The following is a 57,671-nucleotide window of genomic DNA, read 5'->3' as shown; positions in this document are numbered from 1 at the left end:
ACCGCCCGAGCTTCCAAGAACGACGGCGATCGCCGCCGTCGAAATCGAAATAAAACGCGAGACAGGCCGCATCGGGGCGGAGCATGCGAGGGATTCTCAGAGCCGTCGTTGGCCCGGCGGCAGGCCTTGATCGGGACGATTCCGTCTCGGACAGAAGATCAGTTGTTGATAAGGCTCTAGCCTGGATTTAGGTACATCGCATTGGTACACAAAGCCAACTTCGCGGTTTAGGAAGTTCTTAATTTCAATTGCTTGCGAGTCAGTCTGGCAGAATCCCGACATATTCAGCGCGCAACTATCTCGAGATTCCAGATTCAAGGTCTGGTCGGCTGTGGCGACCGACGCTTGCCCAAAATGACAGTATTACTCCCCGTAGCTCCCCAGCCGCTGCAGATCGACCACTGTCACGCCGCCATACTCGAGCCGCAGCAGACCCTCCTTCTCCAGCGTCTGCAGGCATTGATTGGCCTTTTGCCGTGAAATGCCGGTGATGGCGCCGAGCTCTTCCTGGGTGATGTCCAGATGCCTGGTCGCGTCGCGATAGAGGATCGGGTTGAACAGCGAGGCGATGCAGCGCGCGAGACGTCCGGTGGCATCGAGCATGCGACCATATTCGGTAAGCGCGATGAATTGCCCGAGCCGCTCGTTCAACAGCGAGACCAGGAAGCGGTTGAATCCGACGCTGTTCTCGAACAGCCACATAAATGCCGACCGCTCCATGAGGGCAAGCCGCGAGTCGCGCAGTGCGACGATGTCGTAGCGCCGCGGTTCGTTCTTCAACACGCTGCCCTCCCCGAACCACGCACCGGCCGTGAGGCCGGTGATGCTGACCTCCTTGCCGCTGCGTGAGATGGTGCCGATCTTCGCCAGACCACGCACCACGCCGGTCCAGTATTCGAATGCATCGCCGCGCATGCAGACGAATTCGTTCGCCTTAAACGACTTCTCTACAATGCCCGCGCGCGCGACCTCGACCTCCTTTTCGTTAAGGTCCCGCGCCCACGCCGCGATGCGCTTGAGATGATCTGCAGCAATCATAGGGTTCGGCTTCACTTCGAATGTTGCAACGCAAAAGAACGCTCGCGCGACAAATTGGCAGGCAAATTGTCCGCCGCGAGACATTTCACGATACCGATTTGACGTAGGGAAGACCATCACGAAAGGTCATTAGTAGAATGGCTTAGCGTGACCGGGCGATGTAGGCTCGGAACCGTTTCGGGGAATGAGGATAAAGAGCGCGTCAAGCGCCGTATCTGGGAGGACGTAAGTGACGGTTGCTCTGGATGTGCGCGCGGTGTCGCTGCGCTTTGGTGGTGTTCGTGCGCTCACCGATGTGAGTTTTGCTGTCAATGACGGCGAGCTGTTTTCGATTATCGGGCCGAATGGCGCCGGCAAGACCTCCATCGTCAACTGCATCTCGGGCCGCTACCGCCCGACCGAAGGCCAGCTGTTCTATCACGGCACGGATATCACCGGGCTCAATCCCAACGCCCGCCCCGGCCTCGGCATCGGCCGAACCTTTCAGAACCTCGCGCTGTTCCACCATATGAGCGTGCTCGACAACATCATGGTCGGGCGCCATCACCTCTTGAAGAACAACTTTCTCACCGGCTCGCTGTACTGGCTGACCGGCGCGCGCAAGGAAGAGCTTGAGCATCGCCGCAAGGTCGAGGAGATCATCGACTTCCTCGATTTGCAGAGCGTGCGCAAGGCGACCGCCGGCACCCTTCCCTATGGTCTGCGCAAGCGCGTCGAACTCGCCCGCGCGATGGCGCTGGAGCCCAACCTCATCCTCCTCGACGAGCCGATGGCCGGCATGAACTTCGAAGAGAAGGAGGACATGGCGCGTTATATCGTCGATCTTAACGAAGAATACGGGATGACGGTGATGATGATCGAACACGACATGGGCGTCGTGATGGACATCTCCCATCGCGTGATGGTGCTGGATTTCGGCCGCAAGATCGCCGAGGGCGATCCTGCCGCCGTACTGGCCGATCCACACGTCAAGCGCGCTTATCTCGGTGAAGAAGACGAAGCCCTTGTCGATCCCGATGATGCGCCCATCGCTGCGGAGAGTGCCGCATGATGGATTATGCCGGACGCGTCAAACAGGCAGATACCTATCCGAAATTGCTGCGCCTCAACGCCAAAGAACATGGCAGCGAGATCGCGCTGCGTGAGAAGGATTTCGGCCTGTGGCGGGAGTTCACCTGGAACGATTACCATACCCGGGTGAAGGATTTCACGCTCGGCATGGTCGAGCTCGGCATCACCAAAGGCAACGTGATCGGCATCATCGGCGACAACCGGCCGGATTGGGTGTCCGCGGAAATCGCAGCACACGCTATCGGCGGGATGAGCCTCGGTCTCTATCGCGACGTACTGGATGAGGAAGCCGCCTATCTGCTGAACTACGGTGAAGCCAAGATCGTCTTCGCCGAAGATGAAGAGCAGGTCGACAAGCTGCTCACCCTCGCTGACCGTGTGCCGGCGCTGAAGCACATCGTCTACAGCGATCCGCGCGGCATGCGCAAATATGACGACCCGCGGCTGCTGGCGGCTGACAGGCTCGCCCAGATGGGCCGCGACCGCGCGGCGCGCGAGCCGAGCCTTTACGATAAACTGGTCGATGCAACCAAGGGCGAGGACGTCGCGATCCTCTGCACCACCTCCGGCACCACGTCGCATCCCAAGCTGGCGATGCTCGCGGCAGGCCGCGTGCTTGGCCACTGCGCGGTGTATCTGTCGTTCGATCCCAAGGGACCGGATGACGAATATGTCTCGGTGCTGCCGCTGCCCTGGATCATGGAACAGGTCTATGCGCTCGGCAAAGGTCTCCTTAGCCGGATGAAGGTCAACTTCGTCGAGCAGGCCGACACCATGATGAACGATTTCCGCGAGATCGCGCCGACCTTCGTGCTGTTCGCGCCGCGGGTCTGGGAGGGAATCGCCGCCGATGTGCGCGCACGGGTGATGGATTCGTCGCCGCTGAAGCAGAGCCTGTATGAGCTCGGCATGAAGTCGGGCCTGTCCGCACTTGCGCAAGGCAAGCGCTCGGCCGTCGCCGATACGCTGCTGTTTCGTGCGCTGCGCGATCGTCTCGGCTTCACACGCTTGCGCTCGGCCGCCACCGGCGGCGCGGCGCTCGGCCCGGATACGTTCAAATTCTTCCGCGCCATGGGCGTGCCACTGCGCACGCTCTATGGCCAGACCGAAACGCTGGGCGCCTTCACGCTGCATCCGCCGGATGCCGTCGATCCCGACACCACCGGCATCGCCATGGGCAGTGGCATCGAGATCGAAGTCCGCGATCCGGATGGGCAGGGCGTCGGCGAGATCGTGGTCAGGCACCCCAATATGTTTCTTGGCTATTACAAATCGCCGGAGGCCTCCGCCGCCGATTTGCGCGATGGCTGGATGCATTCCGGCGATGCCGGCTATTTCAATGATAAGAAGCAGCTCGTCGTCATCGACCGCATCAAGGATCTTGCGCAGACCGCGCGCGGCGAGCGCTTCTCCCCGCAATACATCGAGAACAAGCTGAAATTCTCGCCCTATATCGCCGAGACCGTGGTGCTGGGCGATAACCGCGACGCGCTCGCGGCGATGATCTGCATCCGCTTCTCGATCATCTCGAAATGGGCCGAGAAGAACCGCATCTCGTTCACGACCTATACAGACCTGTCGTCGCGCCCGGAGGTCTATGAGATGATCCGCAAGGAAGTCGAGACGGTGAATGCCACGCTGCCGCCGGCTCAGCGCATCGCCAAATTCCTGCTGTTGTACAAGGAGCTCGACGCCGACGACGGCGAATTGACCCGCACGCGAAAAGTCCGCCGCAGCGTCATCAACGAGAAATACGCCGATATCGTCGACGGCATCTATGGCGGCGCCCGGGACATCCCCGTCGACACCACCATCCGTTTCCAGGACGGCACCTCCCAGCGCGTCCGCACGAGATTGCTTGTGGTGGACATGGCGCGGGATAGCGCGCGCATGCAGGCCGCCGAATGAGACCGACAGCATGAACACGCAGTTCCTCCTCCAGCTTCTCGTCAATGGCCTCGTGGTCGGCACGCTGTATGGCGTGGTCGCGATGTCGTTCGTGCTGATCTACAAAGCCACCCAGGTCGTAAACTTCGCGCAGGGCGAATTGCTGCTGATCGGCGCGTGGGTGTGCTGGACGCTCCTGACCAAATATCAGGTGCCCTTCTGGCTCGGCATGCCGATGACCCTGGTGTTCATGTTCGCTTTCGGCATCCTTGTGCAAGTAGTGATCCTGCGGCCGCTGATCGGCGAGCCGATCATCTCGGTGATCATGGTGACCATCGCGCTGTCCGCCGTATCCCAGGCAGCGCTGAAGTGGATCTATGGCGTCAACCCGCAGCCATTCCCGCGTGTCTTCACCAGCCAGTCGGTGACGATCGGTAGCCTACAGATCCAGACCGTCTATGTGATGAGCCTCGTAGTATCGGTCGCGATGATGATCGGCATGGCGTGGTTCTTCAAGGTCTCGAAATGGGGCCTCGCGATGCGCGCCACGGCCTTCAACCAGCAGGTGGCGCAATCGCTCGGCATTTCCGTGAAGACGGTATTCGCCATGGCCTGGGCCATCTCGGCGATGGTTTCCGCCGTCGCGGGCGTCGTGGTTGCCGTGGTCAACGGCGTCTCATCGGGCCTGTCGATCTACGGCATTAAGGTGTTTCCGGCGGTCATCCTCGGCGGTCTCGACAGTATCGGCGGCGCGGTGGTCGGCGGCATCATCATCGGGCTGCTGGAGAACTTCGCGCAATTCATCGACAGCGAATATCTGCACTGGGGCAATCTTTATGAGGTCGCGCCGTTCTACGTGCTCATCATCATCCTGATGATCAAGCCTTACGGCCTGTTCGGCACCAAAGACATCGAGCGGGTGTAAGCACCATGGCCAGTCCCTCCCTCATCCCGGCCGGCGATTTCCGCAGTTCCTATGCGGTCGACACCACCATCTTCCCGACCAAGACCAGCCGCAACGCGGCGATCCTCGGCGTGGCGCTGATCTGTTTCGCGCCGCAATTGCTCAGCGAATACTGGCTCAGCCAGCTGATCATTATCGGCATCTACGGCATCGCGGCGCTCGGGCTCAACATCCTGGTCGGCTTTACCGGCCAGATTTCCATCGGCCACGCCGCGTTCTTCCTGTTCGGCGCTTTCACCTCGGCCTATATCTCCAACAACTATCCGATCCCGGTGTTTTTCTCGATTCCCATCGCCGGCGTGGTAACGGCCATCGTGGGACTCATTTTCGGCCTGCCGGCGGCGCGGTTGAAGGGGCTGTACCTCGTTATTGCCACGCTGGCCGCGCAATACATTCTGCTCGACTTCTTCTCCCGCGCCGACTGGTTCAGCGGCGGCTCGGTGCCGGCGACGGCCAAAGCGTTCTCGATCTTCGACTATATGCTGCGCGGCGACCGGCAGTATTTCTATGTGGTGCTGGCCTATGTGGTGGCGAGCTATCTGCTGGTTACCAATCTGATGCGCTCGCGCGACGGCCGCGCGCTGGTGGCGGTGCGTGATCACTATCTCTCGGCCGAGATCATGGGCATCAATCTCACCAAATATCGTACGCTGTCCTTCGGCCTCGCGGCGTTCTTCGCCGGCATCGCCGGCGCGCTGTACGCGCATAACCAGCTCGTGGTCTCTAACGAGGGTTTCGGCATCGAGCGCTCGATCCTGTTCCTGGCAATGGTCATCATCGGCGGTACCGGCTCGATCATGGGCACGCTGATGGGCACGGCCTTCGTGGTGCTGGTGCCCGAAGCGATGGAATGGATCAGCATGGAGTTGAAGGGCGGCGTCATCGACAAGGCGCTGGCGCTCAACAACAATCTCACCTTCCTGCGCGAGATTGCCATCGGCCTCATCATCATCGCGTTCCTGGTGTTCGAACCCGACGGACTCGCGCATCGCTGGCGGCAGATCAAGACCTACTGGAAACTCTACCCATTCTCGCATTGAGAACGGGACGGACTAGACGAAACGACAAAATATAAAATCCAACGGGAGAATGCTCATGACGATGAAAACATTTCTAACGTCCGCATCCATTGCCCTTCTCATCGCGGGCGCATCCGCAAGTGCGCAGGCGCAGATCGCCGTCGGCCACCTCGCAGATTATTCCGGCGGCACGTCTGACGTCGGCACGCCATATGGCCAGGGAGTTGTCGACACCTATGCGTGGATCAACAAGAATGGCGGCGTTGGCGGCAAGCAGGTCAATCTCGATAGCAACGACTACGGCTATCAGGTGCCGCGCGCGATCGCACTGTACAAGAAGTGGTCGGGTGCCGACAAGGTCGCCGCGATCATGGGCTGGGGCACCGCGGACACCGAAGCCCTCACTGGCTTCCTCGCGCAGGACAAAATCCCGGATATCTCCGGCTCTTACTCGGCCGCGCTGACCGATCCGACCGGCGCCGGTGGCAAGGCGAAGCCCGCGCCGTATAATTTCTTCTATGGCCCGTCCTATTCGGACGCGCTGCGCGCCGAACTGACCTGGGCCGCAGAGGACTGGAAGTCCAAGGGCAAGTCGGGCAAGCCGAAATATGTCCATATGGGCGCCAACCATCCCTACCCCAACGCGCCGAAGGCCGCGGGTGAAGCGCTCGCCGCCGAACTCGGCTTTGAAGTCCTGCCGCCATTGGTCTTCGCACTCGCGCCCGGCGATTACAGCGCACAGTGCCTCAGCCTCAAGAGCGCCGGCGCGAACTACGCTTATCTCGGCAACACCGCAGCTTCGAATATCTCGGTGATGAAGGCCTGCAAGGCGGCGGGTGTCGACGTGCAGTTCATGAGCAATGTATGGGGCATGGACGAGAACGCCGCAAAGGCCGCAGGCGAAGCTGCCGACGGCGTGATCTTCCCGCTGCGCACGGCGGTGAGCTGGGGCGGCAACGCGCCCGGCATGAAGACCGTGCAGGAGATTTCGAAGATCTCCGACCCGTCGGGCAAGATTTATCGCCCGGTGCATTACATCGCAGCGGTCTGCACCTCGCTCTACATGAAGGAAGCGCTGGACTGGGCCGCGAAGAACGGCGGCGCCACCGGCGAGAACGTCGCCAAGGGCTTCTACCAGAAGAAGGATTGGGTGCCGGCCGGCATGGAAGGCGTCTGTAATCCCTCGACCTGGACCGACAAGGATCACCGCCCGACCACCAAGGTCGACCTGTATCGCTCGAAGGTCTCCGGCGCGACCGATGGCGATCTCAACGAGCTGATGGCCAAGGGCACGATCAAGCTCGAGAAGGTGAAAACCGTGGAACTGCCACGCAAGCCGGAATGGCATGGGTGGTAGTTTGAACTGAGATGCAAATGGCCGCCCCTCCCCCAAGCAGCTTGCTGCGCGGTGGGGGGGCGGCCGTAGGTTGGGGTGGGGTGTCTCCGCAAGCGCCGTCGGAGTTTGCGACTCCCCACCCGTCACGTTGTTCGCTTCGCTCTCAAAGCGCCACCCTCCCCACTGCGCGGCTTCGCCGCTTGAGGGAGGGACAAGAAAGACGGAGTTCATCCTGTGCAGCCAACCATCGACACCGGCACGCGACCAGCAGTGGCCCCAACCACCGCCCCCCTCCTCGACATCCGCAATATCGAGGTCGTCTATGACGACGTGATCCTGGTGCTGCGCGGCTTGAGCATGGAGGTGCCGAAGGGCGCGATCGTCGCGCTGCTCGGCGCCAATGGTGCCGGCAAGTCGACCACATTGAAGGCGATCTCCGGCCTCCTGAAAACCGAAGACGGCGAAGTCACGCGCGGCGAAATCCTGTTCGATGGCGCGCGCATCGACGGCATCGATCCCGACAAGATCGTTCGCCGCGGCATCTTCCAGGTGATGGAAGGCCGGCGCATCGTGTCCGACATGACCTCGCTGGAGAACCTGCGGCTCGGCGCCTTCACGCGCAGGGACAACGAGGTCTCCACCGATATCGACATGGTCTACGATTACTTCCCGCGGCTGAAGGAAAGAACAGGCTTGGCCGGCTATCTCTCAGGCGGCGAGCAGCAGATGCTGGCGATCGGGCGCGCGCTGATGGCGCGGCCGAAGATGATCCTGATGGATGAGCCCTCCATGGGCCTTTCGCCACTGCTGGTGAAAGAGGTGTTCGCCATTATCAAGAAGATCAACCGCGATCTCGGCGTCACCATTCTGCTCGTGGAGCAAAATGCCCGCGCGGCGCTATCGGTCGCGAGCCACGGCTACATCATGGAACAGGGCAAGGTGGTGCTCGACGGCACCGCCGATGAGCTGCGCGACAATGAGGACGTGAAGGAATTCTATCTCGGCGGCGCCGGCGACCAGCGCAAGAGCTTCAAGAACCTGAAGAGCTTCAAGCGCAGGAAGCGATGGCTTTAGCTGCTCACGGGCCCGCAGGTCGCGATGCCGGTCTTCGCAAGGATCGCGCGAACGCGGCGCGACACCAGCAACAGGATGACGAGCACAATGACCAGGGCCATGGCAATCAGCACACGGTTAAGCGGCACTGGTCCATCATCGAGCAACAACGCCCGTCCGGACGCACCGAGATACACGTAAAGCACGATCTGCGGCAGCGTGAACAGGAAAGTGACCAGGGCGAACGGGAGCAGTCCGATATTTGTCAAACCGAACAGATAATTTTGCACCGAATTGGGCAATGGTCCGCCGAACCGCATCAGTGCGACGATCCGCCAGCCCTCGTGATCGACGGCCTGGGCAACGAGGCGCCAAGCCGCATGTTTCTCGGTCTGCCGCTCCACCCAGCCGCGCAGAACGGAGCGCGCCAGCATGAAGGCCAGAGCGGATGCAGCCGCGGCGACTGGAAGAATGACGACGAGAGAGCGCAAACCGAATGCAGCACCGGCGCCGAGCACGACGAATGTTCGTGGGACCGGCAAAAACGAAGAGGCAACAACCAATGCAGCCAGCACAACGGCAGCGGGAAAATCAAGTTGGCCGAAGCTTTCGAGCCATTGGACGATGCGTTCTAACGACATGATTTCCCACTAGCACGGCGCCAGAGGCTAACGGAATAACCGCGACCACGCCAAACCACCAGGACACACCCAGATGCGCCACTTCGACACACTCGAAAATTGCGATCCGTCGCAGCGCCAGGCCGATCTGTTCTCGCGCCTGCCGGATGTGCTGCGCGACGCGATGCAGGCGCCCGCTTATGCGGAGCATCTCAAGGGCATCGATCCCGCTGCGATCGTCAGCCGCGCCGCGCTGGCGCACCTGCCGGTGCTGCGCAAATCCGACCTGCCGGCCTTGCACAAGGCCAGCCCACCCTTCGGCGGCTTCGTGTCAGGCGCGACCGGCTCGTTCGGCCGGTTGTTCACCTCACCGGGGCCTATTTTCGAGCCGGAGTCGAAACAGGCTGATCCCTGGCGCGGCGCGCGGGCGCTCTATGCCGCAGGTTTCCGCGCGGGCGACGTGGTGCTGAATACTTTCAGCTATCACCTGACCCCCGGCGGCTTCATCTTCGACGGCGCTGCGCGGGCGCTCGGCTGCGCTGTGATCCCTGCGGGTCCCGGCAATGTCGAGCAGCAGCTGGAATTGATCGAGGCCTATCGTCCATCAGCCTATAGCGGCACGCCGGATTTCCTCAAGATCCTGCTCGATGCCGGGAAGGCTGCCCAGCGCGACATGTCATCCATCAAGCGCGCCATGGTGTCCGGCGCAGCCTTCCCGCCATCATTGCAGGCCGAGATCGCGTCGCGCGGTGTCGAGGCCTATCAGGCCTTCGCCACAGCCGACCTGGGCTTCGTCGCCTATGAAAGCACCGCCCGCGATGGCCTGATCGTCAACGAGGACCTGATCCTGGAAATCGTGACCCCCGGGACCGGCGAGCCCGTGGCCGAGGGCGATGTCGGTGAGATCGTGGTGACGTCGCTGGATCCGCACCACCCGTGGATACGGCTGGCTCTGGGCGACCTGACGGCCGCCCTGCCCGGCCCAAGCGCTTGCGGCCGGAGCAATATGCGCATCCGGGGCTGGATGGGCCGCGCCGACCAGGCCACCAAGGTCAAGGGTATGTTCGTGCGGCCCGAACAGGTCGCCGAGATCGGCAAGCGGCACCCGGAACTTGGCCGGCTACGGCTGGTAGTGTCCAGAGACGGTGAGAATGACGCCATGGTGCTGAAAGCCGAAGCGGCGGCGCAGGACAAGCCCGGCCTGCGGGAGGCCGTCACAGCCACGCTCAGGGTCGTCAGCAAGCTCGGTGGGGCCGTGGAGCTAGTAGCGCCGTCCTCGTTGCCTAATGACGGCAAGATCATCGCGGACGAGCGCGGGAACTGACCGCGCGGGGCCGCCGCGGCACATCATAAAAAGTCGGACTTCCCTGGGCGATCCTGCTATGCAGCCGCCCAGATCGAGGATGCCTGCTTCCGTGAAACTGATTTTACCACAAATTGTCGAGACTTGGCTGTCTCGCCCCACGGTGTCGAAGATCATCAGCTTCGGCGTGATTGGCCTCGGTAACACCGTCATCGATCTCGCCATCTTCACCCTCGCCTATCAGGTGCTGACGCTGCCGCTGGTGCCCGCCAATGTCATAGCCTGGCTGGTGGCCGTCTCGTGTTCCTACGTTATGAACACCATGATCACGTTCCGCGCCGAATCCGGCCGCGTATTGCGACGGAAGGATTATCTCAGCTTCGTTGCCTCGGGTGTATTAGGCGTGATCGCAACCACTACCACGCTGGTCGTGCTGTCGCACTTCATGCCGGTCTATGCCGCCAAACTTCTGGCTATTTTGGTCAGCTTCATCGTGAATTTCACGATGTCGCATTTCGTGGTGTTTCGAACCAAATCGTTGGACAACGACGGCGCGCGCTGACAATACGGGGACGTTACTCACGGCGGGTCGCGCTAGTCTCTGCTAGCGAGGCCGTTGTCCCCTAAAGACTGAGGCGTCGTGACTCCCAAAACCCTTTCAGCTTCAGCGACGGCACATAAGATGTGATAAAATGACGAAGCTGGGATAGCATGGATCAGCGATCGTCCTTCATTATCGAATTGATCGTACCAACCACCCTTCACCGGATGTTGCAAGTAGCTTTGATCCAGCCGTGCAAGTGCAAACCTAGCCTGATCCGCAGCGTCGTCGGCCCCGCCCGCTTCGGCTTGCGCCAACCAAGCTTTGGCAATTTCAGTCTGCGGCCATAGCCGCCGGGTTGGTTTGACGATGTTGCCGTCTACATCGCCCTCATCGATCAAAAACCCCCTTGTGTCACAGTAACGCAGCGCCGATTGTAGCAATAGTCCGCGATACTTTGCTGTGGGGCAGCCTGTTATCCGCTCAAAGCCTTTGAGCAGCCAAACCCACTCCGCCTGGTGACCCGGCTCAACACTGACCGGCCTAATCCGCGACCAATCCTGCTCGAAATACTCGCCGAGCACGCCTTCCTGTACATCGTAGAGGCTCGCGATAAACAGCCCGAACAAGTCTCCAGCTCGCGTCTGAAACGCTTCATCGTGGGTCGCGTCGAATGCCGCAATGAACGCTTCGAACAGATGCATCTGCGGATTCTGCCGACGCGGCAGGGACGCAGGCACGCCCTCCAAATAACCACCATCCCGCGAGCGAAGCGATGTATCGATGAACTGCATTAACTCATCGATCTCAGCGCGAACTCGAGCGTCGCGATCGAGCCGATAGACCTCCGCCAAAGCCAACAGCACGAACGAATGATCGTAGGTATCGCGTAGAGGATCCAAAACCGCGCCATCCGGCGCAAGGATATGCACAAAGCCCGATTTGCCATCAGGCGCCTTCGCCTTGGTCAAGATATAATCTAAACCTTTGCGGGCGATCTTCGCGCCTTCTGGAAACCAACCCAGCTGAGCCGCCTTGGCGTAGCAATAAATCTGCCGCGCTTGCACACGAACCCGTCGCGGAGCGGCAATGTCTGCGAGCCCCGACGCGCTTAAGCGCTCGACGAAACCGCCTGATTGTGCATCCCAACCTTCGGTGGCCCAAAGCGGCAATGCTTCGGTGACCAATTTTGATTTGAGGACAGACACGATGTCTGCATTCTGATTTGCGGTGGTTATGCTGCCGCGTTGCGTCATTGAAGCCCTATATAATCGCACACATGCCGACTGTGTCTATCAGCTTTCAGCGTCGGTATCGTGCCATGGATACACATTCACACCCAATGCCGGCATTTTTCCGACTATTTACCCTTCGTCTTCGCTCTTGTTGCGCAACCCAAACAAAGCTAATGACCTGCCGAAAATGATCGTTGTAAACCTAAGCGGTTTCCAAGAAGTGCGTCTTTCCCTGCAGAATTCTGAAAGGATCAGACGCTCGCGCGATTATGGTTTCCGATCTGGCTCCTCTCAGGCGTTGCAGCAACTGAGGTGAAGTCCAACCAGAGAATTTCGACAACGTCTCGTGTCCACCTTGGCTCCGCAACTGAGAGATCTCGGCCGACGCTGGTGTGAGCGCAATAGTCGCTACGATTAAGGCAGGCAAGGACATGTACGCGTGTTGTGACTGCAGCTGAACCCTATTCAGCCAGTTTATCGACCGTAGATCGCTTGATGGATCTGCTCAACGATCGGGGTTTTGTTACCACCCTCGGTCGCTCGCCGTCGAAAAGTGATCCAGTTGATCGAATAAACAAGCCACGGCCACCATTGCTGGCGGTTTAAAGAAATAATGGGCACCGGGTCATCCCGTCCGATCTCGGGCCTCCTGATACAGGCCTGCGCGATACACTTTTCATGCCGCGATCGTCCCTCCGATCGGTCCCCAGATTCCAATGGCGAAGACCTCGCGAAAAATGAAAAAGCCCTCGGGAGGGCATTCCCGAGGGCTTTGGAGGTTATATCCGGTCGCGTCTCCACAACCAGCAACTGCAAGTTTAGCTGAGCGATGAACCTTTTCGCAATAACTTATTTTGTCACACAACTGGAATATTTTCAGCGAAAAACCCCGGCAGTTTCCTGCCGGGGTCCTTATTTCAGAGACTGGTCGCCGTGAGACGATCAGTATTAGAAAGAGCGCAGGATCTGCACCGAACCGTTATAAAGGTTCTGGTCACCGAGCGTAAAGATGGCACCACCCGGCTTGCCCGACATGCCACCTGCTGCAGTGGTGTAGGTCCCACTGAGGTTCTGATCCAAACGGCTATAGGTGAACTGAGCCGAAAGAGTCAGGTTCTGAACGGGAGTCCAAGCTGTGCGGGTACCAATCTGAGCAAGACCCAGATCGAAGTTGCCGGTGCCAGCAAAGGTGCCAGCACGGGCGGCTCCTGCAGCCGACGAGTTGAAGCCCGGTCCACCGGTTGCGCCGGGAGCTGCTGAGAATGCAGCAAGCATGGCTGCGTTACCGTCACCATACGAGACGTGGCTGTAGTTACCAAACAGCGACGTGCGCCAAGCCGGGTTCCAGTAGTGCTCGTAGAAAGCACTGACCTGCCAAGCTTCGCTTTGGATGATCTGGCCGCCGTTAGTGAAAACGCCGTCCAGAACGTAGCCGAAGCCGAGCGAAGAACCGTCGACCTTTGCGTAACGGCCGCCACCCGAAGTGTCGGTCGTGCCGCCGAAGATGTACTTGGCTGCGCCCTTGGCATACGACGCTTCGAGCTTCAGGCTGTCACCTGCGCCGGTGGCCAAGTTCTTGAACTCAACCGCACCAGTAACAGCGAAGCCGTATTTATCGTCTGGATGGCCGAAAGTCTCGTTGCCCGCCGCGCCAGCGTTCGATGCATAGAAGCCGCCAGACGCTTGGTGCATCGCAGCCGCGAAGTGCAGAGTACCCCAAGCCTGATCAAGGCGGAGATTGCCGACTACGTCAGGAATGTGGTTGCCGCCGTAGGCGTTGCCCAGGAAGGTGTTCGAGGTCGTGCCGTAGAAGGCGCCCGTGAACGAGGGTGCGCCCGGACCGACGATGAACGTGCTGGTGTTCCAGAGGCCGGCGTTGCGATAGGCGGAAGCATTTTCGAGCGAGATCGTGCCCGACACGCCGTTACCGAACGAAGCGGTGTAAGCGAGCTGCGGGATGCCGGTCGCGTTGTTCGAACCGGCGTTGAAGCCCGACGAGATGTACGGCTTGGCGAGCGCCCACTGGGGATCGAACTGCGAGACGGCCTTACCGAAGGTGAAGCCGGCGAACTGGATGAACGCGTAGTCGACTTCGGTGTAACCACCAGCGATCGATTCACGATCCTGGAGGAAGTCGAACTGGATGTTCGCGTAGGTACGAACCACGCCGTATTCGGTCGCGGTGCGGGTGTCCGTCGTCAAGTTGACGCGTTCACGGGTCGAGAGGTAATTCTTGGTCCAGAGATTGTTGCCGCCGGCACCACCCTGCCAGAACGGAACGTCGTAGGTGCTGCCGTTGAACGCAGTGTCCAAACGGATCGCGCCGCCGATCTTGATGCAGGTATCGGTGCCCGGGATGTAGTAGAAGCCTGCACCGTAGAGCGAGCAGATCTTCACGTATTCCACTGCCTTGGCCTTCACCGGAAGATCGGCTGCCTGAGCTCCGCCGATGGCAAGCAGACCTGCCGCCGAGCCGAGAATAAGGCCCTTAATCGTTGTCATGTTAAACCTCCAAGTTGTCCAAAAGGGAAGGTCCCGGATCTGCCAGGCGCAAGCGCCCGAAGATTTAGTCCCCCAAGTCCCCAAACTAACCGCCGAGCACTTCGCGCTTCGGAAACCCGCATACGCGAGGTACTAAGCGAACCACTTCGACGGAGCGAGTCGGGCGAGCCCCATCGCTGGAACAACAATGCATGAGCTAGTCATATTAGCAAAATACTTTGCCGCCTCACTTGGCCGGAAGTTAAGCATCGTTGCATTCCGGCAACACACGATTTTGTGAGCGACCGCAATAAGTACCTGTTAATACGGCATTTTTTGAGAGCTGGAGATTCGCATATGGCATGGCTGTGATGGAACCTGCCTCATCGTTAGATGGAAAGACTCCCAAGGCGCTGATTGAAGCGCTTGAATCGATAAGTCTGTTGCTGGGCGAGACCCAGGAATTCTGGGCGAAACCTCTTGGCATAACCGTACCGCAATGGTCGATTTTAGCGGCCATCAAGGCTCTCGATGAGGGCGCCGGAATACGGGTCGCAGAGGTTGCGCGACGGCTCCGCGTAGACCCTTCGTTCGTCACAGCCCAGACAAAGCTGCTGGAGAAGGATAACCTCGTTCACCGTCGGCAGTCTAAGGATGATGGACGTGTCGTGCTGATGTCACTCACCGAGCTAGCATCAAAAGGTATGATGGCTGTCGAGCATCGGCAGTCTTCGCTCAACGCTTTTTTGTTTTCAGACTTTGAAGCGCGCGAGCTCGAGACGCTTCTGACTGCTCTAAGAAGATTGGAGAAGCGGTATGAAAAGGCTTCTCTGATCTTAGCGCTCGATGATTAACTACGTGCTCCCTGCTCGCTGGCCTGCTAGTGCAAAGCAAAAGCGAAGCAGGACGCGTGGGCCGTAGAGATGCCTTTGATTCTGATTTAGAGGTCAATTGCCGGCGTGATCTCAGTGGCAATCGCTATGGTTTGGCCCGGCGCTCATGGGTTTAGTTGAGCGTCGAACCGTTTATTTCCGCCGGTGCGGATGCTCGCGCTCACCAGTTCTGCGAGCGCATTCGTGCAATTTGACGCTATGTGACGTCCAGCTCTTCGGCTTGCCGTTTAGGGCAATCGCCAGCTTGTGTGGGCGACCTAGGGCAACGGCTGAAGGTGCCGACGTGATGGTTCCGAACCCGCCGTCGGCCTACTCAAGATCGTATCTGCATTGCGGAAACGAGCTAAACGGCAGTAACAGCCGGCCCCAGTTGCGCCCATGCGCACGGGCCCGCCCCGCCATGGGCGGACCGCTTAGGCGCAAGATGCGCCTTCACCCGTAGAGGGGACGTCAAGGATTATGACCAACACATCATCAATTTTCTGAACAGACTTTGCGATCCGCGCAGTGTCTTCGTGGCTTCTGTCTATCTCTGGAGCGCTTGGATGCTGGGGATACCACTTCGCAAAGCTGCGATCGTGGCGGGCTTTCTGTACTGGTTTATTGTCTTTGAGATTGCCTCCCCGATAATCTGCGTCGGGGCCTTGGTTGCGTGCACCCTTGCGCTTTCAGTGCTCCTCAACCGCTTGATGCAAAACAAATGGCACGCACATTTCCGCAACGCGTTAAGCGCCGAGAAATGAATTGACGTAGCCGCTCTCATGCCAGCCCTGCAGGCAAAAGATGCGCGGCGCGTTGATGTAGTAGGAATTCTGTGTCGGGCCAGAGAGCGGAACGATATCGTCATAAAGGTCGAGGCCGTCGCAGCTCGGCGAGGAAATCAGGCTTCTTATTGTGGAGCGGTAAGGCGCGATCTGGGTGTTGAGCGTGGCATCCTGCGCATTGATATGACTCGAGCGCCGGCTATTCTCGCCTTCCGAACCATCTCAGTGATGTTGGAAGAGGAGAGCGCAGATCCGGCCGCTTATTGCTCATCGCGCTAAAGCTAAAGAAGGCTCTGCTTTGGCGTACACCGCCTCACGGATGACCGAGGAAGGAAACATCATGTCGGACAAGCTGAAGGCCAAAAGCCCACACTTCTACGAGACCGCCGATTGACCCGGAAATGGTCAGTTTAGCTGGGAAAAGGTGAAAGTGACCGAGATTATGAGCCCCACCGGGTATCATGAGTGGGTCGGAGCCCTAGGTCGGCGTAAAATGACTGCAGACAACCTCAGAGCCGGCATCGTCATATGGACTCGTCGTCTGGTTTCCAGATCAGAGCCTCAGCTTCGTTGAGGGTTTCGAGGTTGGGCTCTGGTAGAAAATGCGCGTGGGCCACGTCGGGGAAATCGAGGCGACCACGCACTCTGAAATCGCGACGCCATTCAACGGATGGCAATGCTGAAGGCTGGGCTATGAAAATGAAGCCGACCGATATACCTGGCTGGGACTACACCAAGCTAACGAAGACACGAACCGCGACAATACGCCCTAACCCGCATGGCCTGCGCGTAGTTCTGCGCTCCTAATCGAGAATTGGCGGCACCTGCCTTCCGGCGCCGGGAAAATTTGCATCTCAAACGTTTCTTTTTGGGTGTCAATCGATGCCCGACAAGCCCACCATTGGATGGATCATAATAGCATATTCCTGTTAGTTGCTATGACCGTAATCGGACGTGCCTAACTGGTCTAGCGGAATCGCCCGCCATAGAGGTTTACGCACTCGCCGTCCTCGATCACATAGTTGCTCGGACACTGGAGCTCACCGCGACGATTGACGCGCGGCTGCAAAATGTCTCCGCCACGACGACCCTGATCGCCGTAGTAGCGGCGGTCTCTCCTGCCGTATTCCTCGTCTCCAAACCCGCCGCGGCCAGCATAAATGCTCACGCATGCGTTTCCACGGATGACGTAATTACTTGGGCAAGCGGCTTCGCCGCGATAATTTCTGCTGATCGGAAGGATGTCCGGACCGGATTGCGCGGATGCGGCAATGCACGAAACTCCCAAAATCCCTGCGACCAGTGCTGCTGTCATCTTGATCTTCACGACGTTACTCCATATCGGTCAAAGTCATTCATGCACCGCGCGCCCTGAACGGCACATTAACGGGCATTTACTTCGATGCGGGGGTCGAGAATGACGACGGACGATCCAACCGCCAGACTCCGCGAGGTGATTGAGAGTGGACGGCTCAAAGACGACCGCCTCCGCTAGGCCGAAGCAGTTCTCAGCCGGCAAGTCCACCACGAAAACGCGAAGCGTAAGCGAAAGCGCTACGGGCAGCAGTTGGCAATCCTTTTCCTCGTCGTGATCGTGGCGTTCGGCGGTGGCACCTGGGCCTTCAGGAAGCTGCTAGGCGCCAATACATGATCGACGCCGCCTGTCGCTATCTACATTAGTCACGCGCCTCACCCGTGGATGTCGATGACATGAACGCACGGGCCCGTAAAACGTCAGCATGAGTAAGCCAATCGAGAAACCAGTCAAAGCCCGTCCCTACGCTACCGCCGAGGCCGCCGCTGCAAGGCTGCTTGAGATCGCCACGACCCTTCGCGTCGACTAGGAGCGCTTGCCGGTTGGGGAAGGGAACTCGACTTCATATGGAAAGATAAAGCGACCGGCGGAAAACTCGCTCGGTCGAGACAAGCTGGTCCCCGACGGCTCATCCAGATGCACGAATGCAGCGGGTTCTTTATGTGGAAGAACGGCGCCGGGGAAGCTGACCTGCTGCTTGGCAATTAGGAAGGCTTTTTAACATCGTCCGGCAGGCGCCGGAACGGAACATACACATCGTCCTCACAGCCGTCCGGATACAGAGCGAGCCTCAGAACGACCGGGTCTTTTCTCTTGAAGAATAGGGCGTATTCTTTTTTTGCGCCCCCCGTTTGAACACCACGTAAGCACGCAACGAAGGCGTCCGGCGCACCTGGCGCCAACGGCCCCGCGGGACGCGCTGCAGAAACTTCCAGTGGATCAGAAAGTTTTGCTTCCTTCGCGGCCACCATGAATGCGTTCGCCATCGCAACTCCGTTGGGCGGCGCGATTGGGCCCAAGTCTGCCACGGGCGTTTGAACTGGGCCTGAGCAAGCGCATAGCGGAAGGCAGACAATCAACGCAAATTGCCGAAATATATTCATTGTGCCGCCTATACGCCCGCCCGAGAGGCCGGGCAAGTAAGCCAGACCACTCGAGCCCAGGAACGAATCAACGCGTGGTCTTGGTCTAGGCCGCCGATCATGGAGGCCCTATCGATTTCGCGCGTTTGGACATGCCGCCCAACCAAGTCTCGCCGACCTTAATTCTAAGGTATCTCGTATCCGCGCGATTCCGTCGGGCGGCGGAACCCAAAGCGGCTTCCTTCATTACCCGATGAAGGATGGATAATGCGGCTGCCGGAAAATGATCGTGATGAAACCAACGATTTGATGCTTACGGCCCTTGTGCTCGCCACCGTCATCGTCAGTCTTGTCTACCTGTCCTGGTATTTTTAAGCTTCCGAAGAGACAGGCCGGACGTCGTGACGATGGCAGGGTCTTTATGACCTTCCCAAGCCCTTCGGCAGAATCTGACGAAGTCGCTTTCGGCATAAGGCGAGACTTTATCGCCCTTGGTGCGGCCGATGGCGATGGCTCCCCCTGCCGGCCAAGCAAGCTTCACCAGCCGCTGTTCTTCGTATCGCTATAGGAAAGCGCCCTAGCGGCTCCGAGGTTGGCTCCCCCGCCTTGGCCAGACAGAAACGAAAGCTAGTCGCGCAACAGAGCATGGGATCGTTTTGGTAATTTTTCGCCACCGTATCATGTCGGCCGTCAGTTCCTTGTTGTTGGCAGCGCCCGGGGCATTCCTCAGCCCGAGATGCGCCAGCGAGACGGCGAACCGCCAGCCGCTGTCACCAAGCAGGCTAGTCGAGGCAGAAAGAACTCTTGTAACTTGCCGTCAGCCGTTTCTGCTAAGCTTGGCGGAGCGGTGGCAGGCGGGAGACCGTTTGACCCGAGGGACATCAAGCCCGCTGGGGAGCATGGGTCTTCGCCTGCCGTTCCATTGAACCCGAACAGTCGCTTGGGCCGCTTTGCGAGCCCGCTTGCGCAAGGATGGGATCAGATGGACGCGATTTATGTTGGCATCGATGTCTCGAAGGATCGGCTGGACGTCGCGATACGTCCGGGTAACGGGAGTTTTGCGGTCAGCCGTAATGGTGCGGGGATCGATGAGCTTGTCGTGCGATTGAAGGAAACGCCACCCGCACTGGTGGCGGTTGAGGCAACCGGCGGCTTCGAAACCATCGTCGCGGCAGGCCTTGCCGGCGCCAATCTGCCAGTCGTGGTGGTCAATCCGGCGCAGGTACGTGCGTTTGCCCAGGCTCTCGGCAAGCGCGCCAAGACCGATCCGATCGATGCCATGGTGATCGCGCATTTTGCCGAGGCGACCAAACCGCAACTGCGGTCACTGCCTGACGCCACCACGCGGTTGCTCGCCGATCTGGTCGCCCGCCGCCGCCAGATCGTCGAGATGATTGCCGCGGAAAGCCAGCGCACGCGCCGCGTCAGCAATCCGCGTCTGAAAAAGAGCATCGCAAGGCTGCACAAGGCGTTGGAGAAGGAGTTGTCCGAACTGGACGAAGATATCGGTGATCACGTCCGGGGATCACCGGCCTGGGCTGAGAAAGAGGATCTGCTGGCGTCAGTGCCCGGCGTCGGGCCGGTCATCGCGCGCAGCCTGATCGCCGAACTGCCGGAACTGGGACAACTCGACCGCCGTCAAATTGCAGCGCTCGTGGGGTTGGCCCCGTGGACCCGGCAGTCCGGCCAATGGCGCGGCAAGAGCTTCATTGGCGGCGGCCGCGCCAGCGTTCGCAACGTGCTGTTCATGGGCGCCATGGTCGCAGCACGCTACAATCCGCAGCTCAAGCTCTTCCGCGACAAGCTGGTTGCCGCGGGCAAGCCAAAGCTCGTGACGATCATTGCTGTCGCCCGCAAACTGCTCACCATCCTCAACGCTATCCTGCGAGACAAGGCGCCATGGCAGCTCAAAAACGCTTGACCGAAAAGACAGTCGCTCCCCACTTCGGATTTTTAATGATTTTTATCACACGATCGAATTCATCTTATATTTGCTGTACTTGGGCCGGACTCCAAGTTGTGAACACTGCGTAGCGCACCATAATTGTCATCAATTGCGAAGGCCGACTCAATAGTGGTAGCCTTCTCGCCGTTACAACGCGGCCAATGCTTGCACGAATCGAACGGCCAGACGGCTCCATTCCATGAATCGCAATCTTCTTCATATCTGCAATGAGCTACCATACTGGATGGCTCACCGGCTTCCGATTGCCCAAGCTGCTCGCGATGCCGGATGGACGGTGACCGTGGCCACTGCCCCCGGGCCCGGCATCGAAACGTTATCCAAATTCGGCTTTTCGCATATTACACTGCCAATCGCGCGTTTCAATTTCGCCCCCTATCGCGATGCACAGCTTCTCCTCGCCATCCGGTCGCTTATGGCATCGTCCCGATTCCAAGTTGTGCACCTGTTCACCATCAAGCCACTTTTTTTCGGCGGTTTGGCAGCGCGAATGACACGGGAGAATGGCGCGAATGACGGCTCTAGACTGATCGGCACCATGGCGGGCCTCGGCCGCGCGCTGGACGAATCGGGACCGCGCTGGCGAACTGCTGCAACGCTGAAGGGTCTCGCTGCGGGTCTCGGTTCCACAGCACATGCGATCACCTTCGAAAATGAAGGAGACCGTGATTTCTGCGTCGCCAATCGGGTCTTCGATTTCGGTCAGACGCATGTATTCCCGGGCGCCGGCATCGATTTGGATCAGTTTGTACCCGCGCCAGAGCTCCGCCAGCCGAGCACAGTCACGATCTTGTTCGCAGGTCGCCTCCTTCGGTCCAAAGGTGTCATGGATGTTGTCGCCGCGGCCAAGATCCTGCGCGGCCAGTTTGCAAACAACGTTCGCGTCCTCATTGCTGGGCCTCACTCGGAGGGCGATCCGGACGGTCTCGACGTGGCGGAGCGCCACGCGCTCGGCGCCGAACGCCAGGTTGAATTCCTGGGTGCTGTGCCGCCGGACGAGATACCGCGCCTGATGGCCTCCGCAGACATTTTCGTGTTGCCGACGCGCTATCCAGAAGGCCTTCCGCGAGTGCTTCTCGAAGCGGGCGCCACGGGTGCCGCTCTGTTGGCTGGCGACGTAGATGGCACGCGGGCTTTCATCACCGACAATGTCAACGGCATCCTGCTCAAGGACACGCGTGGCAGCTCGATAGCCACGGCGTTGGCAGGTCTTGTCAACGATCCCGAGCTGCGGTCACGGCTCGGGACCGCAGCGAGGGCGCGGCTCGAACAAGGACGCTTTAGCGTCGCCGATGTCGCAGCAAGGTTCGTCGATTTATACGGGCGCGACCGAGCCTTCGGAGAAGCGAGCAAGCTAACCTAGGTTATTACTGAAGGCGCCGTCGAAGAGGCCCGTATCGGAAACGCTTAAATGAGAATTCTGATCACAGGTGCATCGGGATTTACTGGGCCTGCAATCGTCCACGAGTTGCTCGGTCGAGGCCATACGGTGGTTCTGGCGCTTCGACAGCCACACAAGGCCGCCCGCTACGGTGCCGGCCTATCCGTCGTCACGATCGGCGACCTTGCCGGACCGATCGATTGGCAGCCTCATCTAGAAGGCATCGACGCGGTGATCCACGGTGCAGCGCTTGCCCATGCCGGGACGCACACCACCACGCAGCACCTATTCGCCGTCAACGCCGACGGCACTGATAGGCTTGTGAGGCACTGTCGACGCGCAGGCGTCGGCCAGGTGATCTATATTTCCTCGGTCCGGGCACTGGTCGGCACCTGCTCTGAAACTGCAGTTGAGGAAGACTATGCACCGCAGCCGACCAACGATTATGGACGATCAAAGCTCGCGGCCGAGCTCGCAGTCATTGCATCGGGGGTCAAAGGCGCGATCCTGCGACCGCCTCTCGTGTACGGTGCCTTTGTCCGCGGCAACTTGGCCCTTCTGGCGAGGGCGGCAGCCAGTCCGCTGCCCTTGCCGCTTGGCGGTCTTCAGGGAAAGCGCTCGATTGTCAGCGACCGCAATCTCGGCTCCGCCGTCGCCTTCCTGCTTGATCAGCCTCCGTCAGAAATGACCACGGCTCTCGTTTCCGATTCCGAGCCTGTGACACTAACCGAATTGGTGATGAAACTCCGCGCCGTTGATGCACGCACCGCCAGGCTGTTTGCGATGCCCGGGCTGTTAAAGCTGCTGTTCGCCGCTGCAGGCCGTTCGTCGCAATGGGACAGTCTGTCCGGCCGCCTCGAACTTCGGCCGCGGCGGCTTGCGGCGCTGGGGTGGACCCCCGTCGAAAGCAGCTTGGACGGACTGACCCGGCTGATGCATTCACTTAGGCAAGCCTGAAAACCGGCGCTTGCTCTGGCACTCGATGCTATCCTCTGTGTCGACCTTTGCGGGCGTTGCGGCTGGCGGCAGCGAGTTGCAACGCGGAGCCAAACACCTCCTCACGCAAGCCGTTTCACTTGCTACCGATCAAAAACGGTGACCCGAGATACAAATCCGGCATGTCAATATTGTTTGGCGCATCGATCTCCGCCGGCGATGCCTGCTGCCGCTGGCCGCGGCGATACAGATCATTATTCACGAAAGTCACTTCGAAAACATCCGGCATCGACACGCCAGCCACAGTGGCGAAGCCGACGAAATTATTCGCGTGCAGATGCACCGGAAAGAAGCCCTGTCGAATCGTCTCGATAGCGCTCTGACACAATGAAAAATAGGCGGGATCAGCGAGCTTTGACGACCAGTGAAATTCGCAGGCAATCTGTCGAAATTGACGCAGCTCGTTGGCTGGAAACTTTGCGAAGGTCGACCATTCGCTGCCTTCGATATCAATCTTCAGCAATAAGTTATGTGTGCCCGGAGCCTTCGCGTTGTGCTGTCGCACCACTTCCGAGAGCGGAATGGAACCGGGAATCTCACGGTCGGGATCAATCGCCTGTTTGTGAAAACGGAAATTGGGGTGGTTGATCGGCGGCGCCGGAACGGTGTGATCGAACTGAAGAACTTCTTTGCCGAGATTTGCGAAATCGAGATCGCAACTGACGTCGTTGGAGATACCGCAAGAAATGATTGACGTTACTTCCGCAAAATCGTCGATGAAGATGTAACCACCATCGTTGGCACCGCCGAGACGCACCTTGCTGTATCCTTCCACATCGAAGGGGGCGAATTCGCCGCAAAACCCGAGTATGTCAGATTGGTTGACTTTGCGGAGCACAGTTTGCGGCTGTGGAGACGCCGCGGCAACCGGGACAGCTGCCGGCTGCCGCGCCGGCGGGAGGCCTTCCAGCATGTCGGCTGCGCGATGGAGCCGATGGGCCAAGCCCAAGCGAACACGTCTCATCATCAACATTCGTCCTTTCGCGTCAGTAAGCGCGGCCGTTGCCCGGCGCTTCCGATTGGCATCTATCCGCGGATGAATTATGCGATATCCTTCAGCAATCCCACAATAAACTGACGCATCGAGCGGTCCGGCGCGGTCTGCTTCAGGGAGGTTGCGATTTGCTGATAGGTTACCGGGTCCGTGGCCAGGCGCCGGATCGCTTGTGCGAGCGAACCCGCGGTGACGTCCGACGCGATCACGCCCGTCACGGACTCCCGCACCTGCTCCGAGAGGCCTCCAGAGGGCATCGCGACGACGGGCATCAGGCTGCCGAACGCTGTCGCTGCGACGCCGGACTGACTGGCCTCGGTATAGGGTAACGCCATCGCGTCATAACGCGCCAGCAATGGCGCTATTTCGTCGTCGCCAAGCCAGCGATTGATCACTTCTGCCTGCAGCGCGTCGAGTCGCTCCTGAATCGCGCCGATGTCGCCCGAGCCGGCGACGCCGAGATCGACGTGCAGCCCATCCGAGCGCAATATGTCGAGCGCGTCCAGCAACAATGGCAGCCCTTTATACTTCAGGATCCGGCCCAGAAACAGCAACCGTAGCGGCTTTCCCGGCGTTAGCGTCCGACTTCCGACCTTGCTGTCGTAACGCAAGTCGGGAAGAAACAGCGGCGTCACCTTTGCCGGATCGGCAAACCGACGCGCGGTCATCTGATCGGCCACGGCGCGGCTGAGCGTGACGACGCGGTCTGCCGAACGAGCCTCGCTGCGCAGCCAAGGTATGAGCGGACCTGTGGGATCGCCGGGATGGCCGACCGCGTCGTGAATGATAGTGACGTATTTCGCGCCCCGGGCACGAATGGCAGGCGCCAGGAGCGGCGTCCAGATATGCGGCATCAGGGTGACCACCACCGAAACATCGTCTCGGGCTATGCGATCCAGCAGGATCTTCCGGGCGGCCAGGAAGTTGCGGACGTTCGCGAACGACATCGCGCGGTCGAACGTTTCGATCGGCAACACGGCATCGCCAAGCGGCGCGAAATCTGCAATATTTTCGCTCATCTTCGAGACGACGAACGTCGACTGCACCCCGGCCAATTGCACTGCGTCACGGGCAAGTTCCAGCGTCAACCGGCACAACGCGCCGCGACGGCCCAGATATAGGAAAAGTGCCTTGCGCGGCAGGCTCATGGCACGCTTCCATCGGCCGTTGCCTGCAAGCCTTCTCGATGTGCAGCCATCACGCTATGGGCAAACGGGACGATTCCCGCGGCATCCGGTAGCCGGCTTGGTTGTTTCGTCGACCGGTCGGCGATGATGGATTCGATCCGCGCGGCGGCCGCGCGGGGTGACGTTTCGATCTGGAGCGCGAGTTCGGGCACGTCCGCGCCGTACAGATCTGCGGCATATTCCTCCGTCGCAATGGTCGGCACGCCCATGGCGGCGGCCTCCAGCGTGACGCCGGAAAACCGGGTGAGATGAACATCGGCGCGTTCAAGCAGCAGCGCCAACAAGGACGAACTGCCGAGCTGCCAGTCGATGCGCGCGGTCAGATGAGCCGGCGCGGCGGGCAATGCGCGCTGGGCGTCGAGACTGTGCATGCGAACCCAGACGAAAAGATCGATGGTGATCTCATGCAAGATGTCGACAATCCACTGGCCATCGTCGCCCGGCTGCAGCGAAACAACGATCTCGCCGGCGCAGGTAAGACCGCGCAGCCGGCTCGCCAGCGCCTGGCGCTGCCGGTCGATCAACTGCCTGAGTTGTGCGTATTGTGCGTGGTGGTCGCGTACGCCATCCGGAATGATCGTTGCAAGTTGCAGTCCCAGCGGGCCGGCCGAGAACACCCGATCGTCGCCGCGACTGTGACACTCCCACGACACCAGCGCGTCGGGCGCCGTGTTGAACAACGAGAAATGCGGCCGCTGACCTGGCGCCGTGATGGCGCTTCGGCTTTCCGCACCATGATGCACCTCGATCACCGGAATGCCATTGCGCTTGGCCGCAAATACGAGACCAGCGCTCGACCAGACACCCGAATTCAGGATGACCAACAGCTTTGGCCGACCGGAGCGCGAGAAAATTCGTTCGAACAAAGCTGCAACCGAGACCACCAGATTGAGCTGCCGCGCCAGCCACAGCAACAGAAAGCCCTTGCGCAGCCTCAGGTGGCCGGCGGCGATCTCACAACAACCAAGAAAGCCGGGCAGCTGGCTTAATGCGCCCCGCGTGCCAAACCGCATCGCGCGCGCGCGCGCGTCGGCAAGCAGGTCGGCGAGGCCGTAAGCCGCTCCATGCAGCGTTCGGCCCAAGCTGGGATCCTGCGCAGCAAGCTCCTCATACCAAAATATGCTGCGATGTCCCTCACGTTCGAGTAGCGCGGCGGGGACATCCAGGGCAGGCGTGAGATAAAAGTCACCGAGATGGCGGCCATGACCGCCGCTGGCAAAATAGACGATTGAATCGGTAAGGGACGTTCCTTCCCATACCGGGGATGGTAGCGCCTTGCGATGGCCCGATAGCGTAAAATAATCAGCCAACACGCCGGCCTGCCAGCCAATCCCGCCAGTCGACATTCCCCGCTTCGGCTGTTTGATCCTCGCAAGGATTCCGAGGCCGATCAGGGTGGTCTTGAACAGAGGCCAGATATCGACGCCGCTCAGCACCCACTGCCTGACATCGACGTGGTCCGGTATCGTCTCTATCCATCGCTCGAACGCGACAATATCGATCCGCTCCGATGCAGCTGCCATTGGTTTAGAAGTCTCTTTTCTGAAGGCTGGCGCAGACCGGCCGCCAGCGCGCATGGGGTTGTCTGACGGCGAGGATGCTCACTCCGGCCCAAGGACCAGATCATCCGCCTGGTAGTCGCGGGTCGCCGGGCGCCCAAGATGCTCCCAATACAGCACTGGCGATAAGCCGGTGCCGGGACGCTTCACGGTCAGGTTTTCGGCAGTGAAAATCTCGCCGCAACGAATCTCAGTTCGAGCCACGAGGCTTTTGCGGGCGATCGGAATGGTCTTCAGCTCCGAAGGCATCGGCACCTTGCGACCGTCGCCGAGCGCCCTTTCGACCTGACGGATCCCTGCCACCATCGCAGCAAACGACGACGGCTCGATCGACGCGACGTGGTCTGGACCCGGCAAATGGCGATCGAGGGTCAGGTGCTTCTCAATCATCAAAGCACCGCGCGACACCGCGGCAATCGCGATGGCAACGCCTTCGCTGTGGTCGGAGAAACCGACCGGCAGCGCGAATGTCCGGGACAACGTATCCATCGCCTTCAGATTGATCTCCTCCGGGATGGCCGGGTAGTCGGACGTACAATGCAGCAGCACCACATTTTTGCGAAGGGCGGCCTGGCCCTGCTCGGAGTTGAATGCAGCTGCAAAGGCCGTGCGCTCCGGCTCGCCCTGCTGCGTATAACCAAACGCCAGAACGCCGAGCGACTGCTCGATCTCGTCCATTGTCGCCATGCCGGTCGACAGAATGACCGAGCAGCCGCGACTTGCCATGTCCAGCAAGATAGGCGCGTTGGTCAGGTCGCCCGATCCGACCTTTAACCGGGTCATACCCAGGCCCTCGACCAGCAATGCCAGGCTGAGAGGATCAAACGGCGTCGACATGAATGTGACGCCGCGCTCGGTACAGCGTTCGATCAACCGACGGTGCGCCGCATCGTCGAGCTCCAGCGCCTTGAGCATTTCGAGCTGGCTGCTGGCATTGCCGGTGTTGCGAGTCTGATAGTCGGCCTTCGTTGCCGTTGCCGTCACCAATTGATCGGCTTTGAAGGTCTGGAATTTGACGATATCGGCGCCCGCTTCGGCCGCCGCGTCAATGAGATCCAGCGCCAGATCCAACCGTCCGTTGTGGTTGACCCCGGCTTCCGCGATGATGGTGACAGCGCTCATGATGGCTTCCTCACGTCACGCCGTTTTAGCTGAAGCCGGTGCACTGCCGCGCAGGCCAAGGATCGCCGACGACGGCAGATTGATGATGCGGTTTTCCAGCGACTCCATCTGCGACAAGTCGCTGCGCGGACAATCGCGATACATTGGCAAGTGCTGCATTCCGGTCCAGATCGGACGGCACATTAAGCCACGCGCATGACAGGCCTCTAGAAAGCCATCCCGCACGGTAGCATCCGGCTTGTCCAACATCATCGCCACCAACCAATAATTGCTTTGCGCATAGTCGGCATCGACGAAAATGGACGCGCCTGGCACATCGCGGAAGGCGGATGCATAGCGCGCGGCGAGATCGCGCTTGGCTGCGATGAAGCCATCGAGTTGCTCAAGCTGCGCGCAGCCGAGCGCGGCGTTGATGTTCGGCAAGCGATAGTTGTAGCCGACCTGGTCGTGAAGGAACGCCCACTTGTGCGGTGTCTTGGCGGTCGTCGTCAGATGCTTTGCTGCACGGGCAATCTGCGGATCGTTGGTCAGGATCGCGCCGCCGCCGCCCGTGGTAACCGCCTTGTTTCCGTTGAAGCTGAGCGAGGATACCAGTCCATGGTAGCCGGGATGGCGCCCCTTGTAGCGCGAGCCGATGGCCTCGGCGACATCCTCGATGATCAACAGATGCCAGCGCGCGGCAACCTCGGCGAGGGCATCCATGTCGGTCGGATGACCAAAGGTGTGCATCGGAACAATTGCGGAGATGCGACGGCCGGTTTTGCGGTTTCGACAAGCGCCCTGGACGATCTCGGCCTCGGCGGCAAGGTGCTGCTCCAGTTTTGACGGATCAATCCCTAGCGTAACCGGATCGGAATCGCAGAAGTGCGGGATTGCGCCACAATAGCTGATGGCGTTGGCGGTCGCGATGAAAGTCAGCGCCGGGGTGATGACCTCGTCGTCGGCACACACGCCGGCGACGAGCAGGCAGGCATGTAGCGCAGCGGTGCCATTGACCGTCGCAACCGTGTACCCGACACCGCAATATTCGGCCAACCGGCGCTCGAATTCATCGACAAACTTTCCAACTGAGGAGACCCAGCCGCTGTCGATCGTTTCCTTAACGTACTCCCACTCCCGACCGGCGAAGCGCGGCTCGTGCAAGGCGACGGGGCGCGGACTGTCGCCGACCACGGCATCGATGGCCGCGAGCGCGCGCTCGATGTCGAAAGCCGCGGCTGCCGGCGTCGTGCCGGATTCATGTATTCTATCCATGGTCGTCCCATTCGATCGAAAACTGTAATTTGGCATCGTCACGCGCGGGCCTGCGCCAGAGCGGACTCGACGAGGATATCCACGATCTCCGGCATTCGAACGCGGGCGCTCCAACCAAGCTGCGCGGCGGCGAGCCGCGGATCGCCGACGCTGACCTTAATGTCAGACGGCCGAAAGAGCGATTGGTCAGATGCCACATGCTTCGTCCAATCGAGCCCAAACCGTTCGAACACCAACGCCACGACCGATTGCAGCGACGTGGGCACCCCTGTCGCGACCACATAGTCCTGCGGCGTGTCCTGTTGCAACATGGTCGCCATGCACGCGACATGGTCCGGCGCCCAACCCCAGTCCCGCGTAATGGCGAGATTGCCCAGCGTCAGGAGGTCGGATTGCCGGGATGCAATTGCCGCAGCGCCGCGCACAATACGCTGCATCACAAAGTTGTCCGGCCGCAGCAGACTCTCGTGATTAAACAAATATCCGCAGCAGGCATGAATTCCCAAGCAATCGCGGTAGCTCTGGACCAACATCGTTGCTGAGGCCTTGGCAGCCCCGTAGGGCGTGCAAGGCCGCGAGGCGGCCGTCTCGTCGGCGGGTTTTGACGCCACAAGTTCGCCGAAAATTTCACCCGACGACGCGTAAAACAGGCGGCATTGCAGCGACAGGGTCCGGATTGCTTCCAGGATAGCCATCGTACTGCCAACATGGCTGTCAAATGCTTCGAGCGGCTGGCTGAACGACAGACCAACCGAAGACTGACCGGACAGGTTATAAACTTCGAACGGTGTGACGGCCTGAATGACCCCCTTGACCTGAGCCCGGTCGTCGGCGGCAACGACGTGCACACGAACGCGATCCTGAATACCGAGACGGGCAAGGTTGCCACTTGCCGCAACGGCCCGCCGTGACGTGCCGTAAACCTCGTAACCCCTCTCGAGCAGATGGCGCGCCAACAGCGCGCCATCCTGCCCGGTGATCCCGAAGATCAGCGCACGGTTGGCCAGGCCCTTCATGAACGAAGCGATTGTCCCGAAGACTTGCCTAGGTCGGCCCCATCCCGCTCCTTTGAATTCGACAATAAATTCAAATCGCTCTTGACCATTTCACGGACCAATTCGGCGAATCTGATCTTGGGCTCCCAGCCCAGCACCTTACGGGCCTTGGTTGCATCGCCAAGAAGCAACTCAACTTCCGTAGGACGGAAAAAACGGGGATCGATCTCGACCAGCACTTGGCCGGTTTTCGCGTCGGTGCCCTTCTCACTCGCACCCGTGCCGTTCCAGACGATTTTGCGGCCGACTTCGCCAAAAGCGAGTTCAACAAACTCACGCACGCTGTGGGTTTCGCCGGTCGCAAGGACATAATCGTCCGGGCTTTCCTGCTGCATCATCATCCACATGCCCTCGACGTAATCGCGGGCGTGGCCCCAGTCACGCTGGGCATCGATATTACCAAGGTAGATCTTGTCCTGCAGGCCATTGGTAATCGCAGCAACAGCGCGCGTGATCTTGCGGGTCACGAACGTCTCGCCCCTCGTCGGCCCTTCATGATTGAAGAGGATGCCGTTCGACGCATGCATGCCGTAGGCTTCGCGATAGTTCACCGTGATCCAGTAGGCGTACATCTTGGCAACGGCATAAGGGCTGCGCGGATAAAACGGCGTATTCTCGTTTTGCGGAACCTCCCTGACCTTTCCGTAGAGCTCCGACGTCGAGGCCTGGTAGAATTTGGTTTTCTTTTCCCGTCCGAGGATGCGGATCGCCTCAAGAAGGCGCAACGTGCCGAGAGCATCGGAATTGGCTGTGTATTCGGGCGTCTCGAAGCTGACATAGACATGGCTTTGCGCGGCCAGATTGTAGATCTCGTCCGGCTCGATCTGTTGCACCAGCCGGATCATATTGGTCGCGTCGGTCAGATCGCCGTAGTGCAGAAAGAAGCGAACATTGGCTTCGTGGAGATCGTGATAAAGATGCTCGATGCGGCCGGAATTGAATGAGGAGGAACGGCGTCGCAGGCCGTGGACGATGTACCCCTTGTTGAGGAGCGACTCGGCCAGATAGGCGCCATCCTGCCCGGTAACCCCTGTGATCAATGCAACTTTTGTCATTCTGTCAGCTCGTCAGCCCTGAATTGTTGATTGTGGACAAAGACAAACAATCACTTACAGTAGTGAAAGCCCGACGCCGGAGCGCCTTCTCCCCGCGGCAGGATATGTCCCAATGCAAGGCGTTGCGACGCTTATAGCCCAATTTGTCGGCATGGGACATGCTTTCCCGCAGCGCCGGGACGGTCGTCGTTACCCGATTTACAGCCGCTGGTTCCTGGCCGGAAGCTAGTCCTTGGCACGATCCCGCGACGCCGTGAGACGAGCGCGAAATGAGGCAGCCAGACGCCTCGCGGCAAATCCAAGGGTCCAGAGCGCCCCGTGATGCCGGTAGAGCGTACTGGCTGCAATGACACGGTCGGCGATCCAGTCCCGACGGGCCGAGGCGCCCACTTTCCCCAGATGCGGAAGCCACTTCGAGTTGGTTTTCTTCACCCAGTCGCGCAGTTCGCCGGCATCGATCGCATTCAGATTGGCCAGCCGCCCGATCGGATACCGCATCGAATCGACCACATCCTGCGTCGTCTGATCAGGATCGAGATATTTCACGATGCCCCGGACATAGGTGTCGTTGGCCCGAATGTCCTCATCTCTCGCCACGTCAAGATGGATATCGACACGCTTGACCGGACGGCGCCAGCGACTCGGCTTATGCATCACCTGGTGAAAGTGGAAAGTGTCGGTCACCCGCCCGTAGCGGTGCCCTGCTCGCGTCACCAGGCCGGCCAGGATGATATCTTCGTTGCGATACAGGTAGTCGTCGTCGATCAAGGGAACGACTGCGGCGAAGGCGGACTTCTTGCCCATCTGGCTGCCGGAAAACGCACGGGCGCCTTCGGCGACCTCAAGCATGTAGTCCGCCATCAGCGTGATGCGCTGGCTACATTCAAACCAGTCATACTCGCCACGATGCTTACACATGGTTTCAAACCAGTCGGGCGGAAGGTAGACGTCCGAATGCAGATAGACGAACCAATCCGTTTCGACCGCTTCGATCAGGCGCCGGAGACTGAAGCCAAGCGAGGTGAATTCGCGATGGTCGAGCACTTCCACCCGCGGAAATTCGCGCGCGAGATCGATTGACCCGTCGGTGCTGCCGCCGTCACCCAGAATGAGCCGGTTAACCGGAATCTCGCGATAGATCGAGATCAGATTCTTGCGCCACAATTCGTTGGTGTGAATGATCGGGACGATGACATCGACCGCCTCCGACCCATGGGTCAGAAACCGGTCGGCAAATGGCTCCGGCTCGAAATATCGAGCAAAGACCGAAGGTTCTTCGGATTTTTTCATGTCATTCATCTTGCAAAAGCCCTTAAAGACTAGTCGCCCGCTCGGACGGCAGACCTGATGGCCTGCTTATCGGCGGGACGTGCCCCGATGTCGACAGCTGCGTCACGACCTGCAGCATGCGATCTCCGGCGCCGCCGTCGAGCACACCCCAATGGTTCGCAGCCGACTGCTGTGCCAAAGCGACATCACGGCTGTACTCCTCGTCTCGCGTGAGACGCGTTAGCAGCGCACGAAACTCATGCTGCTCTTCGGTGGCTAGCACGCCCGAAACATCTTGGAAATCGGTGTAGCGGTAGCGGTATACGTCGTAATTGACCACCGGCTTGCCGCAGGCAATGGCCCACCGGATAGTCGAGGAAATGCTCGCCACGTAGATGTCGCAAGCAGGCACCATTTCCGCCGTACGCCAGCGGCCGATGCGAATGCCATCGCGTTCGATGTAGCGCATTTCGTCAGGATCAACCGATGGATGCAGCGCGACGATATGGTTGCACCCGGTGGTATCTGCGAGGGCCTGGATCCAGAAGTCCACCAGCGCCCGATAGTCCTGAAAATCGCACTCCGGCCGGCCCCCGGCGAGATACAGAAAATCCGGGGGGAGCGCTGTGAGCACCAGGGGACGGGCTGGATCGAGTTCAAGTTCGTCGCATAGCTGCCGCCGAAGCTCGCCGGCACGCGCCATGCGATCGGCCATCGCATCGTCCGACAACGTTCCGGTCAGGACCATGCGGTCGTTTTTCATGCCGGCTTCTGCGTAGTAGTCGATCATCGCCTGGCTCTCCATGGCGATGGCATCGGCGGAGCCGCTGTTGAAAATCCAGGGCTGAGGTGGCGCCAGCCCACCGAGCTCCATGGCCAGAACGCGTCCAGGTGGGCAGCGGAACAACTTACGGCCCCGATGTGTCCTGACCCATTTCGGGAACATCAGGGCGATCGATTGCCGCGCCAAGCCGCTGACATGGTAGTTTGGGTCAGCAAAATAGACCTCGGCCTGCTCCAGACCGTTTGACATCGTCGATGGAACAACCAGAACAGGAATTTCAGCCTGATGTGCCAATTTAATGTAGAGCGACGTGTCATAGCCGACCATATCGCCACCGAGCACCAGCAGATCCGGCCTCGTTGCCGACAACAGCATGGAGATTTCGTCCGCCGCGATGGAGAAGGCCAAACGCTCGGCCAGAAAGCTGAGCCCGACCCCAGGCAGTTTTGACGCCAGTTTGGTCGCGACACGCGAAAAAAAGCGGCCAGCGACTCGCTGGAGCGGTCGGGCCCGCACCTGCGGCTGCAGCCCCATTTCGGCCAGACTTTGTTTGAGCGGCGGCAGCAAACATGGCACGCCATCGGCCCGCGAACGACTGGCGAATGCTTCGGCCGTCCAGTGGACAAAAGGGCAATAGAAAATCGTGTTCGCCTGCGCCCGCTCGCGCATCAAATTTCCGAACAGCGAAAGCTCGGTCAGAAAGGTCGTTGTGTGCGCGACAATGAGGACGCGGGGCCCTGCGACTGTGGCGGACTCCGCTGATTGCGCGGTCTCACGAGTGTTCAAAGGCCTGTCTCAACCTCGTTGCCCGCCGAAACGGCATCGGGCGTATTGATTTCACGCATCGATGTGCCAGCACCAAGCAGCGCGACCATTCGCCGTCCGGAAGACGAGTCCAGCACCGCCCAACGCTTGGAATCGCAACGCTGTATCTCCGCCTGCTCGCTCAGATGGACTGGATCGCTGGTGAGGCTCCCGAGTGCGGCGATAAAGTCCGCACGGGTGGTCACCAGGGTCACCCCCCTTGCCGCTTCGTAATCACGATAGCCATACTGGTAGACGTCGTAATTCACAACCGGCTTGCCGCAGGCAATGGCCCAACGGATTGTAGCCGAAACCGATGCCACATAGAGGTCGCACAGCGGTACCAGTTCCGCCGTGTCGCGATAGCTGATTGCCACGCCGCATTCGCGCAGTGCAGCGAGCGTCTGCAAACGCGTTTTGGGATGCGGCCGGACCAGCACATTCCAGCCGGAAATGCCAGCCAATGCTTTGCCCCAAAACCCGATCAGATCGGCAAAGTCGGCGAATTCGCTTCCCGGCCGATCATAGGTATTCTGGTCTGGTGGAAGCGCCGCCAGCACCATGGGCTGATCGGCTACAAAGCCGAACTCCAGATCAAGGGCCGCGCGCCGCGCGGCGCGCTCCTGTGCGACCTGTGCCAACACATCGTCTGTCAGGCTGCCGACGACGGCGAGTTGGCGGTCCGGGATACCTGCCGCGCGGTAGTAGTCCTGCATCGCCGGGCTTTCCACAGCGATAACGTCGATTGCCCCGCTGTTAAGAAGCCAGGGATTTGGAGGGGCCAATCCGAGCGCCTCCGTGGCGACGACCTTCGCGTAACTCGTTCGCAGGAAATGTCGCTGTTTGTAGCGCAAGCTCCAGTGTGGGAACAGGGCGGCGGTGATGCGGTTCTGCCAACTCATGCTGACTTGCGATGGAGCGTGGTGCAGGTAGGATTCAGCGAATTCGGCTGTGTTCGAGATCGTGTAAGGCAGAACAATCGATTTCACTCGGCGCCGACGGGCGACGGAAATCCAGACGAATGTATCCAGCTCGACATTGTCCTCGGACATCACCAGAGCCGAATATTGTCGCTGCGCCAACACGTGATCGGCGCGCCCGGCACGCTTGAGCATGATGTCCCGGTGTAGGTCGACATAGTCGATGTCGATGCAGTACTTGAATTTTAGATAGCGCTGCAGACGAGCCGGCAACCAGGCCAGCAGAAAACGGTTTGTCGCCACCAGCGCCGCGGCGATCCTTCGCCGCCACGACCATGGCGACGGCGCAAGCGCCTGCTCTCCTCCGCTGTCGTCGGGAAAATCGCTGCTGCTCAGCACCTCCAGCCCCAAATCCTGGAATATCGCCGGAACCCCAAGCGGCTTCAGGCGATCCTCCATGTAGATGACGGGCTTTAACCGGGTCTCGGCGATGAGCAGCGATGCGAGGCGGCCAAGCTCTTGAATGTGAGCTTCCTCATTGACGAGAAGCACGACGTGCCAGGGAGCCTCGTCGGTGACCGCGTCCGAGAAGACGTCAACATCAGCGCTCACGTATCCGCCCCACCGGTGCCAGCCGGGTCGCGATCCGATCGAACAGACGGCTGGTCTTGCGGAACAATGCCGACGGCGCCCATCGCATGCGCTCGACCAATGGGGCCTTCGGGCGTTTCCATTGAACGCGGCCGGGGACAATACGTGCGTCTTTGGGCACACTACATGTGTCCTTGGCCGCGGAAACCGCACACCCATACGACCGCGCAGGGGGAAAAATGTTCGACCACGCCGGATGATTGAGCTCGACCCAATGAGCAAACTCGCCAGGTGAGAGCGCGCCGAGCTCAACTAGCCGATCAATATTCTCCTGCAGCCCCGGGACGAGATCCTCGGACTGTTCTGGCTTCAAATATTTGATGATCCCTTTGACATAAGTCATCGCCGAGCGGATTTCCTCCGCTGCGCTCAATTCTAGTTCAAAATTGACGCGTTTGACCCGGCGTTGCCAGGGGCTTTCCTTGAACACCTGCTGATGATCGACGAAGGTCGATTCGACCTTGCCGTAGCGAAAGCCCGCAGATTTGATTAAATTCGCGAGAATGATGTCTTCGTTGCGGTAGAGATAATCATCGTCGATGGTCGGCAGAATGCGGTCGAAGGCAGCCTTGCGGCCCATCTGGCTGCCGGAGTAAGCGCGCTCGACTTCCAAAGTCGGCGCCACGGTCTTGACCATGATGACCGTGTTTTGACCGCTTTCGAACCAGTCATATTTCTGTTTTGCACCGCACATGGTGTCGAACCAGCCGCCAGGTAAGTACACATCGGAGTGCAGGTAGACGAACCATTCGGTCTGGACTTCTTCAATCAACTTGCGGAGGCTGAAGCCCAGCGACGTGAGCTGACAATGGTCAAGTACGGTAACACGCGGAAATTGCATAGCAATCTCTAGCGAATTATCGATGCACCCGGCATTTCCCAATAGCAGCCGCCGGATGGGAATTTCCCGATAGGCGGACAGCAGGTTGGCACGCCAGAGCTCGTTGGTGTGCATGATGGGGATAATGACATCGACCGCCAAGTCCGGCTCGGCCTCGAATCGATCGACCAATTCCGGGTCGGAGAAATACGTTTTGAACGAAGTCTTCTCGACGGCCACCGGTTCAGTACCTGTTTCCATTTGCCAAACTCAATATCAGCGAGCCAATTCGCGCGCTGCTACCACCGTCTAACATTCCCCAGTCGGAAGCGATATCCGCTTGCTGTGACGTCAACACCTCAAGGTATCGCTCGTCCGTCGTCAACCGCCTGTAAGATTGAGCGAATTCGGCAGCACCGCGAACTGTCAGCACAGCCGGCAAACCGTCGAAATCGGCGTAGTGATACTGGTAGACATCGTAATTGAGAACCGGGCACCCGTTCGCAATCGCCCATCGAGTCGTTGCAGAAATCGACGTCACATACAGGTCACAAAGAGGAATAAGCGTGGAAACGTCGTTCTGCAGCACTTTGGCGTTAAAATGTGACAACTCGTCCAAAACGCGCTCCTGGAGCGCCGGATGCGGGTTGACGATGACGTTCCACTCCGAATTTTCGGTGATGGTTTCCAGCCAGAATTTGACCAGCGTCGAGAAATCGTCAAATTCGCATCCGGGCCGGCTGCGACAGCCCTGATCCGGCGGCAAGGCACACAGAACGGTCCGCTTCGAGGGATCGAGCCCCAGTTCAGCGATCCGGGCGCTTCGCTCCGAGGCCGACTGAAATATCAACTGCGCCATTGTATCATCGCGAAGGCCGCCGAGCGTTTTGATCTTACCCCGCCGGCTTCGTCCCGCATCCGCATAGTAGCGTGCCATCGCATGGCTATCTGCCACGATAACGTCGGCGGACCCCGAATTGTAGATCCATGGCGTCGCTTCAGAAAACCCGACGATTTCTGCAGCGACCATCGTCATCTTCGGCAAACGGGTCAATTCCAGAGCGCCGTAGGGGTGAACGCACATGCGCAGCCAGCGACGAATGAACCGGGACAGCCGTCCGTATTCCAGCACATATTCCGGCACGGCAGAAATCGACTCGAGCGCCTCCCTTGCAGTTGCCAACGTATAGGGAATGATGACGGACTTGGCTCCGCGCACGCCTCCCATCTTGGTCCACCGCGCGGTGTAAGCGGCGACGTTGTCCTCGGCTAGCACGATGACCGATGGGTCGACCGTTTGCAGGATGCGGTGCGCTATCTCGCGTAGCGCCGCAAGACGTTCGACCTCTTCGAGAATCCCTTGCCAGATCCGATCTTGCTCGGCGACCAGGTCTCCAGCAAACCACCATTTGTGTAACCAGAAAAATGCGCGCTCCCGATATGTTCGCAGCGCATCGCCCCCGCCTTGCACAGCGAGGGCATCAGTGAAGGACGTCCCGGCCACCGTCTTTCCATCGGGGTCGAACAGGTCGATGTTGCGGGCCTCGCAAAACGCATCCAGTCCGCCGTAAAATGTCCCGATCTGACTGAACACCACAGGCCTAAGGCCGGGTTGAGCGGACAGCAGATCAACCAGCAGATGGGTGTCACGGACCTGCGCAACCGACGTCACAACGATCAGTACGTTGGCGATCTTGCCGCCGGGCGATGTCGATTTATCGTCAGGCACCGAGGATACTCGTGCGAAGCTTGTCAGCCAGGAATTTATTTCCGAAATCGGTCAGATGGCATACATCGACGAACACCGTCTGATTGGCGACAGCGCTATCGTTCAGCCACTCATTCGCGTCGTGGAACGGCATGCCCGCATCCCCGCAGATGGCCTTAACACGGTCGCGATATTTTTGATGGAATTCGCTTGTTGCGTATCGGTCGAGATAGTAGCCCGCCTTCAAATCGAGATCGAACAGCGTGCGTTCGGCAGGGGTCAGCGGCTTGGTTGTCCAATTGATGACGGGCTGCAGGACGAAATGCACGTCGGCATCCAGCCCGCGCCCCAGCGCCATCCAATTCCCGACATCACCCGTGAACAAATCCATTACGGTATCGAATTTGGTTTCGATGTCCGGCTCCGGGCGGGCCACCTCGGAAACAGGCTCGCCGAAATAGAATTCGACCATCCGTTCCAAGCGACGATGAGCCCGCAACTTGGCATCGATCCAGGTATGAAATTTGTGCAAGGCGCGATCCAATCGGTCGAACCGCTCGGCCTTGTATTGCTTGCTGAGCAGGTCGAGATTGTAGGCCTCTTCCGACATGATGCCGAAGTCGGGATGAATATATGTGTTCGGCAACGCGATCGACGTCGCTCCCAGCACGCCGGAGAAGATGACGATCTTTCGGATTTTCGGCATGAAACGCCGCAACGATTGGAAGATGACGAGTTCTTGTTGCGACGTTGCGCCGCGAATCCCGACGTTCAAAACGGTCGGCAGGTCGCGAGCAGCCGTATTTTCGTTCAGGTAATGCGTGATGGTCGTTTTGTCCGACGAACAGTCCACGCCAAACAGCGAACTGTTACCGACCAGAACGTCGCAGCTATCGATATCCGATTTCAGCGTTCGCCAGTCCAGCCGCTTGTCGCCGGACGCGTATTGTACGCGGAGCCCGAGATCATCCGTGTTAACGGCGGTGGATTTGTAGTTCGGCGGATGCATGAACATCGCGAACGGACGGAATTCCATCGACATCGCCGAGTAGTCCACATGGTGCGGATACATGCGGACGCGCGGACGAGGCTCTGTAGCCTCCACGGAAGACATCGAGGGCTCCTCTAAGACTTGCTGAGCCGCGACTCCATCAGCGCGCACGGCTCGTAATGCGTCCAATGTAGCCGCGGACGCAGGATCGACGAGGGCCATTCGCGCGCCCAGGCGCCGCGCACCCCCTCATTTTTCATATCGTCGATCACATAGAATGTGATGGCCTCAGAGGCGGAAACATATTCCGTCGTTGTGGGAGACGTGCAGATCAGAAACTCGACCGTAAACATTCCCTCGTTCAGGAAATCGGGTGGGACCACGCATTGTGCCCGGAAACGACCGATAGGAGCGATGCGGTTACGCCACGGCGAGTCAAGATTGTCCATGGACACGAAAGCCGTGACCCCGGACTCATGGCGAAGATAGACCTGAACGTTGAGGGCGTAACGAGGCCGCAAAACGTCCCATTCGAGTTCGATCCGGATCGGGGTCTTGACGTCGAACCGGCTGCTCGGCGAGCCCAGCATATCCAAGGCCCGGACGGCGCGAAGCCGGAAATCACCTTCGGGCGAAACCGGTGCAGCCGTCTCGTCCCAGAGGCGTTCGGCATTGATGGACATGCCGCGCGACAGATAGCTTTCGATAATAGGCTGCGGGAAACCATCATCGATAAGCTTGCCGTTCTCCAGCAATATGCACCTCGTGCAAACCTGCATGATCATACTGGTGTTGTGGCTGACGAACAGCACCGTCTTGCCGGACTTCACTTCGCTATCGATACGTCCCAGGCATTTTTTCTGGAAGTGAATGTCGCCGACTGCCAGCACCTCGTCGACAATCAGGATCTCACATTCCATATGCGCCGCGACCGAAAACGCCAGGCGCATATACATGCCGCTGGAGTAGTGCTTCACGGGCGTATCGATGAAAGCGCCCACCTCGGCGAAATCTACGATTTCGTCGAACCGACGCGTGATTTGATCATGTGTCATGCCCATAATCGAGCCGTTCAAGAACACGTTCTGACGGCCGGTCAATTCACCATGGAAGCCGGTGCCGACTTCGAGCAGACTGCCGACCTGCCCAGTCACTTCGGCGAATCCCTTTGATGGCTCGGTGACGCGCGCAAGGATCTTCAGCAACGTGCTTTTGCCGCTGCCGTTCTTGCCAACGACTCCAACGACTTCGCCGCGGCGAACCTCAAGATCGAGGTTCCTCAGCGCCCAGAATGTGTTGGCCTCCTCCTCCATGTCCCGGTCTTCGCTGAACAGGATTGGCCATAGCCGCTGTAGCGGAAGATCGAAGCCGAGAAAGTCGTAGCCGCTATATCGTTGTTGAGACAGCACGCCGAGGCGGTATGCCTTGCCAAGTTGGTCGGTTCGGACCGCAACATCACTAGCCATGAGAGGATTCCACCGTTCCGATCAGATTACGTCTGCAAACACGCGCTCGACACGTCGGAATGCCCACATGCCCGACATTACGAAAAGACAGGTGGCACAAAACGCAACGAAATCGTTGATATCAGGCGGATCGCCTTGCTGCAGAAACGCCCAGCGAAAGCCTTCGATGATGCCAACCACCGGATTGAGGTGGTAAAATTCGCGGTACTGCTCTGGAACGACCGAGCTCGGATAAACGATCGGCGAAACAAAAAACGCCAATTGCAGAGCGTAGCCAAGGCCCTGGTTGATATCCCGATAAAGCGAATTCAAGGCTGACAGCCAGAGGCCGACGCCGATCCCCAGCATCAACGCCCACATTCCAAAGAACGGCACCATGACGAGGTTCAGGCTGAGAGGCATTCCCATATAGAACAGAAGCCCCAGCAGCAGCAGCGACGTGACCACAAAGTCAACCAACGCATTGGTCACGCTGACCATCGGCAGGATGATGCGGGGAAAATACACTTTACCGAAGAAGCCGGCATTGGCCGCGATGCTCGATACAGCTCCTTGAATGACCGCTGAAATCAGCTGCCACGGCAGCATCGCCGCCGACATGACGAAGAAATACGGAATCCCCGATCCAAAATCGACCTTGCCGACATGCTCGAAGAGGATGGTGTAGGTGATCAGCGTAAAAGTCGGCTGCAGGATACGCCAGAACCACGCCGTTGGCGTCTGATTTTTGATCGCCATGAGGTCGCGATGCAGCAGGCCAAAGATCAGCTCGCGATAGGCCCAGATTTCGTCGAGGCCAAATCCCTCGATCTTTCGGTTTGGAATCAATCGGACCGTCGAGGTATGCCGATCGTCGTTCCGGTTCTCGGTTTCCGAGGTCTTAGCTTCTAGCGGTGCAGCATCTACATCTGACATTCGTTACGCGCCCCGATCTCGCCGATCAGCGCCGAGCGTAAGAAAATTGCGTAGAATGCGCAGCCCGGTTTCACCGCTCTTCTCTGGATGAAATTGCGTGCCCGACACGTTGTCGATCTGCAAGGCCGCCGAAATACGCTGCCCATGATAATCGCAATCGGCCAGCCGATAACCGTCATCGACGGGCACCGCGGTAAACGAATGCACGAAGTAACAGGTGCTGCCAGGGGCAACGCCATCGAGAATCGTACTGCTCCACTCCACCTCGGACGACGGCTTGTTGAGTTCGCTCCAACCGATATGCGGAATCTTGTAAGATGGACCGTCGGGCTGAGCCTGTGGGATAGCGCGCACCCGCCCGGGTAAAATACCGAGACCTTTGTGCTCGCCGAACTCTTCGCTGATCTCCAACAGCATCTGCATCCCGACGCAAATGCCAAGCACCGGAGCTCCGCTGGATACGTAATCCAGAACCGGCCCCACCAGATCGCGCTTGCGAAGTTCGCCCATGCAATCCCCGAACGCGCCGACCCCGGGCACGACCAAACGTTTGGCGGCTGCAATACGCGAGGCGCTGCCGGACAGTTCAACCTCGGCGCCGCAAGCTTCAAACGCCCGGCAAACGCTGAGAAGATTGCCGACCCCGTAATCCACTACCAAAACGCTTTGGCTCATATCTGCCTCACTGTAATCCCGGCCCGCCGCGCGCCTTCGCGAATGTCAGGCACGGTCAGGCGCTTATAGTGAAGGACATCTGCCATGGCGACCGCGTCGGCATACCCGTCCTTCACGACCTCGACCAGGTGCTCCACTGATCCCATGCCGCCGCTTGCGATCACCGGAACGCGCGCGACCTCCGATACGGCGCGGGTCAGCGCGACATCGAATCCTCGGCGTGTCCCCTCCTGGTCGATCGACGTCAGGAGAATCTCGCCGGCGCCGAGATCGACAGCCCGGCGAGCCCATTCAACGACATCATACCCCGTGTGCTCGCGACCATTGTCGGTGAACGCTTCCCAACGCCCCTCGCCGGTGCGCTTTGCCTCGATCGAGAGAACCATGCACTGCGACCCGAACCGGGTCGCCACCTCGGTCACCAGTTCGGGACGTGCCACGGCAGCGGTGTTGATCGCCACTTTGTCAGCCCCGGAACGCAGCGCCTGCTCAACGTCATCGAGCGAGCGCAAGCCTCCTCCGACGGTAATCGGAATGAACACCTCTTCGGCGGTACGCCGAACCAGATCCGACAGGCTGTTACGGCCATACAGGCTGGCGACGATATCCATATAGATGATCTCGTCTGCGCCAGCCGCGTAATAACCTTGCGTAAACTGCTGCGGATCGCCGATTTTCCGCAATCCCTCAAGATGGATGCCCTTGATGAGATTCGGCGACTTGATATCAAGCCGCGCAATGAGGCGAACGTTCGACATCGGACCTACTTCACATATTCCTTGCCCATCGGCGTGTGCTGCCACGCCGTGTGCCTGAGCTTCCATTCGCCGTCTTCGTACATCCACAAATGCGGCGAGCGGAAGCGATCGGCGAGATGCATGAAATACTGGCGGTCAAGCATCGGCTGCTCGAACATCCGGCTGGCGATCGGGAATTCCTTCTCGGGAATGCTCAGATAGGTGAAGATCTCCTCGGCGAAACGCTCTGGAAACTCACCGTCGAACTTCTTGGCGAGCGCAACACCCTCTTCACGCGTGATGTCGCGCGATCGAATTTCCTGCGCGGCGTCGTAAGTCGCACGGCCGATGCCGAACTTCGTGAACGTTGTATAGTAGTGAAAATCGTCGATACGATCGTCGATGCTGTTGTACTTGCTGTAAGTGCCAGGCGTGCGCTCCGGAGACGCCTGAAAACCGGTGTGCTCCACCGCATGGTAATAGCAGCTCTGCGGATGCCACTTGAGGTAATAGCCGAGGTAGTGAACCTCGACATTCTTGGCCTCGATCTGCGCCGGGTCGGCAGGGAAATAAGGGACCAGGTCGACTTCGGGAACCCCGAAGCTGTTGATCAGGTCGTGCACCGACACGCCGCCGAGATAGATCTGGCTCTTGTCCTCAGCGGTGTAATAACTCCAATCGCGCTTGGCCGTATCCGTATCGGTTCGCGGGTTGCCGTATTCGGCTTCATTCTCGCCGTAGAAGACCAACGGGATATCGTGCAGCACCGCCATTTTCGGCGCCAGGCTCTTTTGCCCGAGCATAAAAGCCTGGAAGGGATGAAACAGGTTTTCGACCGCAAGCCGCGTCAGCAAGCGGTGCGTGCGCCCGTTCGGCGTATGCAGGAAATTGTCGAAGCCGGAATGCAGCCACGACTGAAAGTTCTTCCAGCCCCAGTCGGTGTAGATATGAGGCGCCCATGTCACGGTCAGGGGGTGCATGCCGAATTCGTGCTTCAGCATATAGGAAGCATAGGTGCTGTCCTTGCCGCCCGAACCTGGAACGACGCAGTCATAGTGGCCGTCATTGCGCCGATGACGATCGCACAGATCCATCAGCTTGCGCCGACGTTCGTCCCAATCAATCGTATTATGCTTCTCTTCCGCCACGCGGCAGGCGTCGCAGATGCCATGACCGTCAAATTTGATGGTCGTTTTTCGACTTCCCTTGACGTGCGCGAATTCAACCGCGGAGTTCGGGCGCTGGTTGGAGATCACGCAATTGGCACAGAATTCCACATTTTGCGGCAGGCCATAAAGGGTCTCGGGGTGATTAATATCCGGGCGATATTTGGTCAGATCGATCGGAACGTGGCGGGGATATTTGTCCATAATCAGCGCGGCCCTTCGGTAAGGATAGATTCAACGATCCGAAGATCGAGTTCTGTGTCGATGTCGAAGGAGCGCTCCTTCGGCATCGGGTATCCAACAGTGTGCTTTGTCAGAAAATTCCCGCCTGCAACGAGATGGCTTGCCGGCGCGACATAGACCGCGCCGTTGAGCGCGACAACCGACGGAGCGTCCTGGCGCCGGGCAGGAATTTGATCCTCCGGAAACAGCGAATGGACTTTGCGATCGGATCCCATGGTCAGCATCCAGTAAGGGCTTTTATCGGGCTCGCAAACGCTCACGCAACTCAGCGCCCCGGAGTTAACACAACACTCCAGCGCCCCGTCGATATCGTCTGCGCGACGCATGGGTGAGGTTGGCTGTAGCAATACGACATAGCCATCTGCAATGGCCAGCGCCTTGAGCGCGTGACGAACGACGTCCATGCTCTCGGCCTGATCAGTCGCCAGCGCGGCCGGCCGCACAAACGGCACTTCGCAACCGTGGCGCTCAGCATGCGCGATGATATTCGGGTCGTCGGTCGATAGCACGATGCGATCGACGTATCGCGACGCCTTTGCAGCATCAATCGTCCACGCAATCAAAGGCTTGCCGCCGAGCTGGCGAATGTTTTTATGCGGCACACCTTTAGAACCACCGCGCGCCGGGATCAACGCTAAAACTGGTTTTCCGTCAATCATTTAGCCCGGCCCTTCGCCGATCCAGAACTCCCGGACATAATCGTCGTTGGCCTTGTTGAAATCGTCCATGCGGCCGATGTCCAGCCAGTATTCGGTGATCGGGAACACGCTCGCCGAGCTTTGGTCGGCTGCCAAACGCTCGAAAAGCGTTGGCATGTCGTATGCCGATCCCGACGGTATCATGCCGACCGCGGATGGTTCGAGCACGTAGATTCCGGCATTCACGAGAAACCGGTGAACCGGCTTTTCCACAATCTCCGCAATCCGGTGGTCGTCCAGCTCGATCACCCCATACGGAATTTGGACGAAATAGTCACGCACGCACATCGTGGCGACAGCAGCGTGCTCATGGTGGAAATCCAGCAATGCCCCAAATGCGACCTTGGTCAGAATGTCACCATTCATCACAATCATCGGGTGCGATGGCGTATCTGACAGCAAGGATATCGCGCCGGCAGTGCCAAGCGGCTTGTCCTCGTCTTCCTCGATGTATCGGATGCTCGCGCCCCAGGCGGATCCGTCACCAAAATGCTGCCGGATCATTTCGCGCCGGTAGTTCACCGAGATGTAAAAATCCTGGAAACCCTGCTGGACCATGTTTTCGACGATGATCTGCAGAATTGGCCGACCACCGATATGAAGCATGGGTTTCGGGCAGTTGTCCGTCAGCGGACGCAGCCGCTGGCCGCGTCCGCCAGCCATCAAAAACACCGGGTTCGGGCGTCGCGGAACCCGCAGGGCTTCATCGAGGGTGCGAAGCGCAACCACCCGGCCTTCGGTATCCAGAATCGGAACTTGGCGGCACAGGTTCTTGCGCAACAGATCGAGCACGCCAGCGGGATCGTCGTCGAAGCTCGCTACCCGTGGCTTGCTGTTCATGATCACCGATGCCGAATTATCGATATTCACGCCGCGCAGCAGTCCACGTCGGACGTCTCCGTCCGTGACGGTTCCCAGCAGTCGTCGATCGGCGTCGACAACCAACGCCACCTTCGCGGACGAACGTTCGATCGTCTCAATGACGTCCTTGATAGTCGCGAGTGGGCCGACCAGGGTCTCTTGAACGTTTGACATCGGTTATCCTCATTGACCCCGGATCAGACGGCCGGCGGCAGGAATGTCCCTATAGACGGCAGCACCGGCCCCGACCAGACTGTCCGAGCCAATGCTCACGCCCTGAATCACAGCCGCGCCGGTGCCGATATGGGCACGATCGCCGATCCGAACACCTCCTGACAGGGTTACCCCGGGGGCAACGTGAACGCTTTGCCCGATCTGGCAGTCATGATCGACCGAAGCACGGGTATTGATGATGGAATTCGCGCCGATGGAGCTGCCGTACTGGATCACGCAGCCGGCCATGATCTGCACACCCTCGCCAATATCGGTTGCGCCGCCGATGACGGCGGAACGATGGACGACTTGTGCGAAACGGAACCCAGCCTCCTTGCCGCGACGATACACCGTATCGCGCAAAGCCAGAGAGCCGATCGAGCCGATCCCGTTCACCAGTTCGACGTCATTTGGCGAATAGCCGTCTAGCGCTTCGTTGCCGCCCAGTATCGGCAGTCCGGCGGGCCCGGAACTGCCGACCGCGAAAGCGGGGTCGATGATGCCGACAATCCGGCAGCCGGTCATCTGCAGCGCATCGATCAGGACTCGCGCGTGCCCGCCCGCCCCCAGGATGATGACAGGAGTCATTTATGATGCCCTCGGGCTGCAACGGACTCGCCACCGCCATCATGAAACCGCTTGATCAGGATGCCATCGAGCGGGACATCACGGAGCCGCCGCAGAATTTCGGGCGCGCTGTTTCCTGCACGGCCATATGCTGGTGTCTGCGCCCGCGCGAGTTCGCGTGTGGTCGGGTCGAGAGCCCGGCGGATTGCGGCCTCGATGGCGTGCCGCTCATCCGGGCAGTCGATGACGCTCGGCGAACGCGGCCGGCCGTCCTGACGACTGCCGATATTGACAGTCGGCACCCCGACAGCCGGCGCCTCGATAATCCCGCTCGACGAATTGCCGACCACCGCCGCCGCAGCGCGAAGCGCGGTAAAATAAAATTCACTGCCAAGCGACGCAACCAGCACGGCATTTGCCGGAGAGCGCGCGACGTAATCTTCCAGCCGCGCATTGATGGCACGCCCGCCAGCATCGGCGTTGGCTTTCGTGAAAACCAGCGCAGCGTCGGGAAAGCGGTCGAGGGCCGCAAGCAATTCTTCGAGGTCCGCGACTGGATCCTCGCCGCCCAGCGTCGCGGGATGATAGGTCACCAAAATCAACGGCCGGTCGAGCGCAAGTCCAACCCGTTGGGCGAGCTCATCGGCACTCGGCAGACTGCTTCGCGCTAGATGGTCAAGACCGGGGGCGCCGACAACGAACACCCGCTCCGGCGCCTCCCCCATCTGCACAACCCGGTCACCGAATTCCTTCGCCGCCACGAAATGCAAATGCGACAGTTTCGAAATCGCATGCCGCATGGCATCGTCGATGGCGCCTTCGGATATTTCGCCGCCGTGGATATGAGCGATTGGAAGTCGCAACAGGGTGGCAGCCGTCGCCGCCGCCAGCATTTCGAAACGGTCGCCTAGCAACACCACGATATCGGGCTGCAGCCGATCAAAGGCCTCCGCAAGCCCGCTGACCCCGCGGCCGGTCGCTTTGGCGATTGCGACCGGACTGTCGTCGGACAAGTCCATTGGGACCTCGGCATCGACGACGAAGCCATCCTTGCGGATCTGGTCGACCGTGTTGCCGAACGCCGGCTCGAGATGCATCGCTGTGGCGACGATCTGCAATTCGACGTCCGGACACGCGACGATGTCACGCAACAGCCAAACCAGCAGCCCGTAATCGGCGCGCGTCCCTGTCACAACGCAAATTCGACGTTTCACGGGCGACATCTCTCTCGCGCATCTGCAAAAATATCGTGCACCAACCGCATCGAACGAAGACCTTCGTCAAGCGTCGTCGCAGAACCGGTGCCACGCAGCGCCGCCACGACGTTCTCTGCCTGCAACCGAAAGCCCGGCTTGAACTGGTTGTCCCGTTCATGCGGTTCGACGATATTCTGCACTCGCTCGCCCGCGTTCTGAAATGAAGCCTTTTCGAGCGGGCGCATTTCCCAGCGGCGACGCGGTGTGGTCACCGTGCAGGCCCACGGTCCCGGCCCGTTCCAAATGCCCTCGTAAACGGCGATATCGCCGCTGTCGAAGGCGACCTTGGCAATCACGACGGTGGGCGCCGCCGAATCCCACCGCACCACCGGCACCACCTCGACGATATTTCCCCGGCAAAGCGCCGGAATGTAATCGACCAGATGGATCGAGTTCGCATACATCCAATTGTCGACCACCGGCTGCGCGTGACCGATCAGGCGCGCCGTGTCCAGACTTTGCTGATCTTGAACATGAACGAAGCGAGGCCCCTGGTCGTCCGCCAAATCCGCCAAAACAGCCACCGTGCTCGACAGTGTACGCCTGTTCAGCCCAACATAGACCTGCGCCTTGGCCGCCCGTGCCGCGGCCGCAATATCCTCGGCATCCGCCAGATCAAGCCCGATCGGCTTTTCCATCAGGATCGCCCATGGATGCGCCAACGCCATCTTCATCACGGGATTGATTGCAGTTTCATAGACTGCCAGGATCGCAAGATCGGCTTTTGTCACTGTATACAGATCGTCGATGCTGTCGGCGACATAGGCAATGGCAAATTCGCTGGCGAGCGCCTCGGCCTTGTTGCGCGTCCGATTCCAGATGCCGGCGATCGTCACGCCAGGAATATCCTGAAATGCGCGAATGTGCTCACGGGTCATGCCGCCGCCGCCGATCATGGCGACGCGCAGCGGCGCAGCGATCGAAGTCGTCATGAATTCAGTTCCTTCCTGTCATTCGCATGCATTGATGGATCGACCAAAGCGTCTGGAGATGTCAACCATGCGAGACCGTCATCGAATGAGATGGTCTCGAAACACTTCAGCGTCGTGCCGGGGGACGCGTTGCGAACCGCAACACTAAGGCGTTCGCATTCCGCGGCGACGGCCGGCCACATCGATGTATACCGCACACGAAGCTCGGGCGTGAGCGGTACTCGACCGCGCGCATAATCATCGCGGAAGTGGTTGGCGTCACTCTCCGCATCGGTGTCGGGCAGGTAGTCGCCATCGACGCCGACCAGCAGAACACTTCGATAGCCAAGCGCTTGCAGCAGCTGAAGTGAAATCGCTCCTACATTGCCATAGTCGGTCAACCGCGAAACTACGCCTGAAAACCGTTGCCCTGGCTCGAGATCGCACAGCTCGACGTGACTTGACGTAATGCCAAGTACATTCGCATTGCGATGAAGATAAAATCGCGTGGCGCGATTATTGTCGATGATCGGCGGCAGTTCGGTGCCGATGATCGAGAGCGACATCGGATCGAGGCACGCATAAAGCGTCGGGGCAAATCCCCAATCATCCCAGGCAAGAAATGACCGATTGAAGGCGATGGACCTGAACCCGGCGAGACGGCCGACATCGATACGGTTCAGGCTGGGTCCTGAGCCGATCAATACGATCACGTCATCGCGCCGGACCATTCGTCAGGCCCAGGGAAAAACGCGCGAACGCTGCAGATCGGCGGAGGTCAGATCGACGGCTGCGCCGCCCTGCTCGTCGGACAGGTAGGCTGCAGCCAGCACCTCGACGGCCATTCGGCCGACAATCCCGTCGGGATAATTCTTGCCTGCCATCAGCGCCTCCAGCACTGCGCGTGTCGGTGCCACGGCATCGGCGGGAACAATGGCGATGGCGTGCTCTTCGTAGGGCATGCCGTAACGCGTCGTTGGCACGTCGCGATGCTCGGCCTTGCGAACCACGAGGTTGGCCTTGCCGGCCAATTCATCCACATCCAGACGCCCGAACGGGCCGGCATAGGTCACGTGCATGCCGTGCCCATGGTCGGTCGACACATCCATATAGAAACGACGCCCGCTCGCCGTCGTGATACGGACGCAGCCGGCCCGATCTTCGAATTGCGCCCCACGCGGATTTGCTACCGTGTCTGCCGAGAACCACGCGGATACCCGCGCCGGCATTTCGTCGGTCAAGAACCGGAACATCTCGAAATAGTGCGAGCCATTCATCGCCATTCCGAAATTCCCGGCGATGACGGTGGCGCTGGCCAGGCCGCCAAACGATGCACCGTCGACGATTTCCTTGACCTTCGTATATTGCTCCATGAAACGCATCTGGTGATTGATCGCCAGCCGCGTCCCGGCGGAATCGCACGCGGCGATCATGCGGTCGCATTCAGCAAGCGATATGGCCATCGGCTTTTCGCAGAGAATGGCCTTTGCGCCCTGCTCCGCGCCAAGACACACCAATTCGGCATGCGACGGCGCAGTGGTCGCAACAACCAGCAATTCAGGCTTGATGTGCCTGATCATGTCGCTCGCATCGGCGAACAAGGCACCGGCACCGAGCCCGAAATCGGTTGCCGCCTTGCTGCGCGCAGCTTCGTTCATGTCGGACACACCGACGACATCGACGCCCACTGCACGCAAAACTTCGAGATGCCGAAGTCCCATCCGCCCCAGTCCGACCAGCGCTGTTTTCATGTTCGTGTCTTTCTCGTCGGTCAGATCGTGTATTTGCCAGCGCGATATTGGTCGCGGTTCTCGGGGATCGAAAACCACTCGATGGTCAGTTCGAGCCCCTTGCGCAATCCAGCCGTGCCAAGGAATTCCGGCGCCCAGCCCAGCAACCGCTGCGCCTTGGCGTTGTCAGCCCACAGCCGTTCGACCTCGCTCTTTCCGGGTCGGAGCCGCTCGGCCTCGCATTCAATCGTGACAGTGCGCCCCATCACGTCGGCAATCATCGCTACGGTATCGCCGACGCTGATTTCATAGCCGCTGCCGATATTGATGACTTCGCCGATCGACGCAGCGCTGTCGTGAACGGCCATGATGCCCCGCGCTGTATCACGCACATAGTTGAAGTCGCGCGTCGGGGTCGTGGCGCCGAGCCGTACCGTACCGTCGCCCTTGAGGAGCTGCGTGATGACCGTTGGAATCACCGCCCGCGAGGATTGTCGCGGTCCGTACGTATTGAAAGGCCGTACGACCGCCACCGGCATGCCAAATGAACGGTAGAACGCCAGTGCGATCTGATCGGCACCGATCTTGGTCGCGGCATATGGCGACTGCCCGACCAGCGGATGCTCTTCGGAGATCGGCACGAACTGCGCGCTACCGTAGACTTCGCTGGTCGAGGTCGACACCACCTTCGACAGCCCGAGATCGCGCGCCGCCTGAACAACGTTGAGCGTGCCGCGAATGTTGACGTCAACATAGCTATCGGCGGCATGATACGAGTATGGAATGCCAATCAGCGCCGCCAGGTGCATGACGCTGTCGCACCCTTTCATCGCCGTCCGAACGCCGTTGGCATCACGGATGTCGCCTGACACGACTTCGATCGAATTGCGGATGTCCGCAGGCGCCTGATCGAGCCAGCCCCATTTGTCGAACGAGTTGTAGAGCACGAATGCCCGCACCTCTCGTCCGGCCCGGACAAGTTCTTCGACCAGATGGGAGCCGATGAAACCGTCGGCACCGGTGACAAGGATCTTTGACATCACGAAATACTTTACTGCGCCGGCGGGGGGACAGAGACCACGGGAGCGTTTGAACCACCGCCCATGACCATTACCTTGACCTGATTATGCTCGACGGCCTTTAGCATCGAATCGGCACGCTGCTTGTCCGCGAGCGCATACAGCAGACCCTGCAATTGCTCCGGCCTCATTTCCTTCGGCAGCTGATCAACCAGCTTCTTGATGCCAAGACCTTCGTTTGCACGCCGCTGAGCCTCGCGTTCGGCAATCTGGTTCAGGACCGACTGTCTCTCGAGATTGACCAGTGACGCAGCACGGTCTGACACCGCAGACAGGATCGGCTTGGGCGGCGCCAGTCTGCGGATCTGCGGAGCCATGAGAGTGAATGCATTCTCAGCCTGCTCTGTGGTAAATCCCGCCCCCTTCAGATTGTCGTTGACGAGCTTCTTAAAGTCGGTGTGAATGAGTTGCTCCAGATCCTGACGTCTGCTCGAGACCGCGTCGGTCCAGTTGAATGATGCAACAGCCTGCCGCACCGCTGCACGAGCGGCCGGAATCAGCAAAGCGCTTTCGTATTCAGGCCCGATGTCGGTGAAGACTTTCCATGCGATGTCGGCATTCACCTGGTACGGAAATGTAATGTCGGCCGACAGTGCGATGCCGTCCGAGGACAACGCCAACGTTCTTTGCGCCTCAGGCGTTTGACCGGCGCCCGTCGCAGTGACTGCGTCTGGATCGAGGGCGGAAAGCTCAAAAATCTGTCGGCGGGTCCATACGATATCGTGGCGGGATCCAGGTACGACGATATGGAAACCCGGATCGTAACGGCGCTCCTGCACCTTACCGAACGTCACAACGACCTGGGTCGAGCCCGGCTGGACGATCATGAAGCTGTAAGCAATGACAACGGCCAGAACCGCCAGGATTGGAAGCCCGAACACGAATCGCCGCGGCACCACCTTGCCTCTTTTACCCTGCGCGCGCCGCGCGACAAAAAGGATGAACAGCGAAGCGACGAGCGCATAGACGATCATCAACAACAGCGGGGTCGTGGAGACAGAAAGAGCGGTACTAAGCCTTGACACAGGGTCCTCCGATTACAAAGCGCAGCCGAACTCTCAAAAAGGTCCAGCGGAGCATCAATCCCCGGCATTGATAGCCGGGCCAGTTCACTATCGAGCGTCATTGCCCGGCTGCTACGGGATCTTATTTAAGGACATTGCAGACGCGGCAGCGGCAGCTTCGACTGTCCGCCAACGTCGACAGTTGCCGACGTGCACCTACCTCCTATGGAGGTCTACGTCCAGACCAATCAAATCTGAACGCGTTGCCCAACCCCGGATTGTTTCGTGAGTGCCCGTCGTGGCCGTCCCGCAGGGCCGAATTTCTTTCACGTGGCTCGGTGCCGGCCATCCGTTATGATGTCCTGAAGCTCTTTTTTAGGACTTGGAGGCCATCAAATCCCCAAATTCGCGCCAAGTGCGGCCATAGTTTGTCGCAGCGCACAGGAAGATTCCCGCCAAACCCCGACGGCGGAACACACTTCAGCATGTCTCACTTGAAAAAGGCCAAAGCGGCGATTGGAAGTGGAAAAGTTGGTGTTGTATTAATGCCACTTTATGCAATGGTATCTGGCTGCCGATGGGAAAAATAATTGCTCCACCGCCGTACTCGCTGGCGATTAAACCAGATAATAATTTCAAAGTGAGCTAAGCGCGTTATTACAGCGACGATGACCGGCCTCGCTATCGAAGGCGCGACGCGATCGAACCAATGGTCAACTACCGCGGCGAGCGGCAATGCCCAGCAATTATGTTATCCGTGGCGGTGTCTGCGTCAGCCTTTACTAAAGCGGGAAGTCATTTGGCGCCCGCGACAGACGTGGAGAGGCGGAATTAGGTGCGCCGTCGAGGATGATGTGACCGACAAGAACGCAGTCGCAGAAGTTCGAAGACAAATCGATAGCGGGCAGTTGTCCGGAGATCGGTTGAACGAAGCGCGCTTATGGCTCGGTCGGGAAGCTCAGCGTGATGCGTTCAAACGGAAGCGGAAAAAGTACGGCGTTCAGTTGCTTGCATTGTTTGTGATTGTGATTCTCGCTCTAGGGGCGGGCAGCTGGGTAATCACAACTCTGACCAAAACTGCTGGCCTGACGCCACCCTGACATCTTCTCTCATCAGCAAGATGAGGAATATGCCACTTAACAGGCAACCCGCATGTCGACGTCCTGAGCCGAAAGCCGGCCGCGACTTTTCACCGTACACTTGCGAAATTGAAACGAAGACGACCTCATCTATCCAGAGTCTTCGCAATGATGGCCAATATCTTGCGCAGGGAACTACGGGTGATCGCCACCGTTGTTAGGTGAACTCAACCGGAGGGTTTGCGATATGACAGACTGGAACATATCGATCTTGAGAGGCAAAGTGCCAAACCTTTCGGCCAATGTGGCGCTCGACATTGCAAAGGGAAGCTCGGCCATGCCGACATTGGGAGTGGGACCGATACACCCCATCGCGGGCCTAACGCCGGAGAGCAACATCACTTTGATCGAGGAGATTCAGCAGCACGAACGGAATCGCCTCCTGCGTCACGACGATAACTAATTTATAATTGGTCGAACAGCCAGCATCATTCGGCCTCGATCGTTCCGGGTTCCCTGCCCCGACGAGTATTCTTGAACAACATGGAAATGACGGTCGCGCCGTAGAAGACCTTTGCGGTCTTGCCCGGAGCCTGACAAAATCCCGCACTCTAGCCAATCGTCAGGGTCTTCAACTCTCGCGTTCCGGAAGCTTATTAATGCCCGTTTCCCATGCATCCCAAGCCCTCTCCCGCTTCACTGTCCTCGACTTAACCCGGATCCGCTCGGGCCCGACAGCGGTCCGGCAATTCGCGGATTGGGGGGCTAATGTCATCAAGATCGATGCGCTGAGCGACGACACCGATTCCGAGCAGCCGGGCGGGCCCCGGCAAGGCTCGGACTTCCAGAACCTGCACCGCAACAAACGGGCCATGACCCTGAACCTGAAGGACCCGCGCGGTCTCGCCGTGTTCAAACGGCTGGTCGAGAAAGCCGATGTTGTGGTCGAGAATTTCCGCCCGGATGTGAAGGCCCGGCTCGGTATTGATTATGAGAGCCTGAAGGCGATCAATCCCGGCATCGTCTATGGCAGCATCTCCGGCTTCGGCCAGGACGGTCCCTATCACAAGCGGCCGGGCTTCGATCAGATCGCTCAGGGTATGGGAGGGCTGATGTCGATCACCGGCGCGCCGGGCGAAGGCCCCATGCGGGTCGGCATTCCCGTCGCCGACCTCACCGCCGGGCTATTCTGCGCGCTGGGTGTCCTTACAGCACTTCTTGAGCGCGATGTCTCGGGCCAGGGCCAGTGGGTCCAGACCTCGCTGCTGCAGGCGCAGATCTTCATGCTGGATTTCCAGGCCGCCCGCTGGCTGATGGAGCAGGACGTGCCCAAACAGGCCGGCAACAACCACCCGACCAGTATTCCCACCGGGGTTTTCAAGACCTCGAACGGCTACATCAACATCGCCACCACCGGCGGCAAGATCTGGGAGCGCTGCGCGCAGGCCATCGGCGCCCCCGAACTAATCACCCATCCCGATTACGCCACCGGGCCTTCCCGCTCCAAGAACCGCGACGCGCTCAATGCCGCGATCAGCGCCTGCACCGAAAAGCGCACCACGGAGGAATGGGTCAACGACCTCAATGCCGCCGGCGTCCCCTGTGGTCCGATCTACTCAGTCGACCAGATGTTCGAGGACGCGCAGGTCAAGCATCTTGGCCTCGCTCAGGACGTACCGAACGACCAGAACCGCAATATCACCCTGGTCGGTCAGCCCTTCACGCTCTCACGGACCCCGAGCCACATGGCCGCACGTCCTCCGGAAGTCGGCGAACAGACAGAGGAACTCCTCGCCGAGTTCGGCTTCGCTGCCGACGAGATCGCCGAATTGCGACATGGCAGGGTGGTCTGAGACGGCGAGCTATCAAGTACTTGAAAATGAGGCTAGGCTATCCGTGTCCGAGGTTGAGCCTCTTTCCTGACTTACAGCACTGAGCGACCGCCTAAGCGGCGCGCAGTGCCGCGTTTCCGGGACGACGCTCGGGCCGATGCCCCACATTTTAGCCCCCGGGCGGCATAGCCCGCCCGCGCGCCATGGAGGCGCATTGTAGAATGTTCACGAGCGCATTGACGTCGCGGTCGAGGTCCGCGCCGCAGGAGCAGCGATGGACACGATGGGACATCGTCGGCTTCTTCACCGGCTGCGCATTTCGGTGATCGTGAGCGACGATTTCACTCGATGGTGAGCTCTCGATCATTTGATCGTGAGCCGATATTTCACGCGATCATGAGCGGCCGCGTTTGCCGACTTTCTGATTGGTTCTGGGGGTTGCGGCTTCGTCAAGAGTTCGGTTTCGAGCGTTCTGTTTTCGCATGCTTTCTCCGGTGAGCTGGAGGCGGTGGGCATTGTGAACGAGGCGGTCGAGGATGGCGTCGCCGAGGGTGGGATCGCCGTGCCATTGATCGACCGGAAACTGGCTGGTGACGATGTGGACGCGCGATCGTGGCGCTTCGAGGATTTCCAGGAGGTCGCGCCGCTCGGGCGGATTGAGCACCGCCAGGCCCAGTCGTCGAGCACAGCAGTTGACGCGGCTGATGGTCTTGAGCTGGCGGCCATAGCGGCCTTCGCCGCGGGCGAGAGCGAGGGCTTCAAACAGGCGAGGCACCCGATGGTGCTGGACCGACCGATCGTCGCGGCAAGCCTTGTGGCCGAGCGCGCAGGCAATGCAGCTCTTGCCGAGCCCGGTCGGCCCGATAATCAGCAGCTTCTCATCGTGGTCGATCCGGTCGCCGGCGATTAGTTTGGTGAATACGGCGCGATGATGCCGCGCGGGTGCGCAGGTCGATATCTTCCACGCAAGCATTTTGGCGTGGGCAGCGAATTTGAGGCGGGTGGTGAGACGCTTGTGTCGCGCTCGGCGGCTTCGCGATCGACCAGCAAGCCGACGCGTTCCTCGAACGGCTGGGCATTGAGATCCGGTAACCGGCGCTGCTCTTCCAGGGCCTTGGCCATTCCGGTCAAGCTCAGGGTGATCAGCTGTTCATGGGAGGGGTGCGTCAGCACGTCGGCGCGTTCAGCTTCTGGCCCTGAGGGTTAACCTATCGATGACGTATGCACTAGGTCGCAGTCTTTGCCTGCAAAGCCGATCATCAGGCAGCCGGCCTTTGGAGCCACTACATCGAACGTCACTGAACCATCGCTGCCCTTTTGGCGAGAGTACCTCGGCCAACCGGTGAGCAGAAGCCCTTTCGACGGTGGCCATTACGACAGCCGCTCATAGCTTTCGCGGCGGCACCAGTGCGACGGGCCCACATTCTCTTGCCGAACGGGCCGATCACGCTCGATGCTCACGAGAAAAGTTTGTTCCCCTATCGATCCGCCTGTAGCGCCGTTGACGGTTGCCCTTAGACAAACCGACCAATCTAGTCGCGCGCGGCGCGGAGTTGAAAAACTTATGTTCGAGGCGCCAGCCGATGGAAGGAAGAACTCGCCCGATCGCGTCTGAAGCATCTCGCGCATATTTGGGGGCGATTCAGGAGTTGGTGCTTTTGGAGCCCCGTCTTTGAGGATTTCGGGGGCCCACGTTGCTCCTGGGTCAATTGAACATCCGGAAAGAATCAGGGCGCAGGCAATGGTGGCGAGTTGTGGGCGCATAGGTTGAATCTAGACTGAGCTGCCCTGGCGGACAAGATCGCCATTGGTGAGCGGCCGATTCGAACAGATCCACCATCCAGGATGTAACCGACCGTCAGGCCAACAGCGACGGAACCGATAAGCAGGATCTGGGCGCGTTTCATCATCCAGCTTTGCCCGTCTGCAGATCTCAATCCATCACCCAGTCGGGTGACTCTGAGCAATCCCCAACGAGAAATTACGTGACCATCGCTGCTCTTGCGGCGGCCGGTCTGGACCGGGCAGTCACGCAGTCGTGGCGTTTTTAAACCACTTCCGCGGAAGACCGATGAGGTACCCCCGGCGCCGCAACTCATCAATCGATCGATCCAACGAGGTTGC

50 protein-coding genes are annotated in these 57,671 nt (G+C 59.5%); 15 read left to right on the top strand and 35 right to left on the bottom strand.

The genetic code is table 11. From position 1 onward, the window contains the following. Positions 1 to 363: 363 nt before the first annotated feature. Positions 364 to 1,038, bottom strand: a complete 675-nt coding sequence (locus AB8B20_RS31780) for a Crp/Fnr family transcriptional regulator (RefSeq protein ID WP_439071047.1) — start codon at positions 1,036 to 1,038, stop codon at positions 364 to 366. 241 nt (positions 1,039 to 1,279) lie between these two features. On the opposite strand from AB8B20_RS31780, the gene AB8B20_RS31775 reads away from it, so the two are divergent. From AB8B20_RS31775 to AB8B20_RS31750, 6 genes are all read left to right on the top strand, one after another. Further along, positions 1,280 to 2,089 carry an ABC transporter ATP-binding protein gene (locus AB8B20_RS31775; protein ID WP_439072994.1) on the top strand — a complete coding sequence of 270 codons (810 nt, stop codon included), beginning with the start codon at positions 1,280 to 1,282 and terminating at the stop codon, positions 2,087 to 2,089. Next, positions 2,086 to 4,017, top strand: a complete 1,932-nt coding sequence (locus AB8B20_RS31770; RefSeq protein WP_439071046.1) for a long-chain fatty acid--CoA ligase — start codon at positions 2,086 to 2,088, stop codon at positions 4,015 to 4,017. The genes AB8B20_RS31775 and AB8B20_RS31770 overlap by 4 nt, the downstream gene beginning before the upstream one ends. 10 nt (positions 4,018 to 4,027) lie before the next feature. Continuing rightward, positions 4,028 to 4,921: a branched-chain amino acid ABC transporter permease gene (locus AB8B20_RS31765; protein ID WP_439071045.1), complete on the top strand. Its 894-nt coding sequence runs from the start codon at positions 4,028 to 4,030 to the stop codon at positions 4,919 to 4,921. 5 nt (positions 4,922 to 4,926) lie between these two features. Then, positions 4,927 to 6,000, top strand: coding sequence for a branched-chain amino acid ABC transporter permease (locus tag AB8B20_RS31760; RefSeq protein WP_439071044.1), 1,074 nt, complete (start codon positions 4,927 to 4,929; stop codon positions 5,998 to 6,000). Positions 6,001 to 6,055: 55 nt separating this feature from the next. After that, a complete protein-coding gene (locus AB8B20_RS31755) occupies positions 6,056 to 7,336 on the top strand; it encodes an ABC transporter substrate-binding protein (protein ID WP_439071043.1) in 1,281 nt (426 codons plus the stop codon). A 213-nt stretch (positions 7,337 to 7,549) separates the two neighbouring features. Continuing rightward, a complete protein-coding gene (locus AB8B20_RS31750; RefSeq protein ID WP_439071042.1) occupies positions 7,550 to 8,389 on the top strand; it encodes an ABC transporter ATP-binding protein in 840 nt (279 codons plus the stop codon). Here AB8B20_RS31750 and AB8B20_RS31745 read toward each other — a convergent pair. Next, positions 8,386 to 9,009 carry a TVP38/TMEM64 family protein gene (locus tag AB8B20_RS31745; RefSeq protein ID WP_439071041.1) on the bottom strand — a complete coding sequence of 208 codons (624 nt, stop codon included), beginning with the start codon at positions 9,007 to 9,009 and terminating at the stop codon, positions 8,386 to 8,388. The genes AB8B20_RS31750 and AB8B20_RS31745 overlap by 4 nt on opposite strands. A gap of 73 nt (positions 9,010 to 9,082) precedes the next feature. Between AB8B20_RS31745 and AB8B20_RS31740 the strand changes: the two genes are divergently transcribed. Together AB8B20_RS31740 and AB8B20_RS31735 are read left to right on the top strand one after the other, a co-directional pair. Beyond that, positions 9,083 to 10,312, top strand: a complete 1,230-nt coding sequence (locus AB8B20_RS31740) for a phenylacetate--CoA ligase family protein (RefSeq protein ID WP_439071040.1) — start codon at positions 9,083 to 9,085, stop codon at positions 10,310 to 10,312. 91 nt (positions 10,313 to 10,403) lie between these two features. Next, positions 10,404 to 10,853 carry a GtrA family protein gene (locus AB8B20_RS31735; protein WP_439071039.1) on the top strand — a complete coding sequence of 150 codons (450 nt, stop codon included), beginning with the start codon at positions 10,404 to 10,406 and terminating at the stop codon, positions 10,851 to 10,853. Between the two features lie 32 nt (positions 10,854 to 10,885). On the opposite strand, the gene AB8B20_RS31730 is transcribed toward AB8B20_RS31735, so the two are convergent. Both AB8B20_RS31730 and AB8B20_RS31725 read right to left on the bottom strand, forming a co-directional pair. After that, complete coding sequence (locus AB8B20_RS31730) at positions 10,886 to 12,088, bottom strand: AGE family epimerase/isomerase (protein WP_439071038.1); 1,203 nt, start codon at positions 12,086 to 12,088, stop codon at positions 10,886 to 10,888. Positions 12,089 to 13,015: 927 nt separating this feature from the next. After that, entirely contained in the window at positions 13,016 to 14,569 is a 1,554-nt protein-coding gene (locus AB8B20_RS31725; protein WP_439071037.1) for a porin, read from the bottom strand. 341 nt (positions 14,570 to 14,910) lie between these two features. On the opposite strand from AB8B20_RS31725, the gene AB8B20_RS31720 reads away from it, so the two are divergent. Further along, a complete protein-coding gene (locus AB8B20_RS31720; protein WP_439071036.1) occupies positions 14,911 to 15,402 on the top strand; it encodes a MarR family winged helix-turn-helix transcriptional regulator in 492 nt (163 codons plus the stop codon). Between the two features lie 1,770 nt (positions 15,403 to 17,172). Here the strand turns inward: AB8B20_RS31720 and AB8B20_RS31715 are convergent. Together AB8B20_RS31715 and AB8B20_RS31710 are read right to left on the bottom strand one after the other, a co-directional pair. Beyond that, positions 17,173 to 17,532, bottom strand: coding sequence for a hypothetical protein (locus tag AB8B20_RS31715; protein WP_439071035.1), 360 nt, complete (start codon positions 17,530 to 17,532; stop codon positions 17,173 to 17,175). Positions 17,533 to 18,224: 692 nt separating this feature from the next. Next, on the bottom strand, positions 18,225 to 18,506 hold the full coding sequence (locus tag AB8B20_RS31710; protein ID WP_439071034.1) for a hypothetical protein: 282 nt from the start codon (positions 18,504 to 18,506) through the stop codon (positions 18,225 to 18,227). A gap of 1,078 nt (positions 18,507 to 19,584) precedes the next feature. Between AB8B20_RS31710 and AB8B20_RS31705 the strand changes: the two genes are divergently transcribed. The 3 genes from AB8B20_RS31705 to AB8B20_RS31695 all read left to right on the top strand — a co-directional run bounded on the left by AB8B20_RS31705 (position 19,585) and on the right by AB8B20_RS31695 (position 22,903). Further along, on the top strand, positions 19,585 to 20,523 hold the full coding sequence (locus AB8B20_RS31705) for an IS110 family transposase (RefSeq protein ID WP_439071033.1): 939 nt from the start codon (positions 19,585 to 19,587) through the stop codon (positions 20,521 to 20,523). A gap of 223 nt (positions 20,524 to 20,746) precedes the next feature. Further along, positions 20,747 to 21,928, top strand: coding sequence for a glycosyltransferase family 4 protein (locus tag AB8B20_RS31700; RefSeq protein ID WP_439071032.1), 1,182 nt, complete (start codon positions 20,747 to 20,749; stop codon positions 21,926 to 21,928). Positions 21,929 to 21,976: 48 nt separating this feature from the next. Then, positions 21,977 to 22,903 (top strand): NAD-dependent epimerase/dehydratase family protein, encoded by a 927-nt coding sequence (locus AB8B20_RS31695; RefSeq protein ID WP_439071031.1) that lies wholly within the window; start codon positions 21,977 to 21,979, stop codon positions 22,901 to 22,903. 115 nt (positions 22,904 to 23,018) lie between these two features. Here the strand turns inward: AB8B20_RS31695 and AB8B20_RS31690 are convergent, their stop codons facing one another. The 27 genes from AB8B20_RS31690 to AB8B20_RS31560 all read right to left on the bottom strand — a co-directional run bounded on the left by AB8B20_RS31690 (position 23,019) and on the right by AB8B20_RS31560 (position 52,606). After that, a complete protein-coding gene (locus tag AB8B20_RS31690) occupies positions 23,019 to 23,855 on the bottom strand; it encodes a hypothetical protein (protein ID WP_439090632.1) in 837 nt (278 codons plus the stop codon). Positions 23,856 to 23,983: 128 nt separating this feature from the next. Beyond that, complete coding sequence (locus tag AB8B20_RS31685; RefSeq protein ID WP_439071029.1) at positions 23,984 to 25,084, bottom strand: glycosyltransferase family 4 protein; 1,101 nt, start codon at positions 25,082 to 25,084, stop codon at positions 23,984 to 23,986. Beyond that, positions 25,081 to 26,646, bottom strand: a complete 1,566-nt coding sequence (locus AB8B20_RS31680) for a hypothetical protein (RefSeq protein WP_439071028.1) — start codon at positions 26,644 to 26,646, stop codon at positions 25,081 to 25,083. The genes AB8B20_RS31685 and AB8B20_RS31680 overlap by 4 nt, the downstream gene beginning before the upstream one ends. Before the next feature lie 78 nt (positions 26,647 to 26,724). Next, a complete protein-coding gene (gene neuB / locus AB8B20_RS31675; RefSeq protein WP_439071027.1) occupies positions 26,725 to 27,804 on the bottom strand; it encodes an N-acetylneuraminate synthase in 1,080 nt (359 codons plus the stop codon). Between the two features lie 15 nt (positions 27,805 to 27,819). Beyond that, positions 27,820 to 28,977, bottom strand: a complete 1,158-nt coding sequence (locus AB8B20_RS31670; RefSeq protein WP_439071026.1) for a LegC family aminotransferase — start codon at positions 28,975 to 28,977, stop codon at positions 27,820 to 27,822. Between the two features lie 119 nt (positions 28,978 to 29,096). Beyond that, positions 29,097 to 30,074, bottom strand: coding sequence for a GDP-mannose 4,6-dehydratase (locus tag AB8B20_RS31665; protein WP_439071025.1), 978 nt, complete (start codon positions 30,072 to 30,074; stop codon positions 29,097 to 29,099). Then, positions 30,071 to 31,168 (bottom strand): GDP-mannose 4,6-dehydratase, encoded by a 1,098-nt coding sequence (gene gmd / locus AB8B20_RS31660; RefSeq protein WP_439071024.1) that lies wholly within the window; start codon positions 31,166 to 31,168, stop codon positions 30,071 to 30,073. Before gmd ends, AB8B20_RS31665 begins: the two co-directional genes overlap by 4 nt. A gap of 225 nt (positions 31,169 to 31,393) precedes the next feature. Next, complete coding sequence (locus AB8B20_RS31655; protein WP_439071023.1) at positions 31,394 to 32,458, bottom strand: glycosyltransferase family 2 protein; 1,065 nt, start codon at positions 32,456 to 32,458, stop codon at positions 31,394 to 31,396. A 22-nt stretch (positions 32,459 to 32,480) separates the two neighbouring features. Further along, positions 32,481 to 34,007, bottom strand: coding sequence for a hypothetical protein (locus tag AB8B20_RS31650; protein WP_439071022.1), 1,527 nt, complete (start codon positions 34,005 to 34,007; stop codon positions 32,481 to 32,483). Then, positions 34,004 to 35,557, bottom strand: coding sequence for a hypothetical protein (locus AB8B20_RS31645; protein ID WP_439071021.1), 1,554 nt, complete (start codon positions 35,555 to 35,557; stop codon positions 34,004 to 34,006). Before AB8B20_RS31645 ends, AB8B20_RS31650 begins: the two co-directional genes overlap by 4 nt. Further along, positions 35,547 to 36,677, bottom strand: coding sequence for a glycosyltransferase family 2 protein (locus AB8B20_RS31640; RefSeq protein ID WP_439071020.1), 1,131 nt, complete (start codon positions 36,675 to 36,677; stop codon positions 35,547 to 35,549). The genes AB8B20_RS31645 and AB8B20_RS31640 overlap by 11 nt, the downstream gene beginning before the upstream one ends. Continuing rightward, positions 36,661 to 38,145 (bottom strand): hypothetical protein, encoded by a 1,485-nt coding sequence (locus AB8B20_RS31635; RefSeq protein WP_439071019.1) that lies wholly within the window; start codon positions 38,143 to 38,145, stop codon positions 36,661 to 36,663. Before AB8B20_RS31635 ends, AB8B20_RS31640 begins: the two co-directional genes overlap by 17 nt. Then, positions 38,138 to 39,337, bottom strand: coding sequence for a hypothetical protein (locus tag AB8B20_RS31630; RefSeq protein WP_439090633.1), 1,200 nt, complete (start codon positions 39,335 to 39,337; stop codon positions 38,138 to 38,140). Before AB8B20_RS31630 ends, AB8B20_RS31635 begins: the two co-directional genes overlap by 8 nt. Further along, a complete protein-coding gene (locus tag AB8B20_RS31625) occupies positions 39,250 to 40,581 on the bottom strand; it encodes an ABC transporter ATP-binding protein (protein WP_439071017.1) in 1,332 nt (443 codons plus the stop codon). The genes AB8B20_RS31630 and AB8B20_RS31625 overlap by 88 nt, the downstream gene beginning before the upstream one ends. Positions 40,582 to 40,602: 21 nt before the next feature. After that, positions 40,603 to 41,496, bottom strand: a complete 894-nt coding sequence (locus tag AB8B20_RS31620; RefSeq protein WP_439071016.1) for an ABC transporter permease — start codon at positions 41,494 to 41,496, stop codon at positions 40,603 to 40,605. Positions 41,497 to 41,499: 3 nt separating this feature from the next. Further along, positions 41,500 to 42,171, bottom strand: a complete 672-nt coding sequence (gene hisH / locus AB8B20_RS31615) for an imidazole glycerol phosphate synthase subunit HisH (RefSeq protein ID WP_439071015.1) — start codon at positions 42,169 to 42,171, stop codon at positions 41,500 to 41,502. Then, on the bottom strand, positions 42,168 to 42,929 hold the full coding sequence (hisF, locus tag AB8B20_RS31610) for an imidazole glycerol phosphate synthase subunit HisF (protein ID WP_439071014.1): 762 nt from the start codon (positions 42,927 to 42,929) through the stop codon (positions 42,168 to 42,170). Before hisF ends, hisH begins: the two co-directional genes overlap by 4 nt. Before the next feature lie 5 nt (positions 42,930 to 42,934). Continuing rightward, positions 42,935 to 44,278: an N-acetyl sugar amidotransferase gene (locus tag AB8B20_RS31605; protein WP_439071013.1), complete on the bottom strand. Its 1,344-nt coding sequence runs from the start codon at positions 44,276 to 44,278 to the stop codon at positions 42,935 to 42,937. 2 nt (positions 44,279 to 44,280) lie between these two features. Next, entirely contained in the window at positions 44,281 to 44,976 is a 696-nt protein-coding gene (locus AB8B20_RS31600) for an acylneuraminate cytidylyltransferase family protein (RefSeq protein ID WP_439071012.1), read from the bottom strand. Next, a complete protein-coding gene (locus AB8B20_RS31595) occupies positions 44,977 to 46,050 on the bottom strand; it encodes a nucleotidyltransferase family protein (RefSeq protein ID WP_439071011.1) in 1,074 nt (357 codons plus the stop codon). It abuts the gene before it with no gap. A 9-nt stretch (positions 46,051 to 46,059) separates the two neighbouring features. Beyond that, complete coding sequence (locus tag AB8B20_RS31590) at positions 46,060 to 46,677, bottom strand: acetyltransferase (RefSeq protein ID WP_439071010.1); 618 nt, start codon at positions 46,675 to 46,677, stop codon at positions 46,060 to 46,062. Further along, the gene (gene neuC, locus AB8B20_RS31585; RefSeq protein WP_439071009.1) at positions 46,674 to 47,870 is read right to left on the bottom strand and encodes a UDP-N-acetylglucosamine 2-epimerase; all 1,197 of its coding nucleotides are present in this window, start codon (positions 47,868 to 47,870) and stop codon (positions 46,674 to 46,676) included. The genes AB8B20_RS31590 and neuC overlap by 4 nt, the downstream gene beginning before the upstream one ends. Continuing rightward, a complete protein-coding gene (locus tag AB8B20_RS31580; RefSeq protein ID WP_439071008.1) occupies positions 47,867 to 48,808 on the bottom strand; it encodes a Gfo/Idh/MocA family oxidoreductase in 942 nt (313 codons plus the stop codon). Before AB8B20_RS31580 ends, neuC begins: the two co-directional genes overlap by 4 nt. A gap of 32 nt (positions 48,809 to 48,840) precedes the next feature. Then, the gene (locus tag AB8B20_RS31575; RefSeq protein WP_439071007.1) at positions 48,841 to 49,536 is read right to left on the bottom strand and encodes a hypothetical protein; all 696 of its coding nucleotides are present in this window, start codon (positions 49,534 to 49,536) and stop codon (positions 48,841 to 48,843) included. Between the two features lie 21 nt (positions 49,537 to 49,557). Then, positions 49,558 to 50,574, bottom strand: coding sequence for a Gfo/Idh/MocA family protein (locus tag AB8B20_RS31570; protein ID WP_439071006.1), 1,017 nt, complete (start codon positions 50,572 to 50,574; stop codon positions 49,558 to 49,560). 20 nt (positions 50,575 to 50,594) lie between these two features. After that, positions 50,595 to 51,593: an NAD-dependent 4,6-dehydratase LegB gene (locus tag AB8B20_RS31565; RefSeq protein ID WP_439071005.1), complete on the bottom strand. Its 999-nt coding sequence runs from the start codon at positions 51,591 to 51,593 to the stop codon at positions 50,595 to 50,597. A gap of 11 nt (positions 51,594 to 51,604) precedes the next feature. Next, on the bottom strand, positions 51,605 to 52,606 hold the full coding sequence (locus AB8B20_RS31560) for an SPFH domain-containing protein (RefSeq protein ID WP_439072993.1): 1,002 nt from the start codon (positions 52,604 to 52,606) through the stop codon (positions 51,605 to 51,607). Between the two features lie 884 nt (positions 52,607 to 53,490). Between AB8B20_RS31560 and AB8B20_RS31555 the strand changes: the two genes are divergently transcribed. From AB8B20_RS31555 to AB8B20_RS31545, 3 genes are all read left to right on the top strand, one after another. After that, positions 53,491 to 53,736, top strand: coding sequence for a hypothetical protein (locus AB8B20_RS31555; RefSeq protein WP_439071004.1), 246 nt, complete (start codon positions 53,491 to 53,493; stop codon positions 53,734 to 53,736). Between the two features lie 226 nt (positions 53,737 to 53,962). Continuing rightward, entirely contained in the window at positions 53,963 to 54,178 is a 216-nt protein-coding gene (locus AB8B20_RS31550; RefSeq protein WP_439071003.1) for a hypothetical protein, read from the top strand. A 196-nt stretch (positions 54,179 to 54,374) separates the two neighbouring features. After that, positions 54,375 to 55,568 (top strand): CaiB/BaiF CoA transferase family protein, encoded by a 1,194-nt coding sequence (locus tag AB8B20_RS31545; RefSeq protein WP_439071002.1) that lies wholly within the window; start codon positions 54,375 to 54,377, stop codon positions 55,566 to 55,568. A gap of 373 nt (positions 55,569 to 55,941) precedes the next feature. On the opposite strand, the gene AB8B20_RS31540 is transcribed toward AB8B20_RS31545, so the two are convergent. Next, on the bottom strand, positions 55,942 to 56,520 hold the full coding sequence (locus AB8B20_RS31540; RefSeq protein ID WP_439071001.1) for an ATP-binding protein: 579 nt from the start codon (positions 56,518 to 56,520) through the stop codon (positions 55,942 to 55,944). Continuing rightward, complete coding sequence (locus AB8B20_RS31535) at positions 56,454 to 56,669, bottom strand: hypothetical protein (protein WP_439073082.1); 216 nt, start codon at positions 56,667 to 56,669, stop codon at positions 56,454 to 56,456. Before AB8B20_RS31535 ends, AB8B20_RS31540 begins: the two co-directional genes overlap by 67 nt. Positions 56,670 to 57,671 lie beyond the last annotated feature (1,002 nt).

This window comes from Tardiphaga sp. 866_E4_N1_4 (assembly GCF_052076075.1).
In the GTDB taxonomy this organism is placed as follows: domain Bacteria; phylum Pseudomonadota; class Alphaproteobacteria; order Rhizobiales; family Xanthobacteraceae; genus Tardiphaga; species Tardiphaga robiniae.
The sequence above is the reverse complement of the archived record's forward strand: the minus strand, read 5'-3'. Positions and strand labels throughout refer to the sequence as shown.

What these genes read in the sequence shown, in the direction of transcription:
- AB8B20_RS31560 (WP_439072993.1), bottom strand. Translation starts at nt 52,606, where the DNA reads ATGATCGTCTATGCGCTCGTCGCTTCGCTGTTCATCCTTTTTGTCGCG.
- AB8B20_RS31550 (WP_439071003.1), top strand. Translation starts at nt 53,963, where the DNA reads ATGACAGACTGGAACATATCGATCTTGAGAGGCAAAGTGCCAAACCTT.
- AB8B20_RS31700 (WP_439071032.1), top strand. Translation starts at nt 20,747, where the DNA reads ATGAATCGCAATCTTCTTCATATCTGCAATGAGCTACCATACTGGATG.
- AB8B20_RS31770 (WP_439071046.1), top strand. Translation starts at nt 2,086, where the DNA reads ATGATGGATTATGCCGGACGCGTCAAACAGGCAGATACCTATCCGAAA.
- AB8B20_RS31655 (WP_439071023.1), bottom strand. Translation starts at nt 32,458, where the DNA reads ATGAAAAAATCCGAAGAACCTTCGGTCTTTGCTCGATATTTCGAGCCG.
- AB8B20_RS31705 (WP_439071033.1), top strand. Translation starts at nt 19,585, where the DNA reads ATGGACGCGATTTATGTTGGCATCGATGTCTCGAAGGATCGGCTGGAC.
- AB8B20_RS31755 (WP_439071043.1), top strand. Translation starts at nt 6,056, where the DNA reads ATGACGATGAAAACATTTCTAACGTCCGCATCCATTGCCCTTCTCATC.
- hisF (WP_439071014.1), bottom strand. Translation starts at nt 42,929, where the DNA reads ATGTCGAACGTTCGCCTCATTGCGCGGCTTGATATCAAGTCGCCGAAT.
- AB8B20_RS31545 (WP_439071002.1), top strand. Translation starts at nt 54,375, where the DNA reads ATGCCCGTTTCCCATGCATCCCAAGCCCTCTCCCGCTTCACTGTCCTC.
- AB8B20_RS31600 (WP_439071012.1), bottom strand. Translation starts at nt 44,976, where the DNA reads ATGATTGACGGAAAACCAGTTTTAGCGTTGATCCCGGCGCGCGGTGGT.
- AB8B20_RS31695 (WP_439071031.1), top strand. Translation starts at nt 21,977, where the DNA reads ATGAGAATTCTGATCACAGGTGCATCGGGATTTACTGGGCCTGCAATC.
- AB8B20_RS31620 (WP_439071016.1), bottom strand. Translation starts at nt 41,496, where the DNA reads ATGTCAGATGTAGATGCTGCACCGCTAGAAGCTAAGACCTCGGAAACC.
- AB8B20_RS31740 (WP_439071040.1), top strand. Translation starts at nt 9,083, where the DNA reads ATGCGCCACTTCGACACACTCGAAAATTGCGATCCGTCGCAGCGCCAG.
- AB8B20_RS31540 (WP_439071001.1), bottom strand. Translation starts at nt 56,520, where the DNA reads ATGCTTGCGTGGAAGATATCGACCTGCGCACCCGCGCGGCATCATCGC.
- AB8B20_RS31780 (WP_439071047.1), bottom strand. Translation starts at nt 1,038, where the DNA reads ATGATTGCTGCAGATCATCTCAAGCGCATCGCGGCGTGGGCGCGGGAC.
- AB8B20_RS31710 (WP_439071034.1), bottom strand. Translation starts at nt 18,506, where the DNA reads ATGGCGAACGCATTCATGGTGGCCGCGAAGGAAGCAAAACTTTCTGAT.
- AB8B20_RS31570 (WP_439071006.1), bottom strand. Translation starts at nt 50,574, where the DNA reads ATGAAAACAGCGCTGGTCGGACTGGGGCGGATGGGACTTCGGCATCTC.
- AB8B20_RS31680 (WP_439071028.1), bottom strand. Translation starts at nt 26,646, where the DNA reads ATGGCAGCTGCATCGGAGCGGATCGATATTGTCGCGTTCGAGCGATGG.
- AB8B20_RS31760 (WP_439071044.1), top strand. Translation starts at nt 4,927, where the DNA reads ATGGCCAGTCCCTCCCTCATCCCGGCCGGCGATTTCCGCAGTTCCTAT.
- AB8B20_RS31535 (WP_439073082.1), bottom strand. Translation starts at nt 56,669, where the DNA reads ATGGCCAAGGCCCTGGAAGAGCAGCGCCGGTTACCGGATCTCAATGCC.
- AB8B20_RS31665 (WP_439071025.1), bottom strand. Translation starts at nt 30,074, where the DNA reads ATGAAGGGCCTGGCCAACCGTGCGCTGATCTTCGGGATCACCGGGCAG.
- AB8B20_RS31725 (WP_439071037.1), bottom strand. Translation starts at nt 14,569, where the DNA reads ATGACAACGATTAAGGGCCTTATTCTCGGCTCGGCGGCAGGTCTGCTT.
- AB8B20_RS31605 (WP_439071013.1), bottom strand. Translation starts at nt 44,278, where the DNA reads ATGGACAAATATCCCCGCCACGTTCCGATCGATCTGACCAAATATCGC.
- AB8B20_RS31625 (WP_439071017.1), bottom strand. Translation starts at nt 40,581, where the DNA reads ATGGCTAGTGATGTTGCGGTCCGAACCGACCAACTTGGCAAGGCATAC.
- AB8B20_RS31685 (WP_439071029.1), bottom strand. Translation starts at nt 25,084, where the DNA reads ATGAGCCTGCCGCGCAAGGCACTTTTCCTATATCTGGGCCGTCGCGGC.
- AB8B20_RS31745 (WP_439071041.1), bottom strand. Translation starts at nt 9,009, where the DNA reads ATGTCGTTAGAACGCATCGTCCAATGGCTCGAAAGCTTCGGCCAACTT.
- AB8B20_RS31590 (WP_439071010.1), bottom strand. Translation starts at nt 46,677, where the DNA reads ATGACTCCTGTCATCATCCTGGGGGCGGGCGGGCACGCGCGAGTCCTG.
- AB8B20_RS31690 (WP_439090632.1), bottom strand. Translation starts at nt 23,855, where the DNA reads ATGCTGGAAGGCCTCCCGCCGGCGCGGCAGCCGGCAGCTGTCCCGGTT.
- AB8B20_RS31565 (WP_439071005.1), bottom strand. Translation starts at nt 51,593, where the DNA reads ATGTCAAAGATCCTTGTCACCGGTGCCGACGGTTTCATCGGCTCCCAT.
- AB8B20_RS31630 (WP_439090633.1), bottom strand. Translation starts at nt 39,337, where the DNA reads ATGGCCCTCGTCGATCCTGCGTCCGCGGCTACATTGGACGCATTACGA.
- neuB (WP_439071027.1), bottom strand. Translation starts at nt 27,804, where the DNA reads ATGAGCGCTGTCACCATCATCGCGGAAGCCGGGGTCAACCACAACGGA.
- AB8B20_RS31595 (WP_439071011.1), bottom strand. Translation starts at nt 46,050, where the DNA reads ATGTCAAACGTTCAAGAGACCCTGGTCGGCCCACTCGCGACTATCAAG.
- gmd (WP_439071024.1), bottom strand. Translation starts at nt 31,168, where the DNA reads ATGACAAAAGTTGCATTGATCACAGGGGTTACCGGGCAGGATGGCGCC.
- hisH (WP_439071015.1), bottom strand. Translation starts at nt 42,171, where the DNA reads ATGAGCCAAAGCGTTTTGGTAGTGGATTACGGGGTCGGCAATCTTCTC.
- AB8B20_RS31580 (WP_439071008.1), bottom strand. Translation starts at nt 48,808, where the DNA reads ATGATCGGCGGCGGCGGCATGACCCGTGAGCACATTCGCGCATTTCAG.
- AB8B20_RS31640 (WP_439071020.1), bottom strand. Translation starts at nt 36,677, where the DNA reads ATGGAAACAGGTACTGAACCGGTGGCCGTCGAGAAGACTTCGTTCAAA.
- AB8B20_RS31720 (WP_439071036.1), top strand. Translation starts at nt 14,911, where the DNA reads ATGGCTGTGATGGAACCTGCCTCATCGTTAGATGGAAAGACTCCCAAG.
- AB8B20_RS31730 (WP_439071038.1), bottom strand. Translation starts at nt 12,088, where the DNA reads ATGACGCAACGCGGCAGCATAACCACCGCAAATCAGAATGCAGACATC.
- AB8B20_RS31765 (WP_439071045.1), top strand. Translation starts at nt 4,028, where the DNA reads ATGAACACGCAGTTCCTCCTCCAGCTTCTCGTCAATGGCCTCGTGGTC.